At 73.5% G+C, this 57,671-nt stretch carries 46 protein-coding genes and 2 pseudogenes (1 of these 48 running past the window's edge); 20 read left to right on the top strand and 28 right to left on the bottom strand.

The features are described 5' to 3' along the window. The 3 genes from AMK24_RS21175 to AMK24_RS21165 all read right to left on the bottom strand — a co-directional run. On the bottom strand, positions 1 to 1,495 hold the 5' portion of the coding sequence (locus AMK24_RS21175; RefSeq protein ID WP_073770393.1) for an AAA family ATPase. Its footprint begins 1,544 nt before the window's first position; 1,495 of the gene's 3,039 nt are visible here — the first part of the coding sequence; its start codon is at positions 1,493 to 1,495; the stop codon falls past the left edge of the window. Continuing rightward, on the bottom strand, positions 1,492 to 2,661 hold the full coding sequence (locus tag AMK24_RS21170; protein ID WP_073770392.1) for an exonuclease SbcCD subunit D: 1,170 nt from the start codon (positions 2,659 to 2,661) through the stop codon (positions 1,492 to 1,494). Before AMK24_RS21170 ends, AMK24_RS21175 begins: the two co-directional genes overlap by 4 nt. 153 nt (positions 2,662 to 2,814) lie before the next feature. Beyond that, a complete protein-coding gene (locus AMK24_RS21165; RefSeq protein WP_073770391.1) occupies positions 2,815 to 3,441 on the bottom strand; it encodes a YigZ family protein in 627 nt (208 codons plus the stop codon). 75 nt (positions 3,442 to 3,516) lie between these two features. On the opposite strand from AMK24_RS21165, the gene AMK24_RS21160 reads away from it, so the two are divergent. Together AMK24_RS21160 and AMK24_RS21155 are read left to right on the top strand one after the other, a co-directional pair. After that, on the top strand, positions 3,517 to 3,963 hold the full coding sequence (locus tag AMK24_RS21160) for a CoA-binding protein (protein ID WP_073770390.1): 447 nt from the start codon (positions 3,517 to 3,519) through the stop codon (positions 3,961 to 3,963). A 94-nt stretch (positions 3,964 to 4,057) separates the two neighbouring features. Beyond that, a complete protein-coding gene (locus AMK24_RS21155) occupies positions 4,058 to 4,885 on the top strand; it encodes an aminoglycoside N(3)-acetyltransferase (protein ID WP_073770389.1) in 828 nt (275 codons plus the stop codon). 88 nt (positions 4,886 to 4,973) lie between these two features. Here AMK24_RS21155 and AMK24_RS21150 read toward each other — a convergent pair whose 3' ends face one another. From AMK24_RS21150 to AMK24_RS21140, 3 genes are all read right to left on the bottom strand, one after another. Then, a complete protein-coding gene (locus AMK24_RS21150) occupies positions 4,974 to 5,528 on the bottom strand; it encodes a YbaK/EbsC family protein (protein ID WP_073770388.1) in 555 nt (184 codons plus the stop codon). A gap of 100 nt (positions 5,529 to 5,628) precedes the next feature. Beyond that, positions 5,629 to 6,201, bottom strand: a complete 573-nt coding sequence (locus AMK24_RS21145) for a helix-turn-helix domain-containing protein (RefSeq protein WP_073770387.1) — start codon at positions 6,199 to 6,201, stop codon at positions 5,629 to 5,631. 143 nt (positions 6,202 to 6,344) lie between these two features. Further along, entirely contained in the window at positions 6,345 to 7,115 is a 771-nt protein-coding gene (locus AMK24_RS21140) for an acyltransferase (RefSeq protein ID WP_073770571.1), read from the bottom strand. Positions 7,116 to 7,248: 133 nt separating this feature from the next. Here AMK24_RS21140 and AMK24_RS21135 point away from each other — a divergent pair, with 133 nt between their 5' ends. Beyond that, complete coding sequence (locus tag AMK24_RS21135) at positions 7,249 to 7,809, top strand: gamma carbonic anhydrase family protein (RefSeq protein WP_073770386.1); 561 nt, start codon at positions 7,249 to 7,251, stop codon at positions 7,807 to 7,809. 68 nt (positions 7,810 to 7,877) lie between these two features. Here the strand turns inward: AMK24_RS21135 and AMK24_RS21130 are convergent, their stop codons facing one another. Next, positions 7,878 to 8,315, bottom strand: a complete 438-nt coding sequence (locus AMK24_RS21130; protein WP_073770385.1) for a DUF4442 domain-containing protein — start codon at positions 8,313 to 8,315, stop codon at positions 7,878 to 7,880. Positions 8,316 to 8,436: 121 nt separating this feature from the next. Here AMK24_RS21130 and AMK24_RS21125 point away from each other — a divergent pair, with 121 nt between their 5' ends. Continuing rightward, complete coding sequence (locus AMK24_RS21125; RefSeq protein WP_073770384.1) at positions 8,437 to 9,513, top strand: hypothetical protein; 1,077 nt, start codon at positions 8,437 to 8,439, stop codon at positions 9,511 to 9,513. 55 nt (positions 9,514 to 9,568) lie between these two features. Here the strand turns inward: AMK24_RS21125 and AMK24_RS21120 are convergent, their stop codons facing one another. The 4 genes from AMK24_RS21120 to AMK24_RS21105 form a co-directional block, all read right to left on the bottom strand. Next, positions 9,569 to 10,414, bottom strand: a complete 846-nt coding sequence (locus AMK24_RS21120) for a spermidine synthase (protein WP_073770383.1) — start codon at positions 10,412 to 10,414, stop codon at positions 9,569 to 9,571. A gap of 74 nt (positions 10,415 to 10,488) precedes the next feature. Next, entirely contained in the window at positions 10,489 to 11,661 is a 1,173-nt protein-coding gene (tuf, locus tag AMK24_RS21115) for an elongation factor Tu (RefSeq protein WP_073770382.1), read from the bottom strand. Positions 11,662 to 11,759: 98 nt separating this feature from the next. Continuing rightward, positions 11,760 to 11,927 (bottom strand): hypothetical protein, encoded by a 168-nt coding sequence (locus AMK24_RS34270; RefSeq protein WP_199876473.1) that lies wholly within the window; start codon positions 11,925 to 11,927, stop codon positions 11,760 to 11,762. Between the two features lie 73 nt (positions 11,928 to 12,000). Next, positions 12,001 to 12,753 (bottom strand): DNA alkylation repair protein, encoded by a 753-nt coding sequence (locus AMK24_RS21105; protein ID WP_079190575.1) that lies wholly within the window; start codon positions 12,751 to 12,753, stop codon positions 12,001 to 12,003. A gap of 40 nt (positions 12,754 to 12,793) precedes the next feature. Here AMK24_RS21105 and AMK24_RS21100 point away from each other — a divergent pair, with 40 nt between their 5' ends. Both AMK24_RS21100 and AMK24_RS21095 read left to right on the top strand, forming a co-directional pair. Beyond that, a complete protein-coding gene (locus AMK24_RS21100; RefSeq protein WP_073770379.1) occupies positions 12,794 to 13,516 on the top strand; it encodes a TVP38/TMEM64 family protein in 723 nt (240 codons plus the stop codon). A gap of 175 nt (positions 13,517 to 13,691) precedes the next feature. Continuing rightward, on the top strand, positions 13,692 to 14,564 hold the full coding sequence (locus tag AMK24_RS21095) for an undecaprenyl-diphosphate phosphatase (RefSeq protein ID WP_073770378.1): 873 nt from the start codon (positions 13,692 to 13,694) through the stop codon (positions 14,562 to 14,564). Between the two features lie 140 nt (positions 14,565 to 14,704). Here AMK24_RS21095 and AMK24_RS21090 read toward each other — a convergent pair whose 3' ends face one another. After that, entirely contained in the window at positions 14,705 to 15,271 is a 567-nt protein-coding gene (locus AMK24_RS21090; protein ID WP_073770377.1) for an AAA family ATPase, read from the bottom strand. A 16-nt stretch (positions 15,272 to 15,287) separates the two neighbouring features. Next, positions 15,288 to 19,577, bottom strand: a complete 4,290-nt coding sequence (locus AMK24_RS21085) for a bifunctional nitrate reductase/sulfite reductase flavoprotein subunit alpha (RefSeq protein WP_073770376.1) — start codon at positions 19,575 to 19,577, stop codon at positions 15,288 to 15,290. 251 nt (positions 19,578 to 19,828) lie between these two features. Here AMK24_RS21085 and AMK24_RS21080 point away from each other — a divergent pair, with 251 nt between their 5' ends. The 4 genes from AMK24_RS21080 to AMK24_RS21065 are packed head-to-tail and all read left to right on the top strand — an operon-like array spanning position 19,829 to position 24,237. After that, a complete protein-coding gene (locus AMK24_RS21080; RefSeq protein ID WP_073770375.1) occupies positions 19,829 to 20,569 on the top strand; it encodes a class I SAM-dependent methyltransferase in 741 nt (246 codons plus the stop codon). Then, complete coding sequence (locus AMK24_RS21075) at positions 20,566 to 21,744, top strand: pyridoxal-phosphate dependent enzyme (protein ID WP_073770374.1); 1,179 nt, start codon at positions 20,566 to 20,568, stop codon at positions 21,742 to 21,744. Before AMK24_RS21080 ends, AMK24_RS21075 begins: the two co-directional genes overlap by 4 nt. After that, on the top strand, positions 21,741 to 22,964 hold the full coding sequence (locus tag AMK24_RS21070; protein ID WP_073770373.1) for an ATP-grasp domain-containing protein: 1,224 nt from the start codon (positions 21,741 to 21,743) through the stop codon (positions 22,962 to 22,964). Before AMK24_RS21075 ends, AMK24_RS21070 begins: the two co-directional genes overlap by 4 nt. Positions 22,965 to 22,974: 10 nt before the next feature. Then, positions 22,975 to 24,237, top strand: a complete 1,263-nt coding sequence (locus AMK24_RS21065) for an MFS transporter (protein ID WP_073770570.1) — start codon at positions 22,975 to 22,977, stop codon at positions 24,235 to 24,237. Here the strand turns inward: AMK24_RS21065 and AMK24_RS21060 are convergent. Together AMK24_RS21060 and AMK24_RS21055 are read right to left on the bottom strand one after the other, a co-directional pair. After that, complete coding sequence (locus tag AMK24_RS21060; RefSeq protein ID WP_073770372.1) at positions 24,234 to 24,857, bottom strand: sigma-70 family RNA polymerase sigma factor; 624 nt, start codon at positions 24,855 to 24,857, stop codon at positions 24,234 to 24,236. The two genes, AMK24_RS21065 and AMK24_RS21060, sit on opposite strands and share 4 nt — an antisense overlap. 368 nt (positions 24,858 to 25,225) lie before the next feature. Then, positions 25,226 to 25,897: a hypothetical protein gene (locus tag AMK24_RS21055; RefSeq protein ID WP_073770371.1), complete on the bottom strand. Its 672-nt coding sequence runs from the start codon at positions 25,895 to 25,897 to the stop codon at positions 25,226 to 25,228. A gap of 233 nt (positions 25,898 to 26,130) precedes the next feature. Here AMK24_RS21055 and AMK24_RS21050 point away from each other — a divergent pair, with 233 nt between their 5' ends. From AMK24_RS21050 to lnt, 3 genes are all read left to right on the top strand, one after another. Continuing rightward, a complete protein-coding gene (locus AMK24_RS21050; protein ID WP_242435214.1) occupies positions 26,131 to 27,267 on the top strand; it encodes a ferric reductase-like transmembrane domain-containing protein in 1,137 nt (378 codons plus the stop codon). A 101-nt stretch (positions 27,268 to 27,368) separates the two neighbouring features. Further along, entirely contained in the window at positions 27,369 to 28,238 is an 870-nt protein-coding gene (locus AMK24_RS21045; protein ID WP_073770370.1) for a universal stress protein, read from the top strand. Between the two features lie 343 nt (positions 28,239 to 28,581). Next, positions 28,582 to 30,282, top strand: coding sequence for an apolipoprotein N-acyltransferase (gene lnt / locus AMK24_RS21040; RefSeq protein WP_073770369.1), 1,701 nt, complete (start codon positions 28,582 to 28,584; stop codon positions 30,280 to 30,282). Here lnt and AMK24_RS21035 read toward each other — a convergent pair. Then, positions 30,254 to 31,159, bottom strand: a complete 906-nt coding sequence (locus AMK24_RS21035; RefSeq protein ID WP_073770368.1) for a Gfo/Idh/MocA family protein — start codon at positions 31,157 to 31,159, stop codon at positions 30,254 to 30,256. The genes lnt and AMK24_RS21035 overlap by 29 nt on opposite strands. Positions 31,160 to 31,572: 413 nt before the next feature. Between AMK24_RS21035 and AMK24_RS21030 the strand changes: the two genes are divergently transcribed. Beyond that, complete coding sequence (locus tag AMK24_RS21030) at positions 31,573 to 32,037, top strand: hypothetical protein (RefSeq protein ID WP_073770367.1); 465 nt, start codon at positions 31,573 to 31,575, stop codon at positions 32,035 to 32,037. 63 nt (positions 32,038 to 32,100) lie between these two features. Here AMK24_RS21030 and AMK24_RS21025 read toward each other — a convergent pair whose 3' ends face one another. The 7 genes from AMK24_RS21025 to AMK24_RS20995 all read right to left on the bottom strand — a co-directional run bounded on the left by AMK24_RS21025 (position 32,101) and on the right by AMK24_RS20995 (position 38,259). Continuing rightward, entirely contained in the window at positions 32,101 to 32,661 is a 561-nt protein-coding gene (locus tag AMK24_RS21025; protein ID WP_073770366.1) for a hypothetical protein, read from the bottom strand. 103 nt (positions 32,662 to 32,764) lie between these two features. Further along, the gene (locus AMK24_RS21020; RefSeq protein ID WP_199876472.1) at positions 32,765 to 33,454 is read right to left on the bottom strand and encodes a uracil-DNA glycosylase; all 690 of its coding nucleotides are present in this window, start codon (positions 33,452 to 33,454) and stop codon (positions 32,765 to 32,767) included. 96 nt (positions 33,455 to 33,550) lie between these two features. Next, complete coding sequence (locus tag AMK24_RS21015) at positions 33,551 to 35,131, bottom strand: ABC transporter substrate-binding protein (protein WP_073770365.1); 1,581 nt, start codon at positions 35,129 to 35,131, stop codon at positions 33,551 to 33,553. Between the two features lie 118 nt (positions 35,132 to 35,249). After that, complete coding sequence (locus AMK24_RS21010) at positions 35,250 to 36,005, bottom strand: SDR family oxidoreductase (RefSeq protein WP_073770364.1); 756 nt, start codon at positions 36,003 to 36,005, stop codon at positions 35,250 to 35,252. 20 nt (positions 36,006 to 36,025) lie between these two features. Next, positions 36,026 to 36,787: a 3-oxoacyl-ACP reductase FabG gene (gene fabG, locus AMK24_RS21005; protein WP_032765785.1), complete on the bottom strand. Its 762-nt coding sequence runs from the start codon at positions 36,785 to 36,787 to the stop codon at positions 36,026 to 36,028. Positions 36,788 to 37,003: 216 nt separating this feature from the next. After that, the gene (locus AMK24_RS21000; protein WP_073770363.1) at positions 37,004 to 37,384 is read right to left on the bottom strand and encodes a DUF3037 domain-containing protein; all 381 of its coding nucleotides are present in this window, start codon (positions 37,382 to 37,384) and stop codon (positions 37,004 to 37,006) included. Beyond that, entirely contained in the window at positions 37,381 to 38,259 is an 879-nt protein-coding gene (locus AMK24_RS20995) for a HipA family kinase (protein WP_199876471.1), read from the bottom strand. The genes AMK24_RS21000 and AMK24_RS20995 overlap by 4 nt, the downstream gene beginning before the upstream one ends. 878 nt (positions 38,260 to 39,137) lie before the next feature. On the opposite strand from AMK24_RS20995, the gene AMK24_RS20985 reads away from it, so the two are divergent. The 3 genes and pseudogenes from AMK24_RS20985 (at position 39,138) to katG (ending at position 45,318) form a co-directional block, all read left to right on the top strand. Further along, positions 39,138 to 40,094, top strand: coding sequence for a DUF5996 family protein (locus AMK24_RS20985; protein ID WP_073770361.1), 957 nt, complete (start codon positions 39,138 to 39,140; stop codon positions 40,092 to 40,094). A 554-nt stretch (positions 40,095 to 40,648) separates the two neighbouring features. Continuing rightward, positions 40,649 to 42,964: a VWA domain-containing protein gene (locus AMK24_RS20975; protein ID WP_242435213.1), complete on the top strand. Its 2,316-nt coding sequence runs from the start codon at positions 40,649 to 40,651 to the stop codon at positions 42,962 to 42,964. 135 nt (positions 42,965 to 43,099) lie between these two features. Next, positions 43,100 to 45,318: pseudogene (gene katG / locus AMK24_RS20970) on the top strand (catalase/peroxidase HPI). A 129-nt stretch (positions 45,319 to 45,447) separates the two neighbouring features. On the opposite strand, the gene AMK24_RS20965 reads toward katG, so the two are convergent. Beyond that, positions 45,448 to 46,278 carry a DUF2785 domain-containing protein gene (locus AMK24_RS20965; protein ID WP_199876470.1) on the bottom strand — a complete coding sequence of 277 codons (831 nt, stop codon included), beginning with the start codon at positions 46,276 to 46,278 and terminating at the stop codon, positions 45,448 to 45,450. A 259-nt stretch (positions 46,279 to 46,537) separates the two neighbouring features. Here AMK24_RS20965 and AMK24_RS20960 point away from each other — a divergent pair, with 259 nt between their 5' ends. From AMK24_RS20960 to AMK24_RS20950, 3 genes and pseudogenes are all read left to right on the top strand, one after another. Further along, positions 46,538 to 49,156 carry an excinuclease ABC subunit UvrA gene (locus AMK24_RS20960; protein ID WP_073770359.1) on the top strand — a complete coding sequence of 873 codons (2,619 nt, stop codon included), beginning with the start codon at positions 46,538 to 46,540 and terminating at the stop codon, positions 49,154 to 49,156. A gap of 115 nt (positions 49,157 to 49,271) precedes the next feature. Beyond that, positions 49,272 to 49,523 (top strand): hypothetical protein, encoded by a 252-nt coding sequence (locus AMK24_RS20955; protein WP_143203724.1) that lies wholly within the window; start codon positions 49,272 to 49,274, stop codon positions 49,521 to 49,523. A 132-nt stretch (positions 49,524 to 49,655) separates the two neighbouring features. Beyond that, a pseudogene (locus AMK24_RS20950) lies at positions 49,656 to 49,844 on the top strand (IS5/IS1182 family transposase); the annotation flags it as partial. Between the two features lie 70 nt (positions 49,845 to 49,914). Here AMK24_RS20950 and AMK24_RS20945 read toward each other — a convergent pair. The 4 genes from AMK24_RS20945 to AMK24_RS20925 are packed head-to-tail and all read right to left on the bottom strand — an operon-like array spanning position 49,915 to position 57,117. Then, positions 49,915 to 50,472, bottom strand: a complete 558-nt coding sequence (locus AMK24_RS20945; RefSeq protein ID WP_073770357.1) for a hypothetical protein — start codon at positions 50,470 to 50,472, stop codon at positions 49,915 to 49,917. Next, positions 50,469 to 52,232, bottom strand: coding sequence for a hypothetical protein (locus AMK24_RS33980; RefSeq protein ID WP_158072165.1), 1,764 nt, complete (start codon positions 52,230 to 52,232; stop codon positions 50,469 to 50,471). The genes AMK24_RS20945 and AMK24_RS33980 overlap by 4 nt, the downstream gene beginning before the upstream one ends. Further along, positions 52,229 to 55,258, bottom strand: coding sequence for a helicase HerA domain-containing protein (locus AMK24_RS20930; RefSeq protein ID WP_073770354.1), 3,030 nt, complete (start codon positions 55,256 to 55,258; stop codon positions 52,229 to 52,231). The genes AMK24_RS33980 and AMK24_RS20930 overlap by 4 nt, the downstream gene beginning before the upstream one ends. Then, a complete protein-coding gene (locus tag AMK24_RS20925) occupies positions 55,255 to 57,117 on the bottom strand; it encodes a hypothetical protein (RefSeq protein WP_079190574.1) in 1,863 nt (620 codons plus the stop codon). The genes AMK24_RS20930 and AMK24_RS20925 overlap by 4 nt, the downstream gene beginning before the upstream one ends. Between the last annotated feature and the right edge of the window lie 554 nt (positions 57,118 to 57,671).

Genomic DNA, 57,671 nt, shown 5'->3' with positions numbered 1-57,671 from the left:
GCCGCTCCCGCAGCCCGAGCCAGGTCTCCTGGGCGTCCGACGCGCGTTCCCGGGCCTCCGCGAGCGCCCGGCGGGCGGTATCGACCTCGGCGGTCAGGAGGTCGCGGCGGCGGGCGGCCTCCAGCCGGCGGCGGGCCGGCGCGAGGAGCCCGGCGAGCTGTTCGGCCCGGGTGGCGGCCTCCTGCGCGGTCGCGATGCGCTCGCGGAGTCCGGCGTGGAGGGCGTCCCAGTCCGCCAGCCAGGCGTCGGCGTCGCGTACGGTCGCCTCGTCGGCCCGGGACTCCCGTTCCAGCGACTCCCGTTCCTCGTCGATCGCGAGGCTGCGGGCCTCGGCCCGGCGGGCCGACTCCAGGCCGCCCAGCTCCTGCCGGAACCGGCGTTCCAGCTCGGCGAGCCGGTCCGGCCCCGCGTCGTCGAGGTCGGGGGGCAGCTGCGCCCTGGCCCGGTCGAGCGCGGCGGACGCGCGGCGGTGGGCCCGCTCGGCCTCGTCGCGCAGCTCCAGTGCGGGGGCGACCCGGTCGGCCTTCCGGGCGCGTTCCAACCGCTCCTGGCAGCGGTCGTGTTCCGGCCGCCCCTCCTCCAGCGTCGCGAGACGCATCCGGGTCTCCTCGAACCTCGCCTGGAGGCGGGCGAGTTCGCGTTCCCTGTCCAGGGCGAGGCGTGCCGTGCGCTGCCGGTCCTCGGCGGCGGCGACGGCGCCGTGGGCGATGTCGAGCCGTTCGCGGGCGGTGGAGCGGGCGATCGCGGCCCACTCCAGCACGGCTCCGGCGAGTCCCGGTTCTCCGGGGCGGGCGGTGACGGGGGCGGCCTCGGACCCGGCGGGACCGGCCGCCTGGGCGGTGCGCTGGGCGAGGGCGAGGATCCGTTCGTCGGCGGCGGTGACCTGGGCCTCGGCGTCCCGGCGCAGTTGGGCGAGGCGCTCCTCGACGGCGGCGAAGCGGCGGGTGTCGAAGAGGCGGCCGAGGAGCTTGCCGCGCGCTTCGGCGTCCGCGCGCAGGAAGCGGGCGAAGTCGCCCTGGGGCAACAGCACGACCTGGCAGAACTGGTCGCGGCTCATACCGATGAGCCGGGTCAGCTCCTCGCCGATCTCCTGGTGCGACGTGCTGAGGGCGTGCCAGCCGCGCTCGGGTGTGTGACCGCGCAGCCGGCTCTGGGCCTTCTCCGGCGTGAAGCCCTCGCCGCGCTTCTTGGGGCGGGGCTGGGCGGGGCGGCGGGTGACCTCCAGGCGGCGGTCGCCGACGGTCAGTTCCAGCTGGACCTCGGTGGGCAGGTCCACGGGCGCGTGGTCGCTGCGCAGGGAGGCGCCGGGGCTCTGCCGGGCGCCGGGGACGGCTCCGTACAGGGCGAAGCAGACAGCGTCCAGTACGGAGGTCTTGCCCGCGCCGGTGGGGCCGTGGAGGAGGAAGAGGCCGGCGGAGGAGAGGGCGTCGAAATCGACTTCCTGGGTGGTTCCGAACGGACCGAAGGCGGTGATGCTCAGGCGGTGCAGTCTCACCGGGACACCTCGCGCACGGTCCCGTCCACCCGGACGTCGTCGAACGCGGCGCGCAGCACGGTGCGTTCGAGATCGCTCGGGCCGCTGCCGCCGCGGACGTGGGCGACGAAGTCCTCGGCGATCTGGTGGTCCTCGCGGCCCTTCAGCCGCTCGGCGTAGGTGGTGCCCGGGTCCTCCGGCGGCCGCTCGGGGTCGAAGACGAGGCTGAGGGCGTGCGGGAAGCGCCGGACGAGCCGGGCCATCGGGTCGGCGGGGCGTACCGGGTCGGTGAGGGTGGCCTCGACCCAGGCGTGCTCGTGGCGGTCGAAGGCGGGGTCCTCCAGCAGCGTGTCGAGACGGCCGCGGAGCCGGGCGAGGGGGCGCTCGGCGGGGCAGTCGATCCGCTCCTCGGCGGCGATGTCCCCGTTGCCGTCGAGGTCGATGAGCCACATGGTCTTGCGGTGGGCGGCCTCGGAGAAGGAGTACGCGAGCGGCGAACCGGAGTAGCGGACCCGGTCGGTGACCCGCTGGGAGCCGTGGAGGTGGCCGAGCGCCACGTAGTCGACGCCGTCGAAGACCCCGGCGGGGACGGCGGCGATCCCGCCGACGGTGATGTCGCGTTCGCTGTCGCTGGGTTCCCCGCCCGCCACGAAGGCGTGGGCGAGGACGACGGAGCGGGTGCCGGCGGGGCGGGCGGCGAGGTCGGCGCGGACCTGGTCCATGGCGGCGGTGAGGACCGCCTCGTGCCCGGCCCGGGCGGCTCCCAGGACGTCCTTGGCCAGGGCCGGTTCCAGGTAGGGCAGTCCGTAGAACGCCACGTCTCCGTGGTCGTCGGCGAGGACGACGGGGGTGGCGCAGTTGCCGGGGTCGGTCCGCAGGTGGATGCCGGCCCGTTCCAAGAGGCCGGCGCCGACGCCGAGCCGGCGGGCCGAGTCGTGGTTGCCGGAGATCATGACGGTGGGCACGCCCTCGGCGGCGAGCCGGTGCAGCGCCCGGTCGAACAGCTCGACGGCGGGGAGCGGCGGAACGGCCCGGTCGTAGACGTCGCCCGCGACGAGGACCGCGTCCACCTCGCGCTCCCGCACGGTCGCCACGAGGTGGTCGAGGTAGGCGGCCTGGGCGTCGAGCAGGGGGACGCGGTGGAAGGACCGGCCCAGATGCCAGTCCGAGGTGTGCAGGAGCCTCACGTGGTCCCTCCGCCGCTTTTGACCTGCATCGTCCTCGTCCTCCACCCCGTGGGCCGCGCGCCGGCGGCCCGTCCTGCCGTCCGGCAGCGACCACGCTAGCGCCGCCGGCCCTCCGAACCCGCATCGGCCGTGGACCGGCGGGCGCGGCGGCGGTCACACGTCGCCGTACGCCTCACCGCCGAGTTCCAGGGCGGCGGTCCCGGCGGTGGCGTCGGCGAGCCAGCCGGTGAACGGCACGACGTCGGCGTCCGGCAGTCCGATCTCGATGGTGACGGCCTCGGCGTACCGGACCTCGCGGACGTCCCGCCCGGTGGCCCGCAGGTCGTTCTCCAGCTTCCCGGCGCGCTGGTGGTCGACCCGGATCGTGGCGAGCCGGAAGCGCTGCCGCGTGAGGGTGCCGAGCGCGTCGAGGGCTTCGCCGACCACGCCCCCGTACGCCCGGATCAGCCCGCCGGCGCCAAGCTTGACCCCGCCGTAGTAGCGGGTGACGACCGCCGCGACGTACCGCACCTCCCGCCGCATCAGCATCTGGAGCATCGGGACGCCCGCGGTGCCGCCGGGTTCGCCGTCGTCGCTCGCCTTCTGCACGGAGGCGTCGGCGCCGATGACGTAGGCGTAGCAGTTGTGGGTGGCGGTCGGGTGCTCCCTGCGGACGCGGGCGACGAACTCCTGCGCCTCCTGTTCGGTGGCGGCGGGGGCGAGGGAGCAGAGGAAACGGGATCGGTTGATCTCGCTCTCGTGCACACCCGCGCGGGCGACGGTCCGGTACTGCTCCTGCATCCGTCCACCCTATGCGCCGTCGCGCGGGCCGGCCCCGGCGGGAATGATCGGGCGGGGCCCGCCGGTTGTCCGGGCATGGACATCGACGGCACTCACGCGAACGACGGATACGCGGATCCCGCGGCGATCAGGCGGATTCTCCAGGACACGGGCGACACCTGGGCGGTGGTGGGCCTGTCCGGCAACCGCTCCAGGGCGGCGTTCGGCGTGGCGGAGGTCCTGCGGCGGTTCGGCAAGCGGGTGGTGCCCGTGCACCCGAAGGCCGAGACGGTCCACGGGGAGCAGGGATACGCCTCGCTCGCCGACATCCCCTTCCCGGTCGACGTGGTGGACGTGTTCGTCAACAGCGAGCTGGCCGGCGCCGTCGCGGACGAGGCGGTGGCGGCGGGGGCGAAGGCGGTCTGGTTCCAGCTCGGCGTCGTGGACCGGGACGCCTTCGCGCGGACCCGTGCGGCGGGCCTGGACATGGTCATGGACCGCTGCCCCGCGATCGAGCTCCCCCGGCTGGGCGGGGCCGCCTGAGCGGTCCGGGCGGGCCGGGAGCGCGGGACGGCCGGGCGGTCCAGGTGTGCGGTCCAGGTGTGGGGCGTGTTCCGCGGCGGGCAGGATCACCGCCGTGGACGACGCGACCGAGGTGACCGAAGTGAGCGACGGGGCCCGCCTGACGGCCGCGCTGACCGCGCTGGGCGTACGGCCCGGCGATGTGCTCCTGGTGCACGCCTCGCTGCGGTCGGTGGGCCCGGTGGCGGGCGGCGCGCGGGGCGTGCTGGCCGCGCTGCGCCGGGCCGCGGGGCCGGAGGGGACGGTGGTGGTCCCCTCCTTCACCCCGGAGAACTCCGACACCTCCCCGCACTACCGCGCCCGGGTGCGGGGCCTGGACGCCGGGGCGGTGGAAGCCGTCCGCGCCTCGATGGAACCGTACGACCCCTCGCTGACGCCCGCGCCGTCGATGGGCGCGCTGGCCGAGGCCGTGCGGACGGCGGCGGGGGCCGGGCGCAGCGCGCATCCGCAGACCTCGTTCGCGGCGCTCGGCCCCGGGGCGGGACGGCTGCTCGCCGGGCACCGCCCCGACTGCCACCTCGGGGAGGACTCGCCGCTGGCCCGGCTGTACGAGGCGGACGCCCGGATCCTGCTGCTCGGCACCGGCTACGCCAGGTGTACGGCGTTCCACCTGGGCGAGTACCGGGCGCCCGGCCCGCCGCGCCGCGCCTACCGGTGCGTGGTGGCGCCGGGTGGGGTGCGGCGGTGGTGGGAGTACGAGGATGTGGCCCTGGACGACGGGGACTTCGCGGCCCTGGGCGCGGCGTTCGAGGAGGCCGCGGCCGAGGGGGACGTACGGGCGGGGCGGGTGGGCGCGGCGGAGTGCAGGCTCCTGAGGCTGCGGGCGGCCGTCGACTTCGCCGCGCTCTGGCTCACGGAGCACCGGCGGCGGCCCCTCGGCTGAGCGGCCGCCGCGCGAGGGGCCCCGCCGGGGAAGGCGCCGAGGAGCACGGCCGGGAAGACCGGGGGGGGGGGGAAGGGCCGGGGCGGGATCAGACGCCCAGGCCCTCGACGACCACCGCTCCCGGGAGGGCCGCGAGCGCCTTGCCGGGGGCGATGAGCTTGCCGCGCCGGCTGCCGCTGCCGATCAGCACCCATTCCTCGTCCACCACGGCGGGGTCCAGCAGGAGGGGCCAGGCGGCGGGCAGGCCGATGGGGGTGATGCCGCCGTACTCCATGCCGCTCTCGCCGACCGCCGTCTCCATGGGGGCGAAGGACGCCTTGCGGGCTCCGAGGTGCTTGCGGACCGCGCCGTTGACGTCGACCCGGGTGCGGGAGAGCACCACGCAGGCGGCGAGGGTGACGTCCTGGCCGCGCTTGCCCGCCACGACGACGCAGTTGGCGGAGGTGTCGAGCAGGTCGGCGCCGTGGTGCTCGGCGAAGACGGCGGTGTCGGCGACGGCCGGGTCGCTGTCGACGTGGAGGATCTGCCCGGCGGTGAATCCGCCCCACCCGGCGGTGAGCGCCGCGACGACGGGGGCGGGCAGGAGGTCGAGCCGTTCCGCGGCGGGAGCGGCGTCCTCGAACGTTCCGATGGGTGCGCGCATGGCGTTCACGCTAACAGCGTCGGGGCGGGCCGGGCGGGGCGTCCCACCGGCTGGAAGCCTCGGCGGGGCGCCCCGGCCTCCGGCGCCCCGGGCGGGCGGCTCAGCGGACCGGCGGGATGGCGACGGTCATGGTGAACGCGGTCGGCTCGCCCCCGTCGTTGCGGTAGCCGTGCGGTACGTGCGCCTCGAAGGCGGCGGAGGTCCCGGCGGGCACCGGGTGGGCGCGTCCGTCGACCAGGAGCGTCAGTTCGCCCGCGGTCACGTGGAGGAGTTCGACGGTGCCCTCGGGGTGCGGGTCGGAGGCGGTGCCCTCCCCCGGCATCAGCCGGCAGCTCCACAGTTCGAGCGGGCCGCGGGCCTCCGCGCCGACCAGCAGGGTGGTGGAGCTTCCCGCCTCGGTGGACCACATGCGGACGGCCCGGCTCTCCGGGACCAGCCTGACCTGGGCGCCCTGCTCGTGGTCGAGGAGGGTGGTGATGCTGACGCCGAGGGCGTCGGCCAGCTTCACGGTCGTGCCGACGCTCGGGTTCGTCCGCGCCTGCTCGATCTGGATGATCATCCCGCGGCTGACCCCGGCGCGGGCGGCGAGGGCGTCGAGGGTGAAGCCGCGCTCGCCGCGCCAGCGCTTGAGGTTGCGGGCCAGCGACTGGGTGAGCTGGTCGAGGTCGGACACGTACCGTCCCTGCGGTGGATGGCGGAGTGGGGAGACCGGGGCGTGGAGACCCGGATGCGGAGAGCCGAGTGCGGGTGGCTGGGTCGCGTACGGCGCATGCCGGGGTCAAGAATATTGCACTGCCTCGCGGGCGCTCCCCCTGCTCACGGGGCCGTACCGCCGCCTCGCGGGGTGTCGCGGGCCTCGTCCGGTTCGGCGAGGGCGAGCAGCTGTTCGGGCGTGACGCCCTCGGGTATCGGCACGGGGGCGGGCGTCCGCAGGGGCGGCTGCCACCCCTTCCGCGGATCCCAGCTGCGGACGACGCGGGCGGGCGCCCCGGCCACCACCGCGTGGTCGGGGACCTCGCCCCGGACGACCGCGCCCGCCGCGACCACCACGTTCCGGCCGAGGCGGGCCCCGGGCAGGATCACCGCGCCGGTCCCTATCCAGCAGCCGGGGCCGACCGTCACCGGTTCCATCCGGGGCCACTGCCTGCCCACGGGCTCGTGCGGGTCGTCGTAGCTGTGGTTCGTGGAGGTGATGTAGACGTAGGGGCCGCAGTACGTGTCCGAGCCGATCGTCACCGTCGTGTCCGCGATCACGTGGCTGCCGCGTCCCAGCACCACGCCGTCGCCCACGGTGAGGACGGTGTCGGGGCCCAGGTCCAGGTCCGGCATCATCCCGGCGGTGAGCGTGACCTGCTCGCCGATGACGCAGTGCGCGCCCAGCTCGATCCACCGCTCCCCGAACACGGTTCCCTGCGGGAAGGCCAGCCGGGTCCCGGGGCCGATCGCGCGGAACCGCAGCCGCCCGGGGTGCTCGGCGGTGACCGCGCCCGCCCGCTGCGCCCAGGCCCAGCCGCGGTGGACGGCGCGGGAGGCGGCGCGGCGCGGGAGGCGGGCGAGGAGGGAGAACGTGTTTCGGTTCTTCGGCACGCGCTCACGGTAGTCGGCGGCGCGGCGGGCGATCCGCGCGGTGACCTGTGATGTTCGCCCCACCGCGCGGCGGCCGGCGGCAGCCGTCCCCTACCGTGTGGGACGGCACCACACCGGCGCGAAGGAGCAGGCGATGGCGGAGCAGGCGTTGATCACGGGCATGGGCGGCAAGGAGCCGGACGTCGACGCGGACGCGTTCACGGCCCCGACCTCCGTGGTGATCGGCGAGGTGACGCTCGCCGCGGGCTCCAGCGTCTGGTACCAGGCGGTGCTGCGCGCCGACTGCGGCCCCATCTCGATCGGTCCCGACAGCAATGTCCAGGACAACTGCAGCGTGCACACCGATCCCGGGTTCCCGCTGACCGTGGGCGCGCGGGTCTCGGTCGGCCACAACGCGGTGCTGCACGGCTGTGTGATCGAGGACGACGTGCTGGTCGGGATGGGCGCCACGGTCCTGAACGGGGCGCACATCGGTGCGGGTTCGCTGGTCGCGGCACAGGCGCTCGTGCCGCAGGGGATGCGCGTACCGCCGGGCTCGCTCGTCGCCGGGGTGCCCGCGAAGGTGAAGCGGCCGCTGACCCCCGAGGAGCTGGAGAGCATCCGCTTCAACGCGGCCGGGTACGTGGAGCTGGCCAAGGCCCACCGCGAGGCGCACGAGGCCGGGCCCGGGGAGGGCGAGGCGCACGGAGGCTGAGGGCCCGCCCGCGCCCCCGCCGTACGAGACCGGGCCGCGGCCCGGTCTCGTACCCGCGCGGCGGACGGTCAGTTGTGGGGGCGCAGGGTCCACACGACGGTCATCTCACCCGTGACCGCCCCGTCGGCGCGCCGGATCTCGACGGCCACGGGGAATTCCGGCCGCTGCCCGGCGTCCAGCTCGGCGACGACGTCGGCGATGGGGCGGCCGAGGGTCGCGGTCGCCGTGACCTCGCCCTTGGCCAGCTTCTTGTAGCCGATCTCCGCCTTCACGGCGAGCGGCACGGCGCGTGACATCTGGTCGCCGAAGGCGGCGATGACGATCGCGCCGCTGGCGGACTCGGCGAGCGTGAACATCGCTCCGGCGTGCGGGCCGCCGAGGTGGTTGTGGTACTCCGCCTGGTCGGGCAGCCGGACGACGGCGCGCTCCGGCGTCGTCTCCAGGAATTCGAGGTTGAGGGTCCGGGCCATCGGAACGGTCGCGACGAGCATCTCGCCCACGGTCATCTGTTCAGCGCTCATGCCAGGATGTTACTCACGGGTAGCAGCGTTTGGCCACCCTCTTGTGACGGCTCCGGTACAGGGCGGCCGTAGAAGTGGCCGCATGCTCCATCTATGGTTACTGGCCATGTGGCCAGGAACGCAGCCGCCCGGGGGCGAGCAGAACCCGCAGGACCAGAACCCGTACCAGCAGCCGGGGTACCAGCAGCCCAACCCTTACCAGCAACCGGGGCACCCGCAGCAGGGAGAGCCCGCGCAGCCGGGTTACGGCTACCCGCAGGGCCCGCCGCCCGGCGGGCAGCCGGGCTACCAGCAGCCCAACCCCTACCAGCAGCCGACGGCGCCGCAGTACGCCGTCCCGGGTCCGCCCGGCGGGCCGAAGCCCGGTGACGACAAGAAGAAGACGGTGATCACGGCGATCGTCGCGGCGACCGCCGTCGTGATCGCGGCGGGCGTCACCGGCTTCCTCGTGCTCGGCAAGGACGACGACGGCAAGACCGTCGCCGACCCCAAGACGTCCGCGTCGCCGAGCGCCGAGCCCGGCGAAGGGGCCACCGGCTCCGCGCCGGCGGAGAACCCGCGCGGCTCCGACAGCGACCCCAAGCCGCTCATTCCGGGCTGGAAGGTCGTCACCAACCCCAAGTGGGGCACGCAGTTCGACGTTCCCGGGGACTGGGAGGTCTCCAGCTCGGGAACGTTCGCCGGTTTCGAGGACGCCAAGAAGGGGGACGGGTCGCCGGTCGCCGGCTTCTCCGCGCCCGCCTACTACAAGAGCAAGTGGTGCGTCGACGACTCCGACGGGGACGGCAGCGAGGAGGACACCGGCCTCGCCGGCGTCGGGACGAAGGGCGCCCAGGGCGCCAAGAACACCGACGAGGCCGCGACGGCCGAGGCCGGCAACTTCGTGTGGGCCGCCTACGCCCAGCTCGACCCGAAGTCCAAGGTCAAGGTCGGCAAGCCCAAGCCCTTCACCACCAAGTCGGGGCTCTCCGGCAGCGTCGTCCAGGCCACCGCCCTGGGCCTGGCCAACAAGGAGAAGTGCGACAGCGACGGGAAGTCGATCGCCTTCTCCTTCAAGAACGCCAAGGGCGACTACTCGACCTGGGTCCTCTACGGCGCCGAGGGCGTCAAGGACGAGCTGCCGGACACCACCATCCAGCAGATCCTCAGCACGGTCCGCCTCGCCGGTCAGCCCACCGGCTGACACCGGCGGCCCGCACCGGCCCGTTCCCGCCGCCCCGCCCCGCCCGCCGGGCGCCTCAGCCCACGCTGAAGGCCCCCGCGGGCGGTTCGGGCGAAGCGACGGCGTCCGCGTCCGCGACCGGGCGGGCCGCGCCGAGGAACCGGGTCAGCGCGGAGCCGTGGGCGACCCGTGCGGGGAAGGCGTCCGCCGCGCAGCGCCGGACGAGCGGGGCCGTGTCGAGGGGCGCGTGCGAGGCGAGCAGGACGACGTTGCCGAAGCGCCGCCCGCGCAGGACCGCCGGTTCCGCGACCAGCGCCGCCTCGCGGAAGACCGCGGCGAAGTTCGCCAGTTGCGAGCGGAGGAAGGCGAACGGCGCGCTGTCGGCCAGGTTGGCCGCGTAGACCCCGTCCTCCCGCAGCGCCCGCCCGGCGGACCGCGCGTACTCCACGGAGGTGAGATGGGCCGGCACCCGTGAACCGCCGAAGACGTCCGCGATCAGCAGGTCCACGGAGGCGGGGGGCGTCGCCTCCAGCCGCTCCCGGGCATCGGCCGCGTGGAGGGCGACACCGCTCCCTTCGGGCAGCGGCAGCGCCTCACCGACCAGCCGCAGCAGTCCCCGGTCGGCTTCGACGACGTCCTGCCGCGAGCCGGGACGGGTCGCGGCCACGTAGCGGGGCAGGGTCAGCGCGCCGCCGCCCAGGTGCAGGACGTCCAGGGGCGCCCCCGGCTCCGCCGTGCCGTCCACGACGTGGGCGAGCCGCCGCACGTACTCGAACTCCAGGTGGTACGGGTCGTCGAGGTCCACGTAGGACTGGGGGGCGTCGTCGACCGTGAGCAGCCAGGCCCGGTCGCGGTCCACGTCGGGCAGCAGCCGGGCGGTCCCGTGGTCGACCTCGCGGATGACGGGTATCGGCTCGTTCACCCCACCATTGTCGCCTCCCCCGCACCGCGGCCCGCCACCCCTTCGGCAGGAGGGGCGGCGGGCCGCGGCGGTACTCAGAGCAGCGCGGTGACCGTGCCCGCGCCGACCGTGCGACCGCCCTCGCGGATCGCGAAGCCGAGACCGGGCTCCAACGGGACGTCACGGCCCAGCTCCACGGTCATCGTGACCGTGTCGCCGGGACGCGCGACGGCCGCCTCCCCGAGGTCGACGTCCCCGACGACGTCCGCCGTACGGATGTAGAACTGCGGCCGGTAGCCGGTGGCGACCGGGGTGGTCCGGCCGCCCTCCTTCGCCGACAGCACGTACACCTGCGCGGCGAACCGGCGGCTCGGCGTGACGCTGCCCGGCGCGGCGACGACGTGGCCGCGGCGGACCCGGTCGCGCTCCACCCCGCGCAGCAGCAGCGCCACGTTGTCCCCGGCCTCGGCGGACTCCATCGGCCTGCCGAAGGTCTCCAGGCCGGTGACGACCGTCTCGACGTCCGCGCCCAGCACCTGGACCCGGTCCCCGACGCGGACGGTGCCGCGCTCGACGGCGCCGGTGACGACGGTGCCCCGGCCGGTGATGGTGAGGACGTTCTCGACGGACAGCAGGAACGGGGCGTCGGTGTAGCGCACCGGCATCGGCACGTACGTGTCGACGGCGTCCAGCAGCCCCTCGATCGCCGCCGTCCAGCGCGGGTCGCCCTCCAGCGCCTTGAGTCCGGAGACCCGGACCACGGGGACGGCGTCGCCGCCGTACCCGTGCGCGGAGAGCAGGTCGCGGACCTCCAGCTCGACCAGGTCGGTCAGCTCGGGGTCGCCCGCGTCGGCCTTGTTGAGCGCGACGACGATGTGGTCGACGCCCACTTGACGGGCCAGCAGGACGTGCTCGGCGGTCTGCGGCATGACCCCGTCGAGGGCGGAGACGACGAGGATCGCCCCGTCGAGCTGCGCCGCTCCCGTGACCATGTTCTTGATGTAGTCGGCGTGGCCGGGCATGTCGACGTGCGCGTAGTGGCGGGTGTCGGTCTCGTACTCGACGTGCGCGATGTTGATGGTGATACCGCGCCGGGCCTCCTCGGGCGCACGGTCGATCCGGTCGAAGGACACGTAGGAGGTGCTGCCTCCGCGCTCGCTGAGGACCTTGGTGATGGCGGCGGTGAGGGTGGTCTTGCCGTGGTCGACGTGGCCCATGGTGCCGATGTTGAGGTGCGGCTTGGTACGCACGTAAGCCGTCTTGGACATGGTTCGTTCCTCTTGGAGAGTTCGAAGCCGAGATGGAGAAGACCCCAGGGTCCCGCCGACCCTCCCCTTGCGGGGTCCGCCGGACTGTCGGGGGAGGGTCAGCTTCGGGCGCCGCCGAAGGGCGCTGCGGCGGCGGTGGACACCGCTGCGACGACTGCTGCTGCGAGCGCGGCCGGAGCGGGGGCCGCGGCGCCCGCCTCGTTCACGGCAGCCTTCGGCGCGTCCGCGACCGCGGACGGCGCTGCGAGGAAGGCGTACCGGAACATGCTCTGCATCATGTCCGGGCGCGGCGGGCGCGTCGAATGGTTTTCCCCGGCCTTCCCCGCTCCGCAGGGCGCGTCAGAGGTTCTTGAGGGCCTCACGCGCGGAGAGCGGCGACAGGCGGGTTCCCGCTCCTGCCACGAAGTCGCGGACGGCGGCGGGATCGGTCTTGGCGTACTCGCGCAGCGCCCAGCCGATCGCCTTGCGGATGAAGAAGTCCGGGTGGTCCGCGCGGCGCAGGCAGTAGTCGAACAGCCTCTCGGCGTCGGTGGCTTCCTTGTGGCGCAGCTGGTGCAGCAGGGCGGTCCTGGCCGTCCAGATGTCGGGGGCGTCGATCCACCGGTCCATCGCGCGTACGAGCGCCGGATCGGCGGCGACCAGGGGGCCCGCGACATACGCGGCGAGCACGTCGACCGTGTCCCACCAGGGGGCGGTGGTGACGAGGCGGTGCAGGACGGGCAGGAAGCCGGAGGTGCAGCGGTTCGCGTACCGGCGGAGGTAGTCGGCGGCGAAGTAGTGGTACTCCCTCTCCGGCAGCCGCCAGCAGCGCAGCGCGACCGCCGCGCAGTCCCGCTCCTCGGGTCGCCCGAGGTCCGCCAGCACGGTCCGCGACAGGGCGCGGCGCTCGGGAGCGGGGATGCCGAGGAAGGGCGCGACGTGCTTCATGTACGCGGCGGCCCCCTCCGCCCGTACGGGGTCGGCGGCCGGAGCGTACGCCGCGACGAGGCGCTCCAGGACGGCGTCGGCGAGCACGCTGTCGGGCGGGGCGGGGGCCGCGGGGGCGGAATCCGGTGGGACGGGGACGTCCGGGACGGGGCTCACGCGACGCACATTACGGCGATCACACACCCTTTTCGGTTACTCTCCCCGAATGTTCGACCCCGTCCCCACCGCCCGGCCCGCCGCCGGCCCGGCCGTGCGCCTCTCCCGGGCGCTCCTGTCGCCGTGGTCCCGGCTCTCGCTGCTCGTGGTCGTCCTTCTCGGGGCCGCGTCGACCATGCTGCTGTTCGAGCCGCAGCGGCTCCTCGCGTCGGGCTGGCCGGCCCAGTTGACCGGCGGCACCGCCGCGATGCTCTTCGGGCTCGCCTACGGGGCGCTGACGGTGGCGTTCGTGCCCCGCCCGCTGCTGAACATCGCCGCGGGCGCGTTGTTCGGCGCGCAGACGGGTCTGGCCGCGGCGCTGGCGGGCACGGTGCTGGGCGCGGGCGTGTCGTTCATGCTGGGCCGGGTGCTGGGACAGGACGCGCTGCGGACGCTGTTGCGCGGGAAGCTGCTCACCGCCGCCGACGGGGTGCTGAGCCGGCACGCGTTCCGGTCGGTCCTGGCGCTGCGGCTCTTCCCCGGAGTCCCGTTCGCCGCCGCCAACTACTGTGCGGCGACCTCCCGGATGGGCGCTCCGCCGTTCCTCCTGGCCACCGGTCTCGGGTCGATCCCGAACACGGCGGCGTACGTGATAGCCGGCAGCGAGGCCGCGTCGCCGACCTCGCCCGTGTTCCTGGCGGCGATGGGTTTCATCGTGCTGTCCGCTCTCGGCGGGGCGCTGGTGGCCTGGCGCAAGCGCCACCGGCTGGGCCGGGACACGCCGAAGGGCTGAGCGCACGACGGCACGTGGACGACCGGCGCAGTCGGCCTGGCGTTCACCTTCGGGCGATACGCTGCCCGCGACCTCGATGTCCTTGATCCTTGACCGCACTCTGCACTGTGCACGCGGCCGGCGGGCCAGCAGTCCGCGGCCGGTGCACGATCACCTCCGGGATGGCCTAACCCCCATGAGCTGGTTCGAATCATTCGTCCTGGGACTCGTCCAGGGACTCACCGAGTTCCTGCCGATCTCCTCCAGCGCGCACCTGCGGCTGACGGCCGCGTTCGCCGGCTGGCACGACCCGGGGGCGGCGTTCACCGCGATCACCCAGATCGGCACCGAGACCGCGGTGCTCATCTACTTCCGCAAGGACATCGCCCGCATCCTGTCCGCCTGGTTCCGCTCCCTGACGGACCGTACGATGCGCGGCGACCACGACGCCCAGATGGGTTGGCTGGTCATCGTCGGCTCGATCCCGATCGGCGTGCTGGGCCTCACGCTCAAGGACCAGATCGAGGGCCCCTTCCGTGATCTGCGGCTGATCGCGACGACGCTGATCGTCATGGGCGTCGTGCTGGGCGTCGCGGACCGGCTGGCCGCACGGGACGAGACGGGCGGCAGGCACCGCGTGGCGAAGGAGCGCAAGACGCTCAAGGACCTGGGGGTCAAGGACGGCCTGATCTACGGGGTCTGCCAGGCGATGGCGCTGATCCCCGGCGTCTCCCGCTCGGGCGCCACGATCAGCGGCGGCCTGCTGATGGGCTACACCCGCGAGTCGGCCGCCCGCTACTCGTTCCTCCTGGCGATCCCCGCCGTGCTCGCCTCGGGCGCCTACGAGCTCAAGGACGTGGGCGAGGGACACGTCTCCTGGGGCCCGACCGTCTTCGCGACCCTGGTGGCCTTCTTCGTCGGCTACGCCGTCATCGCCTGGTTCATGAAGTTCATCACCACGAAGTCCTTCATGCCGTTCGTGATCTACCGCATCCTGCTCGGCATCGTCATCTTCGCGCTGATCTGGACCGGTGCGCTGAGTCCGCACGCGGGCGAGTCGGCGGGCTGACCCGGCGGGTGTGCGCCCCGCCCGGGAGCAGCCGGGCGGGGCGATCCAGCAGCGCAGCAGCCAGCAGCGCGGATAGATGTCCTCACCGTACGGCGGGGGTCTGACATCGATGCTGATACCGACGTTCCGGTGGCCGTGGCTCAGGGCCCCGGGGGCATCAGACCGGTGGCGGCCAGGACCGCGTCGACCGTCTCGTCCACGGTCAGCTCCGCGTTGTCGATCCAGATCTTCTCGTCGGCCAACTCGTCGCGCATCACCGCGTCCAACGGGGACCAGTCCGTCGTCAGCCTCTTGTCCCGGCCGAGGTTGCGCTCCCCGGCCTTCGCCGCGCCCGGCGCCAGGACCACGACGTGCAGCGGTCCGGCGGTGAACGCGGCGCGGTAGAAGTCCCGGTGGGCACGGCGTACGACGACGTCGTCGATGACGGGCAGAAAACCCGCGGCGGCGAAACTGCCCGCCAGCAGGCAGGCGTTGCGGGCACGGAGGAAGATCTGCCGGTCCGCCTCCCGGTCCCCCTCGGGCGTGGGCCACCGGCCGCCGGAGACGATGAGCTCCTGGAGCCCGTCCACCTCGATGTGGGCGGCGGCGGCGAACCGGGCGGCGAGCGCGGGGGCCACCGTGCTCTTGCCGCTGCCGGGGACGCCGGTCAGCAGGACCGCGCCCGCCGCCGGTGAGCCGGTGTCCACGGGTACGTCCGCCCAGGTCATCGCCGTGCTCCCTCGTTCAGTACACGTCACGTACGTATCGGCGGTCCGAGGCTAGCCGCTTCACCTGCGCGGCGGCGGCTTCGGGGGCGAGTCCGCCGTGGGCCACGGCGATGTCGCGCAGCGCCCGGTCCACGTCCTTGGCCATGCGGGAGGCGTCGCCGCAGACGTAGAGGTGGGCGCCGTCGCGGAGCCAGGACCAGAGCCGGGCCCCGTGCTCGCGCATCCGGTCCTGGACGTAGACCTTGGCGCGCTGGTCCCGGGAGAAGGCGGTGTCCAGCCGGGTGAGGGTGCCCGAGCGGATCAGGGCGTCGAGTTCTTCGCGGTAGTAGAAGTCCGTGGCCCGGTGCTGCTCGCCGAAGAACAGCCAGTTGGCGCCCGAGTGCCCGAGCGCCCGCCGCTCCTCCAGGAAGCCGAGGAACGGGGCGATCCCGGTCCCGGGGCCGATCATGATCATCGGGGTGGCCGGGTCGGCGGGCGGGCCGAAGCGGTCGTTGCGCCGGACGAACACGGGCAGCGGGCTGTCGGGGCCGGCGTCGGCCAGGAACGCGGAGGCCACGCCCTTGCGCATCCGCCCGAGGCGGCTCTCGTAGCGGACCACGGAGACGGTCAGCCGCATCCGGTGGGGGTCCGCGAGCGGGCTGGAGGCGATGGAGTACAGCCGGGGGCGGAGCGGCCCCAGCACCTCGGCCCAGGTCGCGGCCGTGGCCCGTACCGGGTGTTCGGCGAGGACGTCGACGGCCTGCCGCCCCCAGGCCCACCGGTCCCGCTCGCCCTTGTTGTCGGGGCGCAGCAGCTTCCTCAGCACCCGGTCCCCGGTCCGGTCCGCGACCAGGCGCAGCAGGTCCGGGGTGACGCGGGTGATGTCGAGGTGGCGGTGCAGGGCTTCGCCCATCGCGACCGGGCCGTGGCCGGGGACCTCCACCTCGGCGGCGGGGTCGAGGCCGGTGGCGTCGAGCCATTCGGCCACCAGGCCGGGGCAGTTGAGGGGCTGCACGCCGAGGGCGTCCCCGGCCGTGTAGGTCAGGGGGGTGTCGGCGTGCCGCGTGTCGATCGTGAAGGCGCGGACCTCCTTCGCCGCTCCGGGCAGGCTCAGCAGGCGGTTCCCGGTGAGGAGGGCGGTGACGGGCGCGGGCCGGGCGGGGTGGGCGGGGGCGGGCGGCGTCGTGGCGGGGGTACCGGCCGAGGGCGTCGTCCCGGTCCCGGCGGCGGTCGTGGGGGCGGCCCCGGTCGTGGAGGCGGTCGCGATCGTGGGGGCGGTCGCGGTCCGGGGGTTCGGCCCTGCCTCCGCCTCCAGCGCCGTCCGGATCTCCTTGAGCCACTGTTCGAAGGGCTGTTCGTACTCGGGTTCGCAGTCGGTGCGGGGGACGAGCCGCTCCGCGCCCAGCTCGCCCAGCCGTTCGTCCAGTCGGCGGCCGTGGCCGCAGAAGTCGTCGTACGAGGAGTCGCCGAGCGCGAGGACGGCGTAGCGCAGGCCCTCCAGCCGCGGCGCTCCGGGGGTGTTCAGCGACTCCCAGAAGCCGGAGCCGTTGTCGGGGGCGTCGCCGTCGCCGAAGGTGCTGGTGACGACGAGGAGGTCGGCGGGGCGCGGCAGAGCCTGGGGCGTTGCGTCGTCCATGCCGAGGAGCGTGGTGCGGTACCCCTCGTCGGCCAGCGTCCGGGCCGCCGTCGCCGCGGCCTCCTCGGCGTTGCCGGTCTGCGAGGCCCAGAGCACGAGGACCGGGCGGCCCTGCTCGGGCGGGGTGCTCGCCGGCGCCGCGGGGGCGGTCGCCGGGTTCCGCGGCTCCGGGAGCCGGGAGTGGGCTCCCGCCAGCATTCCGTTGACCCACAGCGCGTGGTCCGGGGCGAACGGGGCGCCCGCCGGGAGCACCGGAATGCCCGAGGGGCGCTCCCCCAGCCCCGCGAGGAATCCGGCGAGATAGCGGCGTTCGGCTCCGGTGAGGAGGGGCGGGGCCGTGTCCGCCGGCCCCAGGGCGCTCGCCGGCCCCGTACCGCCCGCCGGAGCCGGGGCGTCCACGAGGCCGAACACCCCCGCGGGCGCGGGCCGCTCGGCGGCGGTGAGGGCGGTGGCAGTGGGAACGGCGGCAGTGGGAGCGGAGCGTACGGCGGGGGCGGCCACCCTCGCCAGCCGTACCGCGCACACCTTCAGCTCCGGCTGGAAGGAGATCGGGTCGACCGCGTCGTTGGTCACGGCGTTCACCCCCAGGTACTCGCCGAACAGATCGTTCCAGTGGAAAGGGGCGAAGCACTCCCCCGCCCGCACCCGTTCGGTGATGCGGGCCGGGAGCACCGCCCGGCCGCGCCGCGACGCGGCCTCGACGCCGTCGCCCTCCGCGATGCCCAGGGCGGCCGCGTCGTCCGGGTGGATCTCGATGAACGGGCCCGGGTCGAGCCGGTTCAGCCTGCCGATCTTCGCCGTCTTGGTGAGCGTGTGCCACTGGTGCTGGAGCCGCCCGGTGTTCAGGACGAACGGGAAGTCGTCGTCGGGCATCTCGGCCGGCGGCAGGTGCGGGCGCGCGTGGAAGACCGCCCGGCCGCTCGGTGTGGGGAAGACGAGCTTCGGCACGCTCCCCTCGGGCCGTACGGCCTGCTCCCGGCCGACGCCGTCGCCGAGGTAGCGTACGGGGTTGCGGGCGGGCCCCCCGGTATCGGAGCTCGGCCACTGGACGGGGGTCGCGCGCAGCCTCTCGTAAGTGATGCCGCGCAGGTCGTAGCCGGTGCGCGGGTTCCACGCGCGGGTGATCTCGGCGAAGACCTCCTCGGCGCAGGTGTAGTCGAAGGCGTCCTCGTACCCCATGGCGCGGGCGACCGCCGCGATGATCCGCCAGTCCGGCCACGCCTCGCCGGGTGGGTCCACGGCCCGGCGGGACAGGGTGAGGGTGCGCTCGGAGTTGACCATGACGCCCTCGGACTCGGCCCAGAGCGCGGCGGGCAGGACGATGTCGGCGTACGCGTTGGTCTCGGTCTCGGCGAACACGTCCTGGGTGACGACGAGTTCGGCGGCCTCCAGCCCTTCGACGACGGTGCGGCGGTTGGCGACCGAGGCGACCGGGTTGGTGCAGATGATCCAGCACGCCTTGATCTCCCCCTCCGCCATGCGCCGGAACATCTCGACGGTGCCGCCGCCCGGGCCGTCCGCGCGCAGGGTGCCGGGCGGGATGCCCCACAGCTCCTCGGTGAAGGCGCGGTCCTCCTCGACCAGGAGCGATCGCTGGCCGGGGAGCCCGGGGCCCATGTAGCCCATCTCCCGGCCGCCCATGGCGTTGGGCTGGCCGGTGAGCGAGAACGGGCCGCTGCCGGGGCGGCAGATCGCGCCGGTCGCCAGGTGCAGGTTGATCAGCGCGTTGGTGTTCCACGTGCCGTGGGTGGACTGGTTGAGCCCCATCGTCCAGCAGCTCGTCCAGTCGCCCGCCTCGCCGATCCAGCGGGCGGCCCGCCGGATGTCCTCCTCGGGGATGCCGGTGGTCTCCGCCACCGCGGCGGGCGGGTAGTCGCGGAGGAAGGCGGGCATCCGCTCCCAGCCCTCGGTGTGTTCGAAGATGAACTCCGGGTCGGTGTGCCCGTTCTCGACGAGGAGGTGCAGCAGCCCGTTGAGGAGCGCCAGGTCGGTGCCGGGCCGGATACGCAGGTACAGGTCGGCCTTGGCGGCGGTGGCGTTGTACCGGGGGTCGACGACGATCAGTTTCGCGCCCGCCTTGACGCGCTCCATCATCCGCAGGAAGAGGATGGGATGGCAGTCGGCCATGTTGGCGCCGATGACGAGGAAGACGTCGGCGCGGGCGAGGTCGTCGTAGGAGCCGGGCGGGCCGTCCGCGCCGAGGGACAGCTTGTAGCCGCTGCCCGCACTCGCCATGCAGAGACGGGAGTTGGACTCGATGGCGGTGGTCCGGATGAAGCCCTTGGCCAGTTTGTTGGCCAGGTACTGCGCCTCCAGCGACATCTGCCCGGAGACGTAGAGGGCGATCGCGTCCGGACCGTGGGCGTCCAGCACGGACCGCAGCCGGCGCGCGGTCTCCGCGACGGCGGCGTCCCGGGCGAGCGGGGCGGGCTGTTCGCCCCGCCCGGAGCGGGCCAGGGCGGTGGTCAGCCGGCCGGGGGCGGCGAGGAGGTCGGCCCCGGTCGCGCCCTTGGTGCAGAGCCGGCCGGCGTTCGAGGGGTGTTCCTTGTCGCCGGACGCCTTGACGACGGTGCGGCGGCCGTCGGGGCCGATAGCGACGTCGAGGACGATCCCGCAGCCGACACCGCAGTACGAGCAGACCGTGCGCACCCGGTCGGTGGCGGGGGCGTCCGGCGGGGTCGGCGCGGTCATGGAGGCCCTTCGGGGCGGGCGTTCCCAAAGGAGCGCGGGTCGGGCGGCGGTCGCTCCCGAATCTAGGAAGAGCCCGTTACCCGGGGATGACACCGGGCGGGCGGCGACGGTTACGTCGCCTGCACACCGCCCGGGGCCCGCCGGTGAGGCGCGGGAAGGGGGCGGCGGACAGGGGGGAACTCCCCGGCGGCGGCGGCCGACTACTGGAGGGACGGCAGACAGGCTCTGGGCCCGTGAGGAGACCGCGAGGCATGCACTGGTACGAGGACGACGCGCTCTGGTCCGACTTCGCCCCGACGATGTTCCCACCCGCGCGGGCCGAGTCGGCGGCCGCCCTGGTCGCGGGCTCCCCCCTGCTGGACTTCCCGCCCGGCACGAGAGTGCTGGACCTGTGCTGCGGGCCGGGCCTCTTCGTGGTGCCGCTGGCCGCCCGGGGCTACGAGGTGACGGGGGTCGACCTGTCGCCCTCGATGCTGGAGAGGGCCCGCGCCGCCTGCGACGCGGCGGGGGCGAAGGCCCGGCTGGAGCGGGCCGACATGCTCACGTACCGGGAACCGGACTCCTTCGACGTGGTGCTGAACGTCTTCACCTCCTTCGGTTACTTCGACGCGGCCGAGGACAACCTCCGGGTGCTGCGCAACGCGTACGAGAGCCTCGCCCCGGGCGGTCGGCTCCTGGTGGACGTGATGGGCAAGGAAGTGCTGGCGGGCTGGATCGGCCGGCCCCAGGCGGTGGACCTGCCGGACGGTTCCTACGTCGTCCAGCGCGACACCGTCCTCGACAGCTGGCGGCGGCTGCGCACCGACTGGACACTGGTGCGCGGCACGACGGCGCGGACGGCGTCCCTCACCTCCTGGCTCTACTCGGCGGCCGAGCTGCACGCCCTCTTCGAGGAGGCGGGCTTCACCGGGGTGGAGTGCTTCGGCGGGTTCGACGCGTCCGGCTACGACCAGCGTTCGGACCGGCTCGTCGTGCGCGGGAGGCGCGCATGAGGGCCGGTCCCGGCGCCCGTCCGCGCTCCGCGTCGGGGCCGCGGGACGCCTCCGGACCCCGGACCGCCCCCGCCGCGATCCACGAGCACATCACCGACGCGGTCAAGACCCCGGATCTGATCCGGCTGAGCGGCGACGTCGTCCTCGCCCGTTTCGAGACGATGAAGGTGTACGCGGCTCTCGGCGCGGTCCGCTCGCTGCTGCGCCGCGGCCGGGTGGTTCCCGGGCAGACCCTGGTGGACAGCTCCAGCGGGATCTACGCGCTGGCCCTCGCCATGGCCTGCCACCGCTACGGGCTGCGGTGCCGCATCGTCGCCTCCACCACCGTGGACGCCGCCACGCGGGCGCAGTTGGAGATCCTGGGCGCGACGGTCGACGCCATGCCGCCCTCCCGGAGCCTGCGCCTGGACCAGGAGTCGCGGGTCCGCCACGTCCGCCGCCTGCTGGCCGAGCGGCCGGACTTCCACTGGATGCGGCAGTACCACGACGGGGTCCACCACGAGGGGTACCGGGAGTTCGCGGAGCTCCTGGCCGGGGCGCTGCCCGAGGGGCCGCTGACCGTGGTCGGCGCGGTGGGCACGGGTGCGTCGACCGGTGGACTGGCCCGCGCGCTGCGGGAGTCGGGGCGGTCGGTGCGGCTGGTGGGCATCCAGCCGTTCGGCAGCGTGACCTTCGGGAGCGAGCGGTTCGAGGACCCGGAGGCGATCATCGCGGGCATCGGCAGCTCGATCCCGTTCGGGAACGTCCGCCACGAGCTGTACGACACCGTCCACTGGCTCGACTTCCGCCATGCGATGGCCGGGGCCGTGGGACTGCTGCGCGAACACGCGGTGTTCGCCGGCCTGTCCACCGGAGCGGCCCACCTCGCGGCCTCCTGGGAGGCGGCCCGCCATCCCGGACGGCTGCATCTGGTGCTGGGCGCCGACACCGGGCACCGGTACACGGAGCGGGTGTTCGCCCGCCACGCCGAGGCCCTGGACCCGGCTGGACTGCGCCCCCGTGCCATCGCCTCGCCGGCCGCCCTGCGACCGCCGTGGTCCGTGATGGAGTGGGCGGGACGCGCCGCTCCGCCGGGCGCGCGGACCACCGAGGGCGACCGGCCCGCCGAGGGCGACGGGAAGACCGCCGAGGGCGCCGTCCCCTCCCCCGCGACCACCGTGGAGCTGCTGCCATGACGATCGCCGCACTGGAGTCCCTCTCCTTCGGCCTGGGCCGGATGGCGGAGGCCGCCGCCGGGGCGGGGCACCGGCTGTGCCTGCTGACCGGCGACCGCTCGTTCTACCGGCACGAGCTGGCGGTCCTGCGGCCGGACGCGCTGGACGTCGTGGACGTGGACACGGACGACCCCGAGGCCGTCCGCCGGGCGCTGGCCGCCGTGCCGGACCTGGCCGGGCTGATCAACACGACGGACACCTGGAGCCTGCCGGCCGCGGAGCTGGCGGCCCGGCTCGGGCTGCCGGGCGCCGACCCCTCGGCCGTACGGCTGCTGCGCGACAAGTGCGCGGTCCGGCAGGCGCTGCACGCGCGGGGGTTGAGCCGCGGCACGGCCGTGGCCGTCCCGCCGGGCGCCGAGGGGGCGGAGGCGGTGCTGCGGACGGTCGGGCTGCCCGCCGTCCTGAAGGACTCGGCGGGCACCTCCTCGCGCGCCGTGTGGATCGTGCACGACGAGGAGGCCCTGCACCGGGCGGTGGCGGAGGCCGGCCGGCAGCGGCTGTCCGGCGCCCTGTTCGCCGAGGCGTTCCTCGCCGGCCCGCTGTACAGCGCCGAATCCCTCAGCTGGGACGGCGCCACCCGGCTCCTGGGGGTGCTGAGCCGCCAGACGTCCCGGGCGGCGGTGGTACGGGAGGAGGCGGCGGCGTTCCCGGTGGCGCTGCCCGAGGAGGAGCAGGCCGGGATCGAGGTGTGGGTGGGCCGGGTCCTGGCGGCGGCCGGGCACGAACGGGGTTTCGCCCACGTGGAGTTCATCCTGACGGCCGACGGCCCGGAGCTGGTGGAGATCAACCGCAGGATCGGCGGGGCGCTGGTCGGCGAGGTGCTGTGCCGGACGCTGCGGACCAATGTCTACACCGCGATGGTGGACGAGGCACTCGGCCGCCGCCCGGCGTTGTTGGACGCCCCGCTCGACGCCGAAGGCCCGGCGTACGGTTTCGTCCTGGTGTACGCCGAGCGGCCCGGGGTGCTCACGGGCTGGCTCGGACTCGACGAGCTCGGGGCGTTTCCCGGGTCGGTGGAGTGGTTCCCGGTGCGCGAACCCGGCGAGAGCGTGTCGTACGTGAACGACCAGCGCGGCTGTACGGGGATGGTGCTGGCAGAGGGGGCGACGGCGGAGCTGGCTCAGCACCGGGCGTGGAGTGCGGCCGTCCGGGTGCGGCCGGTCGTCGCCGACGCGGCGTGAGCGCGGGGGGATGAGCCGTCGGCGACCGGACGGGGCGCCGGGGGCGGGAGCGGCCGGGGCCCGGCGGGGAGAGGACCGCGGCGGCCGTACGCGGCTCACCGGGCCCCGGCGATTCCTGCTGGCGGGCTCGTTCCTGATCACGCTGGGCAGCTTCGCCGTGCTGCCCTACATGTCGGTGCTGCTGCACCGGCGCCTCGGCCTGGGGCTCGGCACGGTCGGCCTCGTGCTGGCCGTCGCCTCGCTGATCCAGTTCGCCGGGGGCGCGGTGGCGGGTCCGGTGGCCGGGCGGATCGGGCTGCGGCGCGCGATGCTGCTGGCGCTGGCCCTGCGGACGGCGGGCTTCGCCGCGTTCGTCCCCGGGCCGAGCAGCCCGGTCCTGGCGATCGGGGCCCTGCTGCTGGTGTCGGCGGGTGCGGCGCTGTACCTCCCGGCCAACAAGGCGTACCTGGTGGACGGCGTGCCCGAGGCCGCCCGCCCCCGGCTGCTGTCGGCGAGCGGGTCGGCGTTCAACGCGGGGATGGCACTGGGCCCTCCGGTCGCCGCGCCGCTGGTCATGGGCTCGCCCGGGGTGCTGTTCGCGTGCGTCACGGTGCTGTTCGCGCTCGTCGGGGCGGGGCACGCGCTGCTGCCGCGCGAGGCGGCGGGCCCGCCCCGTGAGCAGCCCGCCGCGGCCCCGGCCCGGGGCCGCGCCACACCGCCCCCCGGGCCCTCGCCGTTCGCGGTGACCGTGCTGAGCGTGTACGCGTTCATGTTCTTCCAGCACTACCTGGCGCTGTACGCGGTCCCCCGGACGTCGGCCGCCTTCTACGGGGCCGTGCTGACCGGGTACGCGGTCCTCCTGGTCGTCGCGCAGCCGCTGCTGGCCGAACGGGTCGCCGCGCTGAGCTACCCGGCGGCGCTGAGGTGGGGCTTCGGGGCGATGGCGGCCGGTACGGCGGCGATCGGGGCCGGTGGGCACGGGGGGATCGCGGTGGGCGCGACGCTGATGTGCTGCGGGGAGATCGTGCTCTTCCTCAAGAACGACCTGGAGGCGCTGGCCCGTTCCACGGCCGCCCCGGCGAGCGTGTTCGGGCGCCAGAGGCTGGCGGCGGGCATCGGGGCGTTCGCCGCCGGGCTCGTCGGCGGGCAGCTGTACGGGGCGGCGGAGGCGGCGGGCGCGGCGCGCGGGTTCTGGGCGGCGGTCTGCCTCCAGTGCGTGCTGCTGCCGGTGCCGCTGCTGTTCCGCCGGCGTGCCGCCCGGGGCCCCGAGAGGCCCCGGGCGGGCGCCCTCTAGCCGGTCTTCGGCCCGGCCTGCGCCGGTTCCGCCCGCCACTGGCCGGCGAGTTCGCGGCGGGCGCGCGCCACGCGGGAGCGCACCGTGCCGACCGGACAGCCCGCGGCGGCCGCTGCCTCCGCGTAGGACGCGCCCAGCAGTTGGGTGAGGACGAACGCCTGGCGGCGTGCCGGTTCCAGGCGGCGCAGGGCGTCCAGCACCGCGACGGACTCCTCGAACCCGGGCAGGTGACGGGGCTGGGCCCGTTCCGCGACGGTCTCCCAGTCCGCGGTGTCGGCGGTCCGGGGTCGCGCGGCGGCGGCCCGGTGGCGGTCGATGACGACGCGCCGCGCGATCGCCATCAGCCAGGTCCGGGCGCAGGAACGCCCCGCGAACCGGGCCAGTCCGCTCATCGCCCGCAGGTAGGTCTCCTGGGCCAGGTCGTCGGCGCCGGGCGCGTCGGAGCTGAGGTAGGCGACGAACCGGCGGACGTCCCCGTAGGTCGCCCGGACGAACCGGTCGGCGGCGTCCCGGTCCCCGCCGCCCGCGGCCAGCGCCCAGTCGGTGATCTGCCCGTCGTTCTGCCGTGCGGCCGGAACCCGGGGCCCGGACGGATGGAGGCCGGGAGGGCGGCCCGGCATGTGCGGGTGCGGGCCCGGGGGGCGGGCGCCGGGCCCGGGGGCGAGCGGCGGGCCCGGCGCGGGAGGGAGGAGGGCCGACGGCCCGGCGGCCGGTGATGCGGGGGCCGGCGCGGGCGCCTGGGGTGCGGGGGCCGGCGCGGGCGCCTGGGGTGCGGGGGCCGGCGCGGGCGCCTGGGGTGCGGGGGCAGGAGGTTTCACAGTGGTCCTTCGCGTCCTTGCGGAGCCGGGCAGCGGTCGCCCGGCTCCGTACGCCGGTCGGGGGCGGCCGCGGAGGGCGGCGGCCCGGCGGGACCGGCATGGCTGTCACGGGTGTGCGCGGGCACACCCGTACCGCCTCCGGCGCGGGACGGCCGGAGAGCGCGGTGAGGTCAGCGGAAGCGGAGGGAGGGCGGGGGCCCGCGCCGGGAGATCGCGTGCAGGGCGAGCAGGTCCCGGCGGCGGCGCCCCCGGCGGCGGGGCCGCCGCCGGACGGGCGCGGGCGGGGCGGGCGGCGTCGCGCACCACAGGCGCCAGGCCGTTCGCAGCGGGGCGCGGACGAACAGCACCAGGCAGCGGGCCAGCCGGGCGAGGGCCACCTCGCCGCGCCACAGCCACCAGCCGCAGACCAGTCCGGCCAGCGCGTGGGCGGCGGCCATGCCGAGGGTGAACGCCGCGCCGTCGAAGGCGGGCGGAAGCCCCGTCAGTTCCCAGGGGCCGGCGAGCGGGACCTCGTGGGCGGGGTGACGCACGGCGCTCGACGCGCTGTGCCCGCCGCCCGCGTGGTGCGCGCCGTGCCCGCCCGGCAGCCGTGGTCCGGCCAGGGAGAAGAGGGCGTGCAGCCCCGACTGGCCCAGGACATGGGCCGCGACCGTCACCGGGGCGCTCCGCCGCCGCGCGGCGAGCCACCAGCCGGCCCCGCACACCGGCAGCAGCGCGGCGCCCTGGACGAGCAGGGGCAGGGGCGCGCCGGACATCAGCGCGTGGCCGAGCCCGGACACGGCGACGCACACCACCGCGAACAGTGCGGTGCGCCCGAGTCGGAGTGCGGTTCCGGCTCCCATGAGGTCATCGTGCCAGCAGTCCCCGCAGGGGAGAGAAGGGCACCAGATGCCGAAACAACGGGAGTTCGACCCGTTTGCCCCACCGGCACCCCCCTGTGATCCACGCCACAGCGACGGTCCGGGAACTTTCCTCCGCCCCCGTCCGACTGCTCCGACAACGCGCCTGTGTACGCCTCGTGGCCCGGCGCCGCCGCATACGCCCCACCACCCGCCGCCCGCCCCGAAGAGGCCGCATGACGAACCCGCCCCCCGCCCCCGACCCGGCCGCGTCCGCCGAGCCCGCCGGGGGCGCGCCGCCCCCCACGGCCGGAGCGGCCGACGTACCCGGATCGGACGCGGTGTCCGTACCGGCCGTCGTGACCGGTCCGGACGCCGCGCCTCCCGCCACCGGCCCCGCCCCCGGCCACGGCCCCCTGCCCGGCCCCCGGGCGGCGGGCGAGTCCGGACGGCCGACGGGTGAGCCGAGGCGGCCGACGCTCCGCTCCGACCTGCGGGCCTCGTGGCCCGACGGCCTGGTGGCGCTCCTCGTCACCGCGGCCGTCTTCGTCCTGCTCTACCTCCGCATCCGCGACAAGTCCTCCTCCACGGTCACCGTGATGCCGTTCATGGCCGACGCGGGCGGCTTCTGGATGTACTTCCTCAGCCAGGCGTTCGGCTGGTCCGCCCTGCTCTGGGCCTGGGGCACCGTCGTCCTCGGACTGATGCTGTCGGGGCCCCGGCCCGGCCGCCTGCCGCTGTCGGTCCCCCGGCTGGAACGGCTGCACCGCACGACGAGTCTCAACACCATGGCCCTGATCGCGGCCCACGCCCTGCTGTTCGCGGCCGAACTGGTCCGCCACGACACGGCGCCCTGGGCCTCGGCGGTCGCCACCGCCTTCGTGGAGGCGTTCGTCCCCGGGGGCTACGACTCGGGAACCGGGCGGGTCGCCGTCCCCGTCGGCCAGGCCGCCCTGTACCTCGCGATCCCGCTGGGCCTGCTCTTCTACGTACGCCACCGGATCGGCCCCCGGGCCTGGCGGGTGCTGCACCGCTGCGTGATCGTCGTCTACGTCCTCAGCGTCTGGCACACCCTGCTGTACGGGACCAACGTCTGGTACGACGGTTGGTTCCGCACCGCCGTCTGGCTGTTCCAGCTGCCGATCGCCGCTCTGCTGCTCCTGAGGCTGACACGGCCCGCCCGCCGCTCCGAGAAGCTGGCCGCCCGGCCCGGGGCGACCGCCGGGGACCGTACGCGGTGGGCCCTGCGCCTCGGCGGCCGGCTCCTGGTGGCGGCGGTCGTGGTGGTGCTGGTCGCCGTGGTGGCCACCGGCAGGGACGGCGGGCGCAGCGTGCCCCCGGAGGACACCACCTCCACCCACGACCACGGCTGAGGCCCCGGCCGCCCCGAGGGGACGGAGCCGGGAGGGGAACGCCCGCCGCCACCGGCGGGAGCCGGGTGAGGGCCGTCCTCCCGGCGACGTACGCTCGGTCCATGACCACCAACGATCTTCCCGTGATCGCCGCCGTCGACGGCTCCGCGCACAGTCGGCAGGCGCTCGACTGGGCCACCCTCGAAGCCGTGCGGCGCGGGCTGCCCCTCCTGATCGTCCACGTCCGCCCGCCCGCCCGGCAGGGGGACGGACAGGAGGGCCGGGGCGAGGCGGAGGAGCTGCTGGCCGAGGCCGTCCGGCACAGCGCGCTCCTCGCCCCGGAGCTGCGGCGCTCGACGCTGGCCCCGCTGAACTTCCCGTCCGCGGCCCTAGTCTCACTGGGCCGGGACGCGTCGATGATCGTGCTCGGTTCGCGCGGCCTCGGCGGTTTCCGTTCGCTGATGATCGGTTCCAACAGCCTCGCCACCGCCTCCATGGCGAGCTGCCCCGTCGTGGTCGTACGGGAGGGCCGCCCGGAGGAGGACGGCGACCGGGCCGGCGGGACGGGCGACCTCACCGACATCGTGGCGGGGGTGGCCGCCGACGAGAGCAGCGAAGCGGTCCTGGAGTTCGCCTTCGCCACCGCGGCCTCCCGTCCGGGCGCCCGCCTGCGGATCGTGCACGGCTGGACGATGTTCTCCTCGATGCTCGCGGGCGGTCCCGTCCTGGACCGCCGGGAGGCGGCGGGGTCGGCGGCCCGGACCCTGGCCGAGCTGACGTCGGGATGGCACGAGAAGTACCCGCAGGTCGAGACCGTCAGGGAGCCGGTCAACGGTTCGGCGTCGCGCACCCTGGTGACCGCGTCGGCGACCGCGGCCCTGACGGTGGTCGGACGGCGCAAGGGAGGGGAGTCGCTCGGGCTCGGGCTGTCCCCGGTGGCGCAGACGACGGTCACGCACGCGCCGGGCCCGGTCGCCGTCGTCCCCTGCTGAACCGCGCCCCTCACGGGAAGCCGTCCGCCCCCGGCGGGGACCCCTCTGCCTCATGGGCGGCGGGAGCGTCCCGGAGGGCGGCCCGGCGACGGCGTGGCCGACCTCGCGGCCGGCGCGCCGCTCCGGGCGGGCTGATCCACCGGGTCGCCGTCCACGAGAGGCGGCTCCGGGCGCCGGGGGTGTGGAGGAGGCGCCCGCCCGCCGCCGTGCCCCGCTCGGCCCGTCTCCTGTGTCCGGCGGGGATCGCCTCCCCCACACTGGGTAGTCCAGGGGTCCAGGGGCTGACGCGTCGACCGGTGACCGCGGTGACCGCCCGCCCGTGCACGACCGAGGAGGGCACGGCATGCGCATGCGGGGCGGGCGACGACTCCCTGACGGCACGGACGCGGGCGACACCTCCGAGGGCGGTTCCTCGGGCGGCGACGCCTCCGGGGGCTCCTCCCCTCCCGCCCCCGGCACCACCACCGCGCGTCGGAGCGCCTCCGCCTCCTCCTCCGCCGCCCCGGCCCCCCTCCCCGCCGGGCCGCTCGCGTCCCCCTGGGTCCGGGGGCCGGCGGCACTGCTCGCCGGGGCCCTGCCGACGCTCGCCTTCCCCGCGCCGGGTCTCGGGTGGTTCGCCCACCTGGCGCTGGTGCCCTGGCTGCTGCTGATCCGCACCGCCCGCTCACCGCGCCGGGCGGCGCTGGACGGGTGGCTCGGCGGGATCGGCTTCGTCGTCGCCGTGCACCACTGGTTGATGCCGAGCCTCCATGTCTTCATCGTGCTGCTGGCCGCGCTGCTCGGTCTGCTGTGGGCTCCCTGGGGTCTCCTGGTGGCTCGGCTGCTCGGCGGAGCCCCGACCGCGCCACGTGCCGTGGCCGCCGTGCTCGTCGTTCCCTCCGGCTGGCTGATGATCGAGCTGGTCCGGTCCTGGGAAGGGCTGGGCGGGCCCTGGGGGCTTCTCGGCGCGAGCCAGTGGGAGTGGGGCCCGGCCCTGCGGGTCGCCTCCGTGGGCGGCGTGTGGCTGGTGAGCCTGCTGGTGGTCGCGGTGAACACCGGTGTGGCCCTGCTGATCGCCGACCGTGCGGCCCGGACGGCCGCTGCGGTCCTGGTGGTGGTGTGCGGGCTGGCCGTCGCGGCGGTGGCGGCCTGGGCGCCCCGGCCGCAGAGCGCGGGCACGGTCAGGATCGCCGTCGTGCAGCCGGGCGTCGTGGAGGGGCCCGGGAGCGTCGCGCGCCGCCTCGACCGGGGCGAGGAGCTGACCCGGACGCTGGCGGGCCGGGGCGTGGACCTGGTGGTGTGGGGCGAGAGCAGCATCGGCGCGGGCGCGTGGCAGCGCCCGGAGACCGCCCGGCGGTTGGCGGAGCTGTCCCGCCGGGTCGGCGCGGACCTGCTGGTCAACGTGGACGCCCGGCAGACGGACGGCTCGGGAAGGTCGGGCATCTTCAAGTCGGCGGTGCTCGTGGGCCCCGGCGGGCCGACCGGGGACCGCTACGACAAGATGCGGCTGGTCCCGTTCGGCGAGTACGTCCCGGCCCGTTCCCTGCTGGGGTGGGCGACCTCCGTGGGCAAGGCGGCGGGCGAGGACCGGCTGCGCGGCGACCGCCGGGTGGTGATGACCCTGCCGGACGGGGCGCGGGGGCTGCGGATCGGCCCGCTGGTCTGCTTCGAGACGGCGTTCCCCGACATGAGCCGCAGGCTGGTGCGCGACGGCGCGGAGGTGATCGTCGCGCAGTCCGCCACCTCGACGTTCCAGGACAGCTGGGCCCCCGCCCAGCACGCGTCGCTGGGGGCGCTGCGCGCGGCCGAGAACGGCCGACCGATGGTCCACGCCACGCTCACCGGGATCAGTGCCGCGTACGGGCCCCGGGGGGAGCGGGTCGGCCGCCCGCTCGGCACGGACGCGAGCGCGGCGGAGGTGTTCGACCTGCCGCTGGCGCGTGGGGAGACGCTCTACGGCCGGTTCGGCGACTGGGCGGTGTACGGGGCGTTGGCGGCGATCGCCGTGCTCTGCGCCGTCGAGGGGGTACGGGCGTTCAGGAAGCCTGTTCCAGGGCCTCTCTGACCACTCGCTCGCACAGTTCATGGGTGGCCAGCGCGTCCCGGGCGCTGAGCGTCTCGCCCCGGTGCACGGCGTCGAGGAAGGCGAGGACGCATGCCTCGATACCGCGCTGGCGGGCCACCGGCACCCAGTCGCCGCGCCGCCGCACGCTGGGGTGGCCCTGGTGGTCCACGATGTCCGCGAGGTTGAGGACCTGGCGCTTGGCGTCCTGGCCGGAGACTTCGAGGATCTCCTCGGTCGACCCGTTCAGCCGGTTCATCATGCCGATCGCGGTGAACCCGTCGCCGGACAACTGGAGCACCACGTGGTGCATCAGGCCGTCCACGATCCGGGCGCGCACGGTGGTGTGGTCGACCGTGCCCGGGACGAGGAAGCGCAGCGTGTCCACGACGTGGATGAAGTCGTCGAGGATCATGGTCCTGGGGTCCTCGGGCAGCCCCACCCGGTTCTTCTGCAGCAGCACCAGCTCGCGCGGGTGCTCCGCGCACTGCGCGTACCCCGGGGCGAAGCGGCGGTTGAAGCCCACGGCCAGGCTGACGCCGCGCTGCTCCGCGAGGTTCACCAGCCGCTCGGAGTCCGCGAACTCGTAGGCGATCGGCTTGTCGACATAGGTGGCGACACCGGCGTCCAGGAGGCGTTCGACGATCTGCGGGTGCACGGCGGTCGGCGCGTGCACGAACGCCGCGTCCAGCCCCGCCCCGACGAGGGAGTCGAGGGTCGTGTGGCGGCGTTCGGCCGGGACGCGGTGGACGTCGCCGACCGCGTGGAGCGTGGCGGGGGTACGGGTCTGCAGATGCAGTTCGGCCCCCGGTACGGCGGTGAGCACCGGCAGGTACGCCTTCCGGGCGATGTCGCCGAGCCCGATGCAACCGATCTTCACGAGGTCTCCCTGTCACCGTGCCGCGCCGCTGTGCGCCGCTGTCCGCGCCCCGGCAGCATACGTCGCCGCCGCCCGCGGGCCCTCGGTCGGTGCGGCGGTGAAACCCCCGCCCAAAGCCCTGATCACCGGTCATGACGGCCGCCATGGCTGCTGTCGCACGCTCCGAACCGCCCTCGACGCCGCCGAACGCCCCATGCTGGAGGGCCGGCCCGGCCACCACCGCGAGACCCTGGCCGTGAAGTGCGCGGTGCTGCCGGACGCGCAGGTGCGCGAAGCGTCGGCGCCGCCCGGCCGTGCGGCGCCGCGCTCCCCGGCCGGTTCGGGTCCGGGCGCCGTGCTGACCGGGTCACTCGTGCGGGCCATTCCTCGCGCACCGGCTCCCCGGCGCCCGGCCCGGGCCGCAGAGTTGCCGGGTGCAGAGAACCAGAATCGTCACGAAGCTCCTGGTCGGCTTGGCGGTGACGGCCGTATCCGGGTGCGTGACGGTGGAGCCCGCAGCCGTTCCCTCCCCGCGTCCCGGCGCCGGCGGCCCGGTGCAGGACGTGGCGCCGCAGATCGTGCAACCGCCCGCCCGCGAGGCGCTGGAGGCCGTACCCGACCCGAGTCCGTCCCCATCGGCCGCCCGCCGCTCCTCGCCCGCGCCCCCGGCCGCCGGCTCCCCCACCGCCCCGCGGCGGACCGGGCCGGCCGGGTCCGCCCGCCCGGAGCCGCCGCATCGGCGGGCCCCTCACCGGTCCCGGGCCGAACCGCCCGTCGGCGTCCCCGTCCTGCCACGCGTCCCCGGCGGTGCGGACGTCTGCGCCCTGGGGCGGGGGTACGGCACGTGGCCCGCGGGCAGCCCGCAGTCCCGCATCTGCTCGGAGGTGTACGGTCGCTGAAGCCCCTGCCCCGGGGCCGTGCCCGTACGAGACCCGCGGCCCGCTTCCCGGGGGCCCGCGGGGTCACCCCTCCCGCAGCCGCGACTCCAGGCGGTCGATGGCGGCGCGGACCCCGCCCCCGTACCCGTCGTCAGCGAGCGCGGCGGCCGCCGCGCGGGCCCGCTGGAGGTGGATCCTGGCCGCGTCGGGACGCTGGAGCTTGAGGTAGTCCGCCGCGAGGTTGAGGTGCAGCGAGGGGTAGAACGCCCGGACTGCCGGCAGGTCCCGGTGCTCCACCGGCCCGCCGCCGCCTTCCCCCGCTCCCCCGGGCCGCTCGGCGCCCCCCGGCTGCGGGGCGTCCCCCGGTGCGTCGGCGTCGCACGGCCCTCCGGCGTCGTGCAGCGCCTCCGCGGCCGTCAGGGCGCGCAGGTCCCAGGCCAGCTCGTCGCCGGGGTCGTCCTGGGTGTCGGCCATGTAGTGCGCGAGGGTGCAGCGGTGCAGGGGGCCGCCGTCCGTCCCGAGCTCCGCCCAGAGCGCGCCGAAGCGGTTGCGGGCCTCCTCGCGGTCACCTCCGTGGAGCAGCATGATCGCCTGGCCGATCCGGGTCATGACAGCGTCCTCGGACGCCTCCTGCTGCTCCACCACTGCTCGCTCCTCGTCGCCCGTGCGGCCGGTCCCCCTCCGTCCGACGCTAACGCCGGGCCGGTGCGGAATCGGTCAGGCACGGGCGCGGAGGGCGGCCCGTCCGTCAGCCGAGGTCGGGGATGCGCCAGTCGATCGGCTGGTGCCCCTGTGCGGCGACGGCCTCGTTGATCTGCATGAAGGGGCGGGAGCCGAAGAACTTCTTGGCGGACAGCGGGGAGGGGTGCGCGCCCTTCACCACGACATGGCGCTCCTCGTCGATCAGGGGCAGCTTCTTCTGCGCGTAGTTGCCCCAGAGCACGAAGACCGCCGGGTCGGGCCGCTCGGCGACGGCGCGGATCACGGCGTCGGTGATCTTCTCCCAGCCCTTGTTCTTGTGGGAGTTGGCCTCGCCGCCCCGGACGGTGAGCACGGCGTTGAGCAGGAGGACTCCCTGCTCGGCCCACGGCATCAGGTAGCCGTTGTCCGGGATCGGCAGGCCCAGGTCCTGCTGCATCTCCTTGTAGATGTTGCGCAGGGACGGAGGCGTCTTGACGCCGGGCCGCACGGAGAAGCAGAGGCCGTGCCCCTGGCCCTCCCCGTGGTACGGGTCCTGGCCCAGGATCAGGACCTTCACCTTCTCGTACGGCGTGGCCTCCAGGGCAGCGAAGACCTGCTCGCGCGGCGGGTACACGGGCCCCTTGGCCCGCTCCTCCTCGACGAAGTCCGCCAGCTCCTTGACGTACGGCTTCCGCAGTTCTTCGCCGAGAACGGCACGCCAGGACTCGGGCAGCAGGTCGATATCGGTCACGTCCACAACCTCCGGTGAGCAACAGGTTCTTGATCCCCGAACCTACCGGCCCCCACTGACAACAGGCCTCAGGCGCCCTGGTGTCCGGCGGCCGCCGGGCGGCTACCAGCTGGCCTTGCGGTACAGCTCCCACAGCTGCATGACGGTCTGCGGGTCGAGTGCGCGCTCACCGCCGCCGATGTCCTCACCCGCCGCGACGTACAGCTTGCCCTGCCACAGCGGCAGCAGGCGGACGTCGTCGACGAGGATCTCCTGGGCCCGCTCGAACTGCTTGCTGACCGCGCCCCGGTCGCTCTCCTGCCGCGAGGCGGGGATCAGCTGCTGGGTGATCTCCTTGTTGATGTAGGGGGTGCCGGTGACGCTCTCCTTGCCCACGAAGGGGGCGACGAAGTTGTCGGGGTCCGGGAAGTCGGGGAACCAGCCTCGGCCGAAGACCGGGTACTCGCCCTTGTTGAAGCCTTCCTGGAACGTCTTCCAGGGCGCGCCCTGGATGGTGATGTCGAACAGCCCGGACGCCTCCAGCTGCCGCTTCAGCTCCTCGAACTCGGGCTCGGTGGAGGAGCCGTAGCGGTCGGTGGTGTACCAGAACTTCATCTTCACGGGCTCGGTGATGCCGGCCTCGGTGAGGATGCCCTTCGCCTTCTTCACGTCCGGGTCGCCGAAGGTGTCGAAGAAGCTCGTGGTGTGTCCGGCGATGCCCTTGGGGACCATCGAGTAGAGGGGTTCGGCGGTTCCCCGGTAGACCTTGGCGACCAGGGCGTCGCGGTCCACGACATGGGCGATGGCCTTGCGGACGGCGGGGTTCGCGGCGGCCGGGTCCTTCGGGTTGAAGACCAGGAAGCGGATGTCGGCGCCGGTGGACTCGACGATCTGGAGACCGGCGTCGTCGTCCTTGTCGTCCTCCAGACCGATGACCTCCTCGGCGGTCAGACCCCGGTAGGTGGCGTCGATCTCGTCCGCCCGGAGCGCCTTCACCATGTCAGCGGACTCGCCGAAGTAGCGGATGGTGACCGCTTCGTTCTTCCGGTCGGCGAAGCCCTTGTAGTCGGCGTACTTCTTCAGTTCGGCGCTCCGGCCCTCCTCGTAGGACTCCAGGAGGTACGGGCCGGAACCGGTGACCCGGCCGTCCTCGCGGATCTTGTCCTTGGGGTAGTCGCCGGGGGCGACGAGCGACATCGCGGGGGTGGCCAGGATGAAGGGGAACGTGGCGTCGGACTTGTTCAGGTGGAAGACGACCGTGTCCTCGCCCTTGGTCTCGATCCGGTCCAGAGAGCCGAGCATCCCGGCCGGTCCGCCCTTGAAGTGGATGTCCACGATCCGGTCGATGGAGTACTTCACGGCCTCGGCGTCGAGCTTCTCGCCGTTGGAGAACTTCAGGTTCTTCCTGAGCGTGCACCGGTACGCCATGCTCGTGGAGTCGGTGAACTCGCACGACCGCGCCGCGTCCGGCTCCGGGCTCGTGCTGCCGGTCGGGAAGCTCACCAGGGTCTGGTAGACGTTCCGCATGAGCTCCCAGGAGCTGTCCCAGGCCGCCGCCGGATCGAGCGTGGAGGGGGAACTGGTCGTCCCGACGGTTATCTTCTGCTCCGTCTCCGATCCGCTGTCGGAGAGGAGACCGCATCCGGCCAGCAGAGAAAGGGAAGCTAGGGCTGCAGCAGCCTGCAGACTGGCCCGGTAGAACACGCGCACGCTCCTCGATCAGCCTTGGGTCGGCAGACCATACCGCAGCGCCCCGCCGGGACAATCCCCAGGCCCGGCGGGGCACTTGACCCAATCAGGACCAAATCGGCTCAGGCCGCTCTCAGCCCACGCCCGCGTTGAGGAAAATTCCTCCGTCGACCAGGAGGGTCTGTCCGGTGATCCAGTCGGACTGCGCGGAGGTGAGGAAGGCCGCGGCGCCCCCGATGTCCTCGGGCACCCCGAGCCGCCCCAGCGGATAGGCGGCGGCGGCCTCCTCCTCGCGCCCCTCGTAGAGCGCCTCGGCGAACTTCGTCTTCACCACGGCCGGGGCGATGGCGTTGACCCGGACCGCCGGGGCGAACTCGTGCGCCAGCTGGAGGGTCAGGTTGACCATCGCCGCCTTGCTCATGCCGTACGCGCCGATGAACGGCGAGGCGGAGACCCCGGCGATCGAGGCGATGTTCACGATCGCCCCGCCGTTCTCCCGCTGCCACGCCTTCCACGTCTGCTGGGCGAAGCCGAGCGCCGAGATCACGTTGGTCTCGTAGACCTTGCGGGCCACGTTCAGGTCGAGTTCCGCCATGGGGCCGAAGACCGGGTTCGTCCCGGCGTTGTTGACCAGGTAGTCGACCCGGCCGAACGCCTCCATGGTGCGCTCGACCGCCGCCGCCTGGTGGGCCTCGTCGTGCGCCTTGCCCGGGATGGCGATCGCCCGGTCGGCGCCCAGCCGCTCGACGGCCTCCTTGAGGGCGTCCTCCCCGCGCCCGGTGATGGCCACCCGGTCGCCGCGCGCCACGAGCGCCGCCGCGACGCCGTAGCCGATGCCCCGGCTCGCGCCCGTGACGAGCGCGACCTTTCCGCTGTCCTGCACCGTCATGATGTCCGTCGCCCTTCGGGTCAGTTGAGGGGGCCGCCGGCCACGTACATGACCTGGCCGGAGACGAAGCCCGCGTCGTCGCCCGCGAAGAAGGCGATGGCGTTCGCGACGTCCTCGGGGCGGCCGACGCGCTGGACCGGGATCTGGGTGGCCGCCGCCGCCTGGAACTCCTCGAAGCCCATGCCGACGCGCTCGGCGGTCTGCGCGGTCATCTCGGTGACGATGAAGCCGGGCGCGACGGCGTTGGCGGTGACGCCGAACTTGCCGAGTTCCTTGGCGAGGGTCTTGGTGAGGCCCTGGAGCCCCGCCTTGACCGCGGAGTAGTTGGCCTGGCCGCGGTTGCCGAGGGCCGAGGAGGAGGAGAGCGAGACGATCCGGCCGAACTTGGCCTCGACCATGTGCGCCTGGACGGCCTTCGCCATCAGGAACGCGCCCTTGAGGTGCACGTTCATCACGATGTCCCAGTCGGACTCGCTCATCTTGAACAGCAGGTTGTCGCGGAGCACGCCCGCGTTGTTCACGAGGATCGTCGGCGCGCCCAGCTCGGCGGCGACCCGCGCGACGGCGGCTTCCACCTGACCGGCGTCCGACACGTCGCAGCCGACGGCGAGCGCGGCGCCCCCGGCGGCGGTGATCTTTTCGACCGTGTCCTTGCAGGCCGCCTCGTCGAGGTCGAGTACGGCTACGGCGCGGCCCTCGGCCGCGAGGCGTACGGCGGTGGCGGCGCCGATGCCCCGCGCCGCTCCCGTCACGATGGCGACACGCTGCTCGGTGGTGGACATGCTTGGCTCTCCTCGCCCTTGGATAGCGGCTCAGCGGGGGCGGGGCGCTCCCTGACGGAAAGACCCCGATGACTGAGCAACCGCTTAGTACCTTCAGCAGTCGAGACGCTAGAAGCCCTGGCACCCGGTGTCAACGGCGCGCGCCCCGGCGGGCCGCACGTCACACCGGGCGGGAGCGCCCGCCGCCGCGCCGTGGAGCCCCCGCCGAGGCGTGGATCAGTGCACGAGGAGGTCGAGCAGTCTCTCCACCTCGCCGGCCGGATCGGTGGTGAGGCCGCTGTGCACGACGCCGGGCTGGACGACCGTGGAGCGCGGGGCGATCAGCCAGCGGAACCGGCGTCCGGCGTCGTCGCCGGCCGCCTGCCCGGCCTCTTCGCCGCCGCCGCAGACCTGTTCGACGGCGCGCAGGGCGGCCCGCACGCCGACGACGTCGGCCCGCGGGTCGAGCGCCCTGAGCTTGGCCTCGTCCAGGTGCGTGCGGGCCGCGACGAAGGACCGGGCCCGGCAGTAGACGAGCACCCCGGCGTTGAAGCACTCCCCGCGCTCGACCCGGGGGACGACGCGCAGGAGGGCGTACTCGAAGACGTCGCGTGTCATCGGCCGGCCTCCTCGCCGGTACGGGCCGCTGCCGCGTCCCGGCCGCCGCCGGTCCCCTTCGGCCGGGGCGGCAGGCGGTCGGTGAGCCAGCCGGGGGCCTGGGAGGGCCGGGTCGCGGTCGGCGCGTCCAGGGTGGTCCGCTCATGGATGTCGGCGGCACGGGCGAGCAGCGGGGCGATGTAGGCCCGGCGCACCTCGTCGGCGGAACCGAACCCGGGCTCGCCGGCCAGCCATACGTCCGGCACGTCGGCGGCGACCTCGGCGAGCAGCTCCTCGGTGACCAGCGGGGCCAGCTCGGCGGCGGCGCCCGCGATGTCCGGCGCGAAGGGGGCCAGCACATGGTCGGACGCGTTGTACGGCTTGGCGGCGGACGCCTCGGCCCCCGGCCAGTTGTGGTGCCAGATCATGGTCGCGCCGTGGTCGATGAGCCAGAGGTCGCCGTGCCAGACGAGCAGGTTGGGGTTGCGCCAGGAGCGGTCCACGTTGTTGATCAGCGCGTCGAACCAGACGATGCGCCCGGCCTCGGCGGCCCCGACCTCATAGGCGAGCGGGTCGAACCCGAACGAGCCCGGCAGGTAGTCCATCCCGAGATTCAGCCCGCCGCTGGCGCGCAGCAGCTCCTGCACCTCCTCGTCGGGTTCGGCGAGCCCGATGACGGGGTCCAGCTCCATGGTCACCAGCTCGGGCACCCGCAGCCCCAGCCGCCGGCCGAGCTCCCCGCAGATGATCTCGGCGACGAGCGTCTTGCGGCCCTGGCCTGCCCCGGTGAACTTCATGACGTACGTACCCAGATCGTCGGCCTCGACGATCCCGGGGAGCGAGCCGCCCTCACGCAGAGGCGTGACATAGCGGGTCGCTACGACCTCTTGCAACACTTTCCTAGGCCACCCATCTCTTCAGCCTTGCAATCCACGGAAGGCTTCTCTGGAGCGCAGAGGCCGGGAACACGAGTCGACAGCGCCGGGGAGAATCTGGGGAGTTTCAGCCGGCAAGCTGATCTCCCGCGCTCCCCCAGCAGACCGTCGATGGTGCCGCGTCCCTTGCTGCCGGCCTCCGGCATGAAGTGAGCATAGTAACCGAGAGTGATCGCAGGCGAGGAGTGCCCGAGCCCCCGAGCCAGGGTCACGACGGACTCTCCGGCTTCCAGCATGATCGAGGCACAGGTGTGCCGAAGCAGATGGAAGCCGTCTTTCGGAGCCGCCGCCCACTGCCAGGCTTTCGCCCCCTCGGCGCGCGGCGGGATGCTCCACGGCAACCACGGTCCGGATGCCGGCAGCAGGATCGGCGTGTGGTGCGCGACCAAGCTGGCCACCGACGCCGGGGGCCGGCGGCAGACCAACCGCGGCGGCCACCCCATGAGGTGGCCGATCTTCTGGCCCAAGGGCATCGACTTCTCCGACCCGGCCAATACCCGCCGCCCCTCCCGGGACCTGGCCGAGGACGGCGACCACATCGCCGGCCACGTCGCGGGCGTCGACAAGGCGACGGGGACCTGCGCCGACCCGCAGGGGCACGGCCGGACAGCACAAGAGGCACACGCACCGTTCGCCTCCACCCGGGAGAACCCGCCCAGGCACGCGCGTGCCTCGGCCGGGCGGACCGGCTCGGCGGGTGCTGGGGGTCCGGGGCGGGCCGCCCGCAGCGGGTTCCCTCCCCTCGGCAGCGCGCTCGCCGCGCCCGGAACCGCCGGTGGGACGAGAATTCTGTGCAGGAAGGTGCTCGCCCGTCGCGCACCACGCGGGAGGAGATTCACGTGGGAGAACGGCAGGAGCGGTGGCCCGCACTGGCCTACAGCGAACTGGCGCCGCCGATCGGGTACCTGAACCGGATCGTGCAGGTCGCCGGCAAGTACACCCTCGACATGCCTTTCGAGGCCGGCTGGGGCAACGTCGTCCTCGACGTCACTGCCCGCGGCCTTCGGACACCGACGATCCGGGAATCGGAGGTGACCTTCTCGGTGCACTACCGTCTGCTCGACGGTGATGTGGTCATCGAGGCTGATACGGGCTGCCGGACCCTTCCCCTGGCCGACCGGTCCGTCGCCTCCTTCTACCGGACGTTCTGCGACACGGCGGCCGAGCTGGGCATCAGCCCGCCCCGCACCGCGCTGATCTGCGAGATTCCCGGTTCGGCCCGCACCTTCCAGGACGATCGCACCGAGCACACGTGGAACCCCCACGCGGCCCGGCGGATGTGGAAAGCGTGGAACCTCGCCTCCAGAGGACTCGAAGCGTGGCAGGCGCCCTTCCTCGGGAACCATCCACGCGTCGGCGTGATGTGGGGCGGCTTCGACCTGTCGGCGACCCGGCACCGGGCGCAGCCCACCACGCCGAGGTCCGACCGGCCACCGTTCCAGCAGAACGGCGCGCTCAACGCCTACCTGTCGGTCGGGTTCGCCTTCGGCAGCGCACAGGCACCGAGTCCCGGCCTGTACGCCTACATCTGGCCCCAGCCGGACGGACTGGAAACCCGGTCCTGGGTCGTCGACGGGGCGGCCTGGAATCCCGACGCGGGCCTGGTCCGTCTGCCCTGGGACGCACTCGGGCGGACAGCCGACCCGCACCAGGCCATCGTGGCGTTCGGCGACGCCGTGTACGAGGCGGCCGTCGCCCTGGCGGGATGGCCGCGCGACCTCGTCGGGCCCCGCGTCGACGGCTGGCACATGAGCTGCACCCCGGCACAAACCGCAGCAGGCCCCCCGCACCACTGAAAGAAGGGACGGCCCCTTCCCGCGCCCCGCCCGGTGCCCGCGGGAAGTCCACGCGCGGCCCGGCAGTGTGCGCAGGCCGGGCCCGCCCACGGGCAACTTCAGCGTCCCACGAGTTCATCCAGCACTTGGCCGGCGCGATCCGATGGGCAGAGCCGGAGTTCCTGTTCGGCTTCGGCCGCCCGCAGATGCTTGTCCGTGGGCCCGGCGCTGCCAGACAGCTTCGAGACGGGGGGTACGGCCGGGTGGAGCGAGCCGGTCCACCTCCACCTGAGCGTCGCGCCGCAACGGCTCGGCCGCGAAGCCGATGTCCGGCCCATGCTGGAGACCGCCCGGCGCGTGCTCGCAGAACTGGCAGCCGTCCTCTCGTGATTGCCCGGGCGCGCCCCCGGACGGACGAATCTCCCGAAGCCGGCTGCCTGCCCTGTATTCCTGGGGCCCGGTAGACGGACATTCGGCCCGGGCGCTGTCTCGTTCCGGGCCCTGAGGACAGGCGAGCGCACATGGCTTCATCTCCGGGGCGAATGGCCGCGTCCGCACGGCGAACGGTGGGTGTTGTGGCCGCGGCCGTCTGCGCCGTGGGCTCCGCGGCGCTTCCCGTGCCCGGGGCACAGGCGGCCCCGGCCGATGTCCCCGCGCCGACCGCGACCACCTCTGTCGTCACCGTCCGTACGGGATCCGACCGGGTAGCGGACGACGAGGTGGGGCCGCTGGCCGGTGTCACCCTCGGACTCTTCGACGACGAGGACGCCACAAGCCCGGTCGATCCGGTGTGGGGTGTCTGCGTCTCCGACAGCGACAGCGACTGCTCCTTCACCGTGCCCGGCACCGGCCCCGGCGGTCCGCGCGAAGGAGTCACCTACACCGTGCGGCAGATCGCCGCTCCGGCCGACTGGTACACCAACCCCGTGCTCCGTACCGGGCCGGGCAGCGGCAGCGGTTCCATCACCGCCCCGTACGCCTTCCCCACCCCGGAGCTGGAAGGAGGTAAAAGGTACTCCTCCCGCGAGGACTTCATGTACAGCACGGACTACCGGACACCTCCGTACGTCGCCTCGACCGGCATCTGGCAGCAGTCCCGCGTGAATCCGCCGCTGCCACCGGCCTGCGGCCTGGACGTGGCGCTCGTCCTGGACCTGTCCGCGTCCGTGGGCAGCGCGCTGCCGTCGCTGAAGGACGCCGCCGACCAGTTCACCGACGCCCTGGCCGGCACCCCCTCGCGGCTCAGCCTGTTCTCCTTCGACCGGGAGTCCCCGTCCACCGGCACGCAGAACCACCCCGCGCTGCGCTCCGTCTCCACCCCGGAGGGCGCCGACGCCTTCAAGGAGCTCTACGCCGACTGGCAGCTCGGCTCCGGGACCAACTGGGACCAGGCGCTCTACGCGGTGGCCGAGGCGGAGCCCGTCTACGACGCGGCCATCGTCCTCACCGACGGCAACCCGACCCGCTTCAGCCGCCCGTACCAGGGCGACGGCTCCCGCACGCACTTCGCCGACGTCGAGGGCGGCATCTTCGCCGCCAACGCGGTCAAGGCGCAGGGGACCAGGGTCATCTCCATCGGCGTGGGCCGGGGCGTCGAGGGCGTCTCCGGACTCAACCTCCGGGCCATCTCCGGGCCCGAGGCGTTCACCGGAGGCAACCCGCAGACCGCCGACTACTACCAGACCACCGATTTCGCCGCAGCCGGGGCCGCCCTCAACGAACTGGCGCTGAGCCAGTGTGCCGGGACCGTGTCGGTCATCAAGCAGCTCGTGCCCGCCGACAACACCGGTGAGGACGTCTCGGGCGCATGGAACGCCGGCCCCGGCTGGAGCTTCACCGGGTCCTCCACCGAGGACCTGGGGGGCCTGCCCGCCACCCGCACCACCACCGACGACGGCACGGGCGGTGTCGTGTTCGAGCCGGAATTCCCACCGGCCACATCGCAGGCACCGGTCACCGTCCAGGAGACCCAGCGGCCGGGACACACCCTGGTGACCCAGGACGGCGCCGACGCCGTCTGCACCAACCTGGAGGACGGTTCGCCCGTCCCCGTCACCAACTCCGGCGACACCGGGTTCACCGTGCCCCTCCAACGCCTCGGCGGTATCTCCTGCACCGTCTACAACCGCCCCGCCCTCCCCCCGCAAGACCCTGCGGACGCGGACCTCGTCGTCGACAAGATCTGGAACGTCGACGGAACACGGTACGAGGACGGTGAGCAGCCTGAGGGAATCGACGCCGAGCTGACGCTCACCTGCCCCGACGACAACGGAGCCGCCCCCCAGCCCTGGGGCACAGCCCGATCCGGCTACACCCTCGGCGACCAGGTCACGGTGGACGAGGACGTCACCGTGCCCGCCGCATGCCAACTCACCGGCACCCGGATCACGCAAGTGAACGGAGCCCCGGCTTCCTCAGCCCTCCCCTACCCGGCCGAGCTGACCGAGGAGCACAACCGCATCACCGTCACCAACACCGTGACCTGCGAGAGCGACGAGGACGAGGCCCATCTCACCCTGAAGAAGAAGGTCGTCAACAACCACCGGGGGACCGCCACCCCCAGGGACTGGCTGCTGACCGCCGACGGCCCCGACCGGCTCAGCGGCCGCGGCCGCGCCGAGGACGACGTGGCCCCCGGAACGTACCGGCTCACCGAAAGCGGCCCCGACGGATACGACACATCCGGCTGGACCTGCACCGGAAAGAACGGCTCCGTGCCCGTCACCGATGACGACGAGATCACGCTCCGAGCCGATGACCGCGTCACCTGCACCGTGACCAACACCGACCGCCCGGCCCACACCCCTCCGCCCCCGACACCCGACCCCTACGGATATGGCCACGGCCACGACGGCGCCCGCTCCTCCGCACCGGGCCGCGCAACTTCCTGAGACGCACCCCCGCACCTCCCGGCGCCCCCTGGGGGGATCCCGCACGGTTGAGCTCACCGAGGTCCGGCCCCCGCTACGGGGGCCGGACCTCCCCAAGGCGTGCCCGTGCCCGAGAACGACCGTGATCAAGCCGAGATGAACGCGCTGCCCACGAACACCGAACCGACGGCGGGCGGCTGCCCCGTCACGGGCGCGCGGCAGCCCGGCCCCCTCATGGACGACGGCATCCAGCAGTGGTGGCCCGACCGGCTCGACCTCGCAGTCCCGCGCCGCCACGCCGGCTGCCCAGACCCCAACGGCAAGGACTTCGACTACGCCGCGGCGTTCGACGCGCTCGATCTGCCGGCCGTCAAGCGGGACATCCTGCAGACGCTGACCACCTCCCAGGACTGGTGGCCCGCCGACTTCGGCCACTACGGGCCGTTCATCATCCGCATGGCCTGATACCTGTCCGGGACCTACCGCGTCACCGACGGCCGGGGCGGCAACGGCGCCGGCCTCCAGCGCTTCGCCCCACTGAACTCCTGGCCCGACAACGTCAATCTGGACAAGGCGCGCCGCCTGATGTGGACGGTGAAGCAGAAGTACGGGCGCGCCCTGTCCCGGGCGGACCTCATGGTGCTGTCGGGCAACGTGGCACTGGAATCGATGGGCTTCAGGCCCCTCGGATTCGGCGGCCGCGAAGAGGTGTGGGGCCCGGACGAGGCCGTCTACTGGGGCCCCGAAAAGGTCTGGCTCACCGATGAACGGCACGAGGACGACGGCGAACTGGAGACACCGCTCGCCGCTGACACGATGGGGTTGATCTATGTCAACCCCGAAGGCCCCAAGGGCACCCCCGACCCCATGGCGTCGGCCACCGACATCCGTGAGACCTTCACCCGGATGGCGATGAACGACGAGGAGACCGTCGCCCTGTGCACCGGCGGCCACACCTTCGGCAAGACCCATGGCGCCGCGCCCTCCGACACACTCGGCCCCGAGCCGGAAGCCGCACCGGTCGAGTAGCAGGGCCCGGATGGAAGGGCACGCACGGCACCGGCAAGGGGAACGACACCGTCACCAGCGGTCTCGAGGTCATCTGGACCGACACCCCCACCTCCTGGGACAACCGTTACTTCGAGATCCTCCTCGGCTACGAAGGGGAGCTGACGAAGAGTCCGGGCGGGGCCCACCAGTGGAAGCCGCAGAACGGCGAGGGCAAGGACATCGTCCCGGACCCGCACGACCCGTCCGCCCGGCGTACCCCTTCCATGCTCACCACCGACATCGCGATGCGGGTCGACCCCGACTACGCACGGGTCTGCCGCCGCTTCCTCGAACACCCCGAGGAGTTCACCGAGGCGTTCGCCCAAGCCTGGTACAAGCTCACCCACCGCGACATGGGCCCCCTCACCCGCTGCCTCGGCCCAGAGGCCCCCGCCCAGGAGCACATCTGGCAGGACCCTCTGACCAGGCCCGCCGAAGCCGTCCTCGACCACGACGCCGTCCGGCTGCTCAGGTCCCGCGTCCTGGACGCCGGGATCCCGGTGGCCGACCTCGTGTGGATCGCCTGGTCCTCCGCGTCCACCTTCCGCGGAAGCGACAAGCGCGGCGGCGCCAACGGCGCCCGCATCCGCCTCGAACCCCAGAACGGCTGGGCCGTCAACGAGCCGCACCGGCTGTCCGCCCTCCTGCACCGGCTGGAGGACATCCGCAAGGACTTCAACTCCTCCCGCCCCCCGGGCCACGGCATCTCCCTGGCCGACCTCATCGTCCTGGCCGGCACCGTCCCCGTCGAGAAGGCCGCCGCCGACGCCGGGCACGACGTGAAGGTCGCCTTCGCACCGGTCCGGGTGGACGCCGATCAGGAGCACACCGACATCGACGGCTTCTCCTACCTGGAGCCCGAAGCCGACTGGTTCCGCAACTACGCGGGCAAGGACACCGTCCCCGCCGAGAACCGCCTCGTCGACCGGGCCGACCTGCTCCAACTGAGCGCCCAGCAGATGACCGCCCTGGTCGGCGGAGTGCGGGCCCTAGGCGTGACCTACCAGAGCACATCCCTGGGCGTGCTCACCCCGAACCCCGGCGTGCTGACCAACGACTACTTCGTCAACCTCCTCGACCAGGGCACCTCGTGGAGTCCCGCCGCACACGACCCCACGGTCTACGAGGGACGCGACACCGCCACCGGCACACCCCGCTGGACGGCGAGCCGCGCAGACCTGGCCTTCGGCTCCCACGCCGAACTCCGCGCCCTCACCGAGGTCTACGCCAGCGCGGACGGGGCGACGAAGTTCGTCGAGGACTTCGCCGCAGCCTGGACCCACGTCATGAACCTGGACCGGTTCGACCTGCGCACCCGCTCCTGACGCGACAAAGCCCAACTGGGCTGTGCTTCAGGAGCCATGGGGCTGGCTGGTCCGGCGTGTGTCGGGTACCCGCCGTTGGGAGCGCCTCCGGTCTCCGGGAGATGGGCGCCCCTCGGTGGCACCTGCCGGTCATGCCCCCTGGAAGACCAGAGCCAGTACCTCCGTCAGGCGCCGCTTCAGCCCTTCCGCGTGTAGGGGGTGCACGGGGGCGGGGGCACCGTCGATCCGGACGCCGGTGTCGGCGAGAAGGTACAGCATCCTGAGCGTGCGCATGGCGTTGGAGGTGTGTGCGGCCACGGTGGGAGCGCCGCGCCGGCCGGCGGCGAAGTCCGTCTCGATCGCGTCCAGCCAGCCGGTGGCGTCGGCCAGGGAGAGTTCCGGGCGGGTCAGCGTGCGGGCGATGCCCTGGGCGAGGCGGTCGTCTTCCTGCTGGGCGAAAATCTCGTCGGTCGGGGCCACGAGCCGCTCCGCCGTCAGTTCCAGCATCTTCCTTGGGTCGACGTCCGGGTGGAGCCCGAAGGCGCCCAGCAGGTCGGCGCCGTGGGCGACGGCGTGGAGCCAGCCGAGTTCGCGGTCATACCCGCGCAGGTCCGTCTCGGCGGGGAACCAACGCCGGAAGGCGGCGAGCCAGGTCGGGTCGAAGTCGCCGCGACGAACGATCATGTCGAGCACGAGCGGGGCGAAGGTACGTGCCTGGATGTCCGGGTCGTCGAACCGGTCGGCCATCACCGTGCCCAGGCGGGCGCGCAGCGGCTGGTCGATGACGTCCCGTTGGATCCAGGTGCGCAGCACCACGTAAGGGGCACCGTCGCGGATGTTCGGGTCCGGGTGGCGGAGGGCCTCGGCCAGTTCTGCGGCCAGGGCCGGAAGTTCGGCCGTCGCCGGGGCGGGGCAGTCGTTCTCGTAAAGGTGCAGCCAGCGGGCCGCGTCGATGGGAGGCCTGTGGTCGGTCTTGGTCACTGCCTCACCTTTGGCCAGGGCCTCCGACAAGACAACCGATTATCGGACGGATATGTGGGGCGACAGGCGGCCCTGATCCAGGGGACCACCTGCCCGCAGCCAGGCCGGTCGGCGACTACGGGACCTCTCCTGGGGTCTGCCGCTCATTCCCGGCGGCCGGGGTTCACGCCCACTGTCTGATCGCCGCGACGGGGACGGCCCCAGCGCGTGCCCACGAACTGGAAGGGCCGAATCCGCCGATGCCGCCTACGCTTGGATCATGCGCTCCACCGGCAGGAAGACCGCCAGGGAGACGGTCGCACGCGGCGACTCGCAGGCCCGTGATGACGCGATGGTGTGCGTCCGCGACGCCACCGAGCACAATCTGCGCGGCGTCGACGTCGACATCCCGCGCGACCGGCTCGTCGCCTTCACCGGTGTCTCCGGTTCGGGGAAGTCCTCCTTGGCCTTCGGGACGATCTTCTCCGCCTCGCAGCAACGCTATCTGGAGTCGATCTCCCCCTACGCCCGCCGCCTCATCGACCAGGGTTCCGCGCCCCGTGTCGGGGAGATCTCCGGGCTGCCTCCGGCGGTGGCGCTGCGCCAGACCTACGGCGGCGCCAGCTCCCGCTCCACCGTCGGCACGGTCTCCCACGTCTCCAACGTGCTGCGGATGCTGTACTCCCGCGCCGGTACGTACCCCGCCGGCCGGGGCCCGGAGGAACTGGCCGGCACCTTCCCCCGCGACGCCGCCCCGCTGGACTCCGACGCGTTCTCCCCGAACACGGCCGTCGGCGCCTGCCGGACCTGCCACGGCCTGGGCCGACTGCACGTGGTGGACGAGTCGACGCTGGTGGCCGACGAGGACCGGTCCATCCGCGACGGCGCGATCGCGGCCTGGCCGAACGGTTGGGCACGGGGCAACTACCGCGACATTCTCGCCACCCTCGGCCTCGATGTCGACGTGCCTTTTCGCGAGCTGCCCCCGGCGACACGGGACTGGCTGCTGCTGACGGACGAGCACCCGACGGTGGAGGTGCGCCCGGACCGGGGGGAGGGCTACGACGGCTCGTACATGGGCACGTACACCAGCCCCCGCTCGTGGGTGCTCCACGCTTTCGGCACCACCAAGTCGGCGGCGATGCGCGCGAAGGCGGCGGCGTTCCTCAGCGACGAGCTCTGCCCGACCTGCCAGGGCCGCCGGCTCAACCCCGACGCCCTCGCCGTGACGATCGCGGGGGAGAACATCGCGACGGCCAACGCGCTCCCCCTGTCCCACCTGGCGCAGTTCCTGGAGTCGGCCCGCACCGACCTCCGCACCCACGCCCTGCCCACCGCCCGCCGCCAGGCCGCCGAAGCCCTGATCGGCGGCCTGCTCTCCCATCTGGGCAACCTGATCGGCCTGGGCCTGGGATACCTCTCGGTGGGCCGCACCACCGCCACCCTCTCGGGCGGCGAGCTGCAGCGCCTGCACCTGGCGACGCAGATGCGCAGCGGCCTCTTCGGCGTCCTGTACGTCCTGGACGAGCCGTCCGCGGGGCTGCACCCGGCGGACACCGCCACGCTGCTGACGGCGCTGGAGCGGCTGCGCGCGGCCGGCAACAGTGTGTACGTGGTCGAGCACAATCCGCAGGTGATCGAGGCGGCGGACTGGATCGTGGACCTGGGGCCGGGAGCGGGCCGCCACGGGGGCGAGGTCCTGTACAACGGGCCCGCCCGGGACATCACCACGGCCGAGGACTCGGTGACGGCCCGCTATCTGGTCGCCCACGTCCCCGACGCCCCCCGCCCCGCGGTGACCCGCACCGCGCGGGGTTGGCTGGAGCTGCGCGGGGTGAGCGGCCACAACCTCCGGGAGGTCGACGCGCGCTTCCCGGTGGGTGTACTGACCGCGGTGACCGGGGTCTCGGGCTCGGGGAAATCGACCCTGGTGGAGCGGGCCCTCGCGGATACCCTGCGCACCCACTTGCACTTCACCCCGGCGGCCGACGAGGAGGAGGATGTCGGCGACCTCGGCCGCGGAGCGGCGGGTCCGACGGAACCGGACGACGACGGCGCCTGGGCACCCAACGAGGACCTCGTCACGGTGGCCGACGCAAACGGCCTGGACCAGATCGACCGCCTGGTGTCCGTCGACCAGAAGCCGATCGGCCGCACACCCCGCTCCAACCTCGCGACGTACACCGGCCTCTTCGACAGCGTCCGCAAGCTGTACGCCGCCCAGCCGGAAGCGAAGAGGCGCCGTTTCACGGCGAGCCGCTTCTCTTTCAATATGGCCGCGGGCCGTTGCCCGGCCTGCCTGGGTGACGGCGTGGTGAGCATCGAGATGCTGTTCCTGCCCACGGAGACAGCACCCTGCCCCGTCTGCGAGGGAGGCCGGTACAACCCCGACACCCTCACGGTGACGGTGAAGGGCAGGACGATCGCGGACGTCCTGTCCCTGACGGTCGAGGAGGCGGAGGCGTTCTTCGCCGACCTGCCCCCCGCGGCCCGGATCCTCACCCTCCTCAAGGACATCGGCCTCGGCTACCTGACCCTGGGCCAGTCCGCGACGACGCTCTCGGGCGGTGAGGCCCAACGCATCAAGCTGGTCAGCGAGTTGCACCGCGCGCCCAAGGGCCACACCCTCTACCTCCTGGACGAGCCCACCTCGGGCCTGCACCCCGCGGACGTGGACCGACTGGTCACCCAGCTCCAGAGGCTGGTGGACGCGGGCAACACGGTCGTCGTCGTGGAGCACGACCTGCGCACGATCGCCGCGGCCGACCACCTTATCGACCTGGGGCCTGGAGCAGGCCACGAGGGCGGCCGCATCATCGCCACAGGCACACCGGAAGAGGTGGCCGGCACCAGCACCCCCACAGCCCGCTACCTGGCCCCCTGCCTCACCCGCACCTGACAGGCCCGTGTTCTCACCGATGCCGATCTCCACCCTTCAGGGCTGCGCAATACGGCCTCGACACGACCTTCCAGCACGGCGCCGGGGGCCTGGTCTACGGCCTGCCGCTATGCCCATGAGGACCGGAAGCTCCACGGCCCCAGACGTCGAAGACGGCCAGGACAGCTTCTGGATGTGGCAGTCGGTCACCTCGGCGCTCTTCCAGCGGAAGACCGCTACGGTGCCGTGGGAGGCGGCAGCGCCGTTCTCCACGCCGGGGCCCGTGTCGCCGGTCTCGTCGCGCAGGGCGATGCTCACCTCGGAGCTGGAGCCCTGGCTGGAATGCTTCAGCTCCTCGGAGGAATCACCCAGCATGACCGAGGGGTAGGAAGTGAGCTCTTTCAGAGTGGCCACTGATCGAGTGACCCAGACCGAGTCAGGATGAGGACCGCAACGCACAGGGCTCCCGTGCCGTTGGGGGAGGTGTCCGAAGTCTCAACCCATCGGTACAGGAGCCCTGTTGGTCCCCTATTCTGCCGCACTCGACCTGCCCCATACTCTGGTCGAGTGGGTATCCATGCTCATCGCCACCCGTGAGGGCGGCCGCCGCTGCAAACTCCCGCCCCACCAGCGCGCCCTCGGCGGCCTGGCCCACCTTCGCCGGCACAACACACGCGCGCAGATCGCCGCCGACTTCAGCATATCCGTACCCCGGAGCGTCAACGCTGAAAATGCTCACTGTCTGACCACCCGGGGCGACGAAGATCGGAACCAGAAATTCACCCCTGAGAGGCCTGCCTCTTGAGGAGTTTCCCCCGAATTTGCCCCGCGCGCGAATAGCGCCCGAACGCCTCCTGGTTCAACTGCCTCGCCCCCGACTCCCGGAAAGCCGTCCGAATCACATCATTGAGGAGAACATCAGGGTGAGCCTTCGTGACCTCGTCAACAAGGCTGCGCAGGAAACGACCGGCAGATCCCACCAGGTCGACGAACGAGCACTCCCCCTCCGTTCCGCTGCGAGTATCGACCACCCGCACCGCGTCACCGACCTGCTCCAGGCGAAGGTTCGGGCCCCCCTCCGCATCGAACTCAATGGCACCGTCGACCGCCAGGATATTGACCGCATAACGGAGAGCCAATGCGAAGTCGAGCAGCGGAGTCTTCCTGTAACCCCATACGGAGCCCCCGAACTCAACATCGACCGACCCGAGGAACCACCGCTCGCGGACGACCCACTCTTCGGCGTTCAGGATCGCCAACTGGTCACTCGGAAGCGAGGGAGGAACATCACCCACCCCTTCACCGAGCACGTAAGAAATTACAACGGATTCACTCATGACTGCTCCGCTCCATAAATCGGATTCCAGGGGTATACGTCTCGAACGCTATGTTCACCAGTCACGTAATTCGGGTCATTCATAATAACCTCCACGTGATCGAGTGGATAATTTCCGTGAGCCGCACCAGCACGGCCAATATATCCTTCGTCGCCAACGGATTCCGGCATTTCGGCACGATGGATTGTACCCGTTCTGCCCAACGTATTAGGGATTCCTTGGGGGTCCTGCTCCAGGGTCAACGCCGTGACCTCGTCCAAGCCCTCGCGAGGAATGGTGAAATAGGTCTTGTCAGGGAAATCCTCCGCCCCAGGCATGAAGTGTCGCCCTTCGATGTAGTCACGCTGCTCCGCATGGAGAACGTAATCGGCGGCGCTTGCGTCATCAGCCGTTTCGGCATCCTCACCCTCCAGATCCTCCGGTGCACCCTCACCGTCAACAGCGGTCTCGTCATCAGCTTGAGTCCCCCCGTCGATCGGATCGTCGGAATCCGGCGGCTGATCACCGTCCGCCCGGCTCTCAGCACGTGCGTCTTCCTCACCAGTCGCCTCGACGTCCGAGTCGCGGTCAGGTGTGAAGCCCTGGGAGACCTCGTCGGCGCGGGCGCCGACGAGGTCTCCCGCGGTGGCCCTGTCCGCCGCGTCGACCGTGGTCCTGATCAGGGCCACACCGCCGGCTCCAATCGCGGCCACTCCGGCCTTGACCGTGCCTTCGGCCACGGTGCCCACCGTCTGGGCGAGTTCGTCGCCGGGGGCCGGAGCTCCTCCGGTCTCCGCGGCCTGCTGGTCGGCGTCCGTCGGGTCGTCGTGGTCCGTGCGTTCCGCTTCGGGTGAGGTCGCGGAATCGGGCGGGGGCGTGTCCTGCGCAGCCGTGTCCTGAGCAGCGTCGTGCTCGGCCTCGGAGTGCGGTTCGCGTTCGGCGTCGGGTCGGAGTTCGCGTTCGCGTCCGAGTTCCCCTTCGGGTTCGGGGTCCTGTTCCGCGGCCGGCTCCGGCTCGGCTTCGGATTCCGGTCCGGCGTCCGCGTCGCGCTCCCGGTCAGGGGCGGGCACCGGCTTCGATTCCGGTTCCGGGTCCGGGCCAACCTCCGGCTCGGGCTCCGCTTCTGGCTCCGGTTCGCGCTCCGGTTCCGCTTCTGGCTCCGGTTCGCGCTCCGATTCCCGCTCGGGCTCCGGCTCCCGCTCCTGCTCGGGTTGTTTCTCGGGTTCTGGTTCCCGCTCGGACTCGGATTCGGACTCGGGGTCCGGCTCCGGTTCGGGTTCGGGTTCGGGGTCAGGGCCCGGCTCCGGTTCGGGTTCTGACTCCTGTTTCCGGGACTCCGGCTGCTCCGGGGTCTGCTCCTCGGGAGCCGCCTCTTCCGGTGGGTTGTCGGTCGGTTCCGGGGAGGGGGGTTCGGTCTGGTCGCGGGTGGGGCCGTCCGTTTCGGGCGGGGCCGGGTCCTCGGGGGCGCCGGGCGTGGTGGGTTCCTGGGGGGCCGCCGGCGGCTGCGCTTCGGTCGGGCTCCCCGGCTCGGCCTCCTGGGGTGCGTCCACCGGCGGCGGGTCCGGGACGTGGTCGCCGTCCAACGACTGTTCGGCGGCGGGCGTGGCGGGGTTCGTATCCGAGGTCGCGTCGGAGTTCGTGTCCGTTGCCGCTTCGGCGTCCGTCGCCCCCGCCGCCTCCCCCGGTTCGTCGCCGTCGCGGGGCGCGTCCGACGGCGGCTCCGGGGGCGGGGGCGGCGGGGGCGGGGGCGGGACGTCGACCGGGCCGCCGAGTTCGCTCATGGACGGGTTCCCTTCTCGCGGGCGCATTCCAGCGCCACCCGTGTCGCCGTCTCCGCCACCACCGCGCGCAGGCGCGGCCCCGCCGCGCAGGCCATCGCGAACGCCCGCGTGACGTGCTCCTCCGTCGTGCCGCCGGTCACCGCCGCCACCGCGTCGCGCAGCCCGCTGCGTTCCACGTCCCCGACCCGGGCATGGACCCGCTCCTGCCGGTACCCCGGCAGGGCGTGGATCTGGAGGCGGTGGTCCGTCGCCGACGTACCGGTCAGGACCAGGCCCCGGGAGGCCCACTGGGACTCGTGCTCCGGGTAGGTGTGCGGGCCGTCCGGAGCTGCGGCCTTGGCCGCGTGGACGGCCCGGATGACATCCCGGAACCGGTAGTTCGCGTACGTGTAGCGCCGCGGGTCGCCGCCCGGCGGGTCGGTGCCCAGCAGCTCGGCGCGGAGCACGGTGTGCAGGCGCCGGGCGAAGTCGCCGGGATCGACCTCGTCGCGCATCAGGGACTCGCGGGCGGACAGCGCACGTTCCACCCCGTACACCAGGGTGCATTCCAGGTCGCGGTCCGCGAGCGCCGTCAACGCGGTCCGGACCCGGTCGGACGGACCCGGCGCGTCCTTGCCCATCGCCTGGGCCGAGGCCGCCACGTCCGTCCAGATCAGTTGAAGGGGCTCCACGGCTCGGTGGTGGGAGTCGTTCATCGTGCGCAGGGTGCACGGCTCGCGGCGGCAGGAGGCCCCGCACAGCGGGCTACGGCTGCCGAGCAACGGCGGCTTCACCGACGCGCCCTCGGCGCTCTCGGCGTGCTCCCCGTGCGGGATGGCCGTCAGAACGGGCCGGTCCATGCCGTCCGCGGCGATGGCGGCCCGGCCGGGCGGCAGGGCGACGACGTTCTCGCTCTGCTCGGGCTGGAGGTTCATCGTCGCGCCGACCGCGCGCCGGTCGTCCTCGGCAGGCAGTCGGTGCATGATCTTCAGCGCGCTGTTCTTGATGACGTCGGGCAGGATCTTGCTGGGGATCTGCTCGACGATCACGACGCCCTCGCCGTACGCCCGGATCTCCGCGAGCAGAGAGGCGAAGAGTTCGACGGCGGCCGCCGCCGGCCCGTCCTCCACGTTCTTCAGGAGCCGGTGCGCCTCCTCCACCACCAGGACGTGGCGCAGCGGGACCCCGCCGGCGCCGTGGTGCACCCGCAGGTGCTCGACCAGGCGGATGAGGACGGCGCCGATGAGGAAGGCCTTGTCCTGGTCGTTGGTGATCGTCTCCAGTTCGAGGACCACGTTCCCGGCGAGCAGCCCGCCGATGTCCAGGGGGTGGCCGCCCTCGAAGAACCGGCCCGGCGCGCCCTCCCGGAGCGAGCCCATCCGGACGTCGACGAAGCCCCGCACGTCGGCGGTGACCTCCTTGCCGTACCCGATCATCTCGACGACCTGGCGGGCGGTGGCCTGGAGTTCGCCCAGGGTCGGGTAGCGGGCCGTCCGCGGCTCGTCCGGCTCGTCCAGTACGTACTTGGGCTTGTGGGCCGGGCGCGGTTCGCCGGTGACGAGGTCCCATCCGGCGGCCGTGTAGCACTGGGACAGGGCCCGTGACAGCACCTGCGGGAAGGGCTCGTGCCCCTCGAACGCCGCGAGGAACAGGGCCCGTACGAGGTCCACGTGGCTCTGCAGCGGAAAGCCCGGCTCCGGCTCCAGCGGGTTGAGCGAGGCGGGGGCCACGTCCACGTCGCCGGGCCGGATCACGGTGACGCGCCGGGCGTGCTCGGGTCCTCCCGCCGCGGCGAGGCGGCCGGCGATGCGCGCGTACTCGGCCTTCGCCGGCTCGACCGCCAGCCAGGGGACCGGCCGGTCGTGTGTGGACAGGGCGGTGAGCAGGCTCCGTACCGTCTGGGACTTGCCCGAGCCGGTCGCCCCGCAGACGAAGGCGTGCCGGTTGAGGGTGGAGCGGGAGACGCGGAGCCGGCCGGCGGGCAGGAGGGCCTCGTCGAGGATGTCGCCGATCAGGAAGGCGTCGGGGTCGTGTCCGGTGTCGTCGGAGGTGACGTCGAACCGGTTCGGGGCCACCGTGCGGATGCCCGGAAGCTCCCGCGCGGGCGGCCGGGCCAGTGCCGCGACCAGTTCGGCGGGGGCGACGAAGGGCACGCTGCCCGGCGGCCGGGCGGCGCCCGCGGCCGGGGCCGCCGCCGGTCGTGGCGTGACGGCGGTCAGCGCCTCAGCGAAGGGCATCGGCCGCCGCGCCGGTACGAGCACGTACGGCAGCTCGTCGAGGTCGCCGGCGCCGCACAGCAGGGCCGCCGAGGCGAGCGCCGACTCGGGCCGCTCGGCGCCGACCAGCACGCGCACGTCCCACACCCCGGTGGCCAGGGCCCGGGTCAGCTCGCGGTAGCGGGCCTCGGCCCGGTCGGCCGCCACCCGGTCGGCGGCGGAGTTCTCGCGCTGGCGCAGCCGGGGCAGCTGGACGGCGAGTGCCGCGCGCTCCTGTTCCAGTCTCTCGTAGGGGACGGGCTCGGCCAGGACGAGCCAGGCGAAGGCGTCCGGGAGGTGGGCGACCGCGTCGTCGAAGGAACCGCGGCGTTCGCCCGGCAGGACGCGCTCGTCGTCGCCCAGGCGCAGAACGTCGTGGGAGCCGGGGCAGGGGACCCAGAAGGGCAGCCGTTCCAGCAGGGCGACCGTCTCGCCGGCCGGGACGTCGCGGGCGGTGGAGCCGGGCGGGTAGCGCAGGGGGCGCTGCGCCCCGTCCGCGGCGGGCTCGTCGCCCGCGGGCGGGAAGACGGGCGCTCCGCCCACCAGGAAGTGCAGCGGCCGGTGCCGGCCGGGGCGTATCCATGCCGCGGCCAGACCTGCCGTGCGGTGCTCCCCACCGGTCGGGGGCGCGGAGAGCACGGCGTGGGCCGCCGTGACGGCGGCGGTGAGCTGGGCGGCCGTACGGTCCTCCGTACGGCCGTCCTCGGGCCGCCGGGGCACGGTGATCAGGCGGTGGAAGCGGTACGCGCCGAGTCCGGCGGGTCGGGTCGCGCCCCCGGTGCCGGGGCTCACGTCAGGGCCGCGCGGGGGCGGGTGGAGAGCCGGGGCAGGAAGTTGATGCCGGGATTGCAGTCCCCGAACACGACGCGTCGGCCCGCCGGCCCGGTTTCCACGAGGACCAGGCCGGTCACCGGGAGGGCCTGGAGCTGGGTGGGTTCGATCGCGAACTCGTAGACGCGGCTGAGGTTCTCGCCGGTCGTCGTGGACCGGGCGGTGGAGGTGTTGGTCGAGTCCTGCCAGCTGCGCGAGAGGGAGGTCGAGAAGGAGCTGGAGCTCCCCCAGCTGCTGCCGGAGGTGGTGCCGTCCGTGTCCGAGACACCCCCTTGACCGCCGTAGCTGCTGCCGCGGCCCTCGGTGAGGGTCTCCCCGACCTGCCGGGTCAGCTGGTTGACGAGGAACTTGTGCTCCTGCCCGATGAACTGCGCGGCGGCCTTGGCCTCCTCGCCGTTGCCCATGCGCATGAACACCGTCGCGCTGTCCGCTCCGCCGGCGACCTGGACGGTGCCCTCCCGCAGGTGTTCGAGCAGGAACACGAGCCGGACACCGGCCGTGCGGGCCTCGCGCGCCATCGATTCCAGGGCGTCACGGCCGAGGTGGTCGGCTCCGGCGACGACGAGGGTTCCCGAGCCGTGCGCCACGGCTCGGGTGCGCAGTGCGTGGACCAGCCGGAAGAAGACGAAGCGGTCGGTGAGGTCCTTGCGGCGCCGCACGGAGTCCTCGGTCGTGACGATCGTCAGTCCGCCGGGCCGCCACCAGTCCGCGGCGCGGCCGCCGCCGGGGACGGCGGCCTCCCGCCCCCTCGGCGTGAGCAGTTCCGTCTGCGCCCGGACGTAACGCAGTTCGTTCTGGACGCGCTCGCCCTGGCCCAGGAGGTCGACGGCCCGGGTGATCGACTCGACTTCGGTGGGGCTGAGCGGCCCGGGCGCGCCGGGGGCGGGATCGTAGACGCGGAGCAGGACGCGCAGCCCGGCGGCGAGCCGGGCGAAGGTGACGGGGCCTTCGAGCAGTTCCGCGACGGTCTGGACGAGGTCCACGTCGATGGTGTGGAGGTCCACGTCCGCGCCGGGCGGCCGCATGGTGCCCAGCGCCTCGGCCATGGTCTCGGCCAGCTCTTCGGGAGTGAACTCCGCGCTCAGGTCGGCGTCGAGCAGGGCCCCGGGCATGGGTACGTGGGCGACGCCGATGTCCCGGCGCGCGGCGAGGCCGGCGAGTTCGAGGGCGACGGCCTGCTGAGTGAGGTCCAGGACGACGAGCGGGGCGCCACCGCCGAGGAGCGGCCCGCCGACCGTGGCGAGCAGGCTGGCCCAGCCGTTGCCCGTACCGCCGAACACGTCGATCCGGCTGGGACCGGAGGTGAGGGAGAGCGGGAACCAGATGTCCAGCGTGTCGTTGTGCCGCAGATGCTCCGCGTGGTGGGCGTCGATCCGGCTCTGCCAGGCGCGCCGGCGCTGCTGGTGGTCCCGCTGGGCTCTGGTGCGGGCGGCTTCCAGGCGGCGGCGGGCGGCTCCCAGCCTGGCGGCCGGAGAGGTCGCGGCCATGAGGACGATGAGGAGGAGGACGACGATCACGACGGCGGACGGGCCGCCGGCGGCGTAGGCGACGATGCCCGCGAGCAGGAGGAGGCAGCCCGTGCCCCTGTTCTTCCGGGCGGTCAGGGCGCGTTCCTCCATGGCGCGGACCTCGTCGCCGGAGGGTTCGGAGTAGACGGGCGGATGCTGGGCGTCGCGGTGTGCGGGGGGCGCGGGCGGCTGGACGAACTCCCAGCCCCAGCGCTCCTGGCCGGTGAAGACCCGCCGCGCCAGTTCCGCTCCGGCGTCCGGCTCCCCCCCGTCCCGAGGTCCGGTCGCCGGTGCGCTCTCGGCAGTGCTCATGACGCCCCCCTGTGGATGTCGGAGCATCCTGACTTTCCGGAATGCCCCTGTCAGCTCCCGGGGGCTGCGCGGGAGACCTTTTTGGCCAGAAGTCACCCATGAATGACCAGAGTTGATGCCCCGTCACACATTCGGACCGACGCGCTCCGCCGCGAGGCCCGCGATCCGGGCCGGGCCGGTGCGGCGGGCCGACGGCCCCATGGCCACAGGGCGGGGCAGCGTCTTGGCCGTCATGCCCCGCTTCAAGGGACTGCCGTGGGGCTTCCCGGGGAAGCGGCTGCCCCGCCGCGGGCCGTCAACCGGCTGCTCGGTCAACAGGACGGTCACCGGAAAAAGAGAGCACGTTGGAAGAAGCCCGTACGCGGCAGGACTGGTGTGATGAGCGATTGTTCCCCTCCCACCCAGACCGTGGAGGTCAGGCATGGCCATCAGTACCGGAACGTCACCTCTCACCTTTCGCGGCGGGCTCGACGCCGTCAACACCCGTCACCACCAACTCGGCCTGCGCGTGTTCCTGTTCATCGTCGTCGCACACTGGGCGGAGCACCTGGTCC

Source organism: Streptomyces sp. CB02366, assembly GCF_001905905.1.
Lineage (GTDB): Bacteria > Actinomycetota > Actinomycetes > Streptomycetales > Streptomycetaceae > Streptomyces.
The sequence above is the reverse complement of the archived record's forward strand: the minus strand, read 5'-3'. Positions and strand labels throughout refer to the sequence as shown.

Coding starts and splice junctions, on each gene's coding strand:
- AMK24_RS21165 (WP_073770391.1), bottom strand. CDS start 3,441: ATGCAGGAGCAGTACCGGACCGTCGCCCGCGCGGGTGTGCACGAGAGC.
- AMK24_RS21160 (WP_073770390.1), top strand. CDS start 3,517: ATGGACATCGACGGCACTCACGCGAACGACGGATACGCGGATCCCGCG.
- AMK24_RS21150 (WP_073770388.1), bottom strand. CDS start 5,528: ATGCGCGCACCCATCGGAACGTTCGAGGACGCCGCTCCCGCCGCGGAA.
- AMK24_RS21135 (WP_073770386.1), top strand. CDS start 7,249: ATGGCGGAGCAGGCGTTGATCACGGGCATGGGCGGCAAGGAGCCGGAC.
- AMK24_RS21130 (WP_073770385.1), bottom strand. CDS start 8,315: ATGACCGTGGGCGAGATGCTCGTCGCGACCGTTCCGATGGCCCGGACC.
- AMK24_RS21125 (WP_073770384.1), top strand. CDS start 8,437: ATGTGGCCAGGAACGCAGCCGCCCGGGGGCGAGCAGAACCCGCAGGAC.
- tuf (WP_073770382.1), bottom strand. CDS start 11,661: ATGTCCAAGACGGCTTACGTGCGTACCAAGCCGCACCTCAACATCGGC.
- AMK24_RS34270 (WP_199876473.1), bottom strand. CDS start 11,927: ATGTTCCGGTACGCCTTCCTCGCAGCGCCGTCCGCGGTCGCGGACGCG.
- AMK24_RS21100 (WP_073770379.1), top strand. CDS start 12,794: ATGTTCGACCCCGTCCCCACCGCCCGGCCCGCCGCCGGCCCGGCCGTG.
- AMK24_RS21095 (WP_073770378.1), top strand. CDS start 13,692: ATGAGCTGGTTCGAATCATTCGTCCTGGGACTCGTCCAGGGACTCACC.
- AMK24_RS21090 (WP_073770377.1), bottom strand. CDS start 15,271: ATGACCTGGGCGGACGTACCCGTGGACACCGGCTCACCGGCGGCGGGC.
- AMK24_RS21085 (WP_073770376.1), bottom strand. CDS start 19,577: ATGACCGCGCCGACCCCGCCGGACGCCCCCGCCACCGACCGGGTGCGC.
- AMK24_RS21080 (WP_073770375.1), top strand. CDS start 19,829: ATGCACTGGTACGAGGACGACGCGCTCTGGTCCGACTTCGCCCCGACG.
- AMK24_RS21075 (WP_073770374.1), top strand. CDS start 20,566: ATGAGGGCCGGTCCCGGCGCCCGTCCGCGCTCCGCGTCGGGGCCGCGG.
- AMK24_RS21070 (WP_073770373.1), top strand. CDS start 21,741: ATGACGATCGCCGCACTGGAGTCCCTCTCCTTCGGCCTGGGCCGGATG.
- AMK24_RS21065 (WP_073770570.1), top strand. CDS start 22,975: ATGAGCCGTCGGCGACCGGACGGGGCGCCGGGGGCGGGAGCGGCCGGG.
- AMK24_RS21060 (WP_073770372.1), bottom strand. CDS start 24,857: ATGCCGGGCCGCCCTCCCGGCCTCCATCCGTCCGGGCCCCGGGTTCCG.
- AMK24_RS21055 (WP_073770371.1), bottom strand. CDS start 25,897: ATGGGAGCCGGAACCGCACTCCGACTCGGGCGCACCGCACTGTTCGCG.
- AMK24_RS21050 (WP_242435214.1), top strand. CDS start 26,131: ATGACGAACCCGCCCCCCGCCCCCGACCCGGCCGCGTCCGCCGAGCCC.
- AMK24_RS21045 (WP_073770370.1), top strand. CDS start 27,369: ATGACCACCAACGATCTTCCCGTGATCGCCGCCGTCGACGGCTCCGCG.
- lnt (WP_073770369.1), top strand. CDS start 28,582: ATGCGCATGCGGGGCGGGCGACGACTCCCTGACGGCACGGACGCGGGC.
- AMK24_RS21010 (WP_073770364.1), bottom strand. CDS start 36,005: ATGACGGTGCAGGACAGCGGAAAGGTCGCGCTCGTCACGGGCGCGAGC.
- fabG (WP_032765785.1), bottom strand. CDS start 36,787: ATGTCCACCACCGAGCAGCGTGTCGCCATCGTGACGGGAGCGGCGCGG.
- AMK24_RS21000 (WP_073770363.1), bottom strand. CDS start 37,384: ATGACACGCGACGTCTTCGAGTACGCCCTCCTGCGCGTCGTCCCCCGG.
- AMK24_RS20960 (WP_073770359.1), top strand. CDS start 46,538: ATGCGCTCCACCGGCAGGAAGACCGCCAGGGAGACGGTCGCACGCGGC.
- AMK24_RS20955 (WP_143203724.1), top strand. CDS start 49,272: ATGAGGACCGGAAGCTCCACGGCCCCAGACGTCGAAGACGGCCAGGAC.
- AMK24_RS20945 (WP_073770357.1), bottom strand. CDS start 50,472: ATGAGTGAATCCGTTGTAATTTCTTACGTGCTCGGTGAAGGGGTGGGT.
- AMK24_RS33980 (WP_158072165.1), bottom strand. CDS start 52,232: ATGAGCGAACTCGGCGGCCCGGTCGACGTCCCGCCCCCGCCCCCGCCG.
- AMK24_RS20925 (WP_079190574.1), bottom strand. CDS start 57,117: ATGAGCACTGCCGAGAGCGCACCGGCGACCGGACCTCGGGACGGGGGG.